At 68.1% G+C, this 41,473-nt stretch carries 35 protein-coding genes and 1 pseudogene (1 of these 36 only partly in view); 20 read left to right on the top strand and 16 right to left on the bottom strand.

Annotation, left to right across the window (positions count from 1 at the left end):
• Positions 1-606: TerD family protein (locus CA982_RS18165; protein ID WP_144066051.1), on the bottom strand; the 606-nt coding region annotated here is incomplete at its 3' end.
• A gap of 337 nt (positions 607-943) precedes the next feature.
• Between CA982_RS18165 and CA982_RS18160 the strand changes: the two genes are divergently transcribed.
• Entirely contained in the window at positions 944-1,789 is an 846-nt protein-coding gene (locus CA982_RS18160) for a hypothetical protein (RefSeq protein ID WP_208617991.1), read from the top strand.
• Positions 1,790-1,795: 6 nt separating this feature from the next.
• On the opposite strand, the pseudogene CA982_RS18155 reads toward CA982_RS18160, so the two are convergent.
• From CA982_RS18155 to CA982_RS18135, 5 genes and pseudogenes are all read right to left on the bottom strand, one after another.
• A pseudogene (locus tag CA982_RS18155) lies at positions 1,796-3,129 on the bottom strand (YibE/F family protein).
• An 83-nt stretch (positions 3,130-3,212) separates the two neighbouring features.
• Positions 3,213-4,151, bottom strand: coding sequence for a MetQ/NlpA family ABC transporter substrate-binding protein (locus CA982_RS18150; RefSeq protein ID WP_086536662.1), 939 nt, complete (start codon positions 4,149-4,151; stop codon positions 3,213-3,215).
• A 162-nt stretch (positions 4,152-4,313) separates the two neighbouring features.
• Positions 4,314-5,021: a methionine ABC transporter permease gene (locus CA982_RS18145; protein ID WP_086536661.1), complete on the bottom strand. Its 708-nt coding sequence runs from the start codon at positions 5,019-5,021 to the stop codon at positions 4,314-4,316.
• Complete coding sequence (locus CA982_RS18140) at positions 5,018-6,073, bottom strand: methionine ABC transporter ATP-binding protein (RefSeq protein WP_086536660.1); 1,056 nt, start codon at positions 6,071-6,073, stop codon at positions 5,018-5,020. The genes CA982_RS18145 and CA982_RS18140 overlap by 4 nt, the downstream gene beginning before the upstream one ends.
• Positions 6,070-7,566 (bottom strand): LLM class flavin-dependent oxidoreductase, encoded by a 1,497-nt coding sequence (locus CA982_RS18135; RefSeq protein ID WP_279627976.1) that lies wholly within the window; start codon positions 7,564-7,566, stop codon positions 6,070-6,072. The genes CA982_RS18140 and CA982_RS18135 overlap by 4 nt, the downstream gene beginning before the upstream one ends.
• Before the next feature lie 69 nt (positions 7,567-7,635).
• On the opposite strand from CA982_RS18135, the gene CA982_RS18130 reads away from it, so the two are divergent.
• Positions 7,636-8,139 carry a mycothiol transferase gene (locus CA982_RS18130; RefSeq protein WP_086536658.1) on the top strand — a complete coding sequence of 168 codons (504 nt, stop codon included), beginning with the start codon at positions 7,636-7,638 and terminating at the stop codon, positions 8,137-8,139.
• A 458-nt stretch (positions 8,140-8,597) separates the two neighbouring features.
• Here the strand turns inward: CA982_RS18130 and CA982_RS18125 are convergent, their stop codons facing one another.
• Positions 8,598-9,011 carry a DUF6764 family protein gene (locus CA982_RS18125; RefSeq protein ID WP_004020276.1) on the bottom strand — a complete coding sequence of 138 codons (414 nt, stop codon included), beginning with the start codon at positions 9,009-9,011 and terminating at the stop codon, positions 8,598-8,600.
• Between the two features lie 128 nt (positions 9,012-9,139).
• On the opposite strand from CA982_RS18125, the gene CA982_RS18120 reads away from it, so the two are divergent.
• The 3 genes from CA982_RS18120 to CA982_RS18110 all read left to right on the top strand — a co-directional run bounded on the left by CA982_RS18120 (position 9,140) and on the right by CA982_RS18110 (position 11,808).
• On the top strand, positions 9,140-10,069 hold the full coding sequence (locus CA982_RS18120) for an LLM class F420-dependent oxidoreductase (protein WP_086536657.1): 930 nt from the start codon (positions 9,140-9,142) through the stop codon (positions 10,067-10,069).
• 491 nt (positions 10,070-10,560) lie between these two features.
• A complete protein-coding gene (locus tag CA982_RS18115; protein WP_086536656.1) occupies positions 10,561-10,950 on the top strand; it encodes a hypothetical protein in 390 nt (129 codons plus the stop codon).
• A 21-nt stretch (positions 10,951-10,971) separates the two neighbouring features.
• A complete protein-coding gene (locus CA982_RS18110) occupies positions 10,972-11,808 on the top strand; it encodes an alpha/beta hydrolase (RefSeq protein ID WP_086536655.1) in 837 nt (278 codons plus the stop codon).
• A 15-nt stretch (positions 11,809-11,823) separates the two neighbouring features.
• On the opposite strand, the gene CA982_RS18105 is transcribed toward CA982_RS18110, so the two are convergent.
• The 4 genes from CA982_RS18105 to CA982_RS18090 all read right to left on the bottom strand — a co-directional run bounded on the left by CA982_RS18105 (position 11,824) and on the right by CA982_RS18090 (position 16,256).
• Positions 11,824-12,270, bottom strand: a complete 447-nt coding sequence (locus CA982_RS18105; RefSeq protein WP_086536654.1) for a hypothetical protein — start codon at positions 12,268-12,270, stop codon at positions 11,824-11,826.
• A 111-nt stretch (positions 12,271-12,381) separates the two neighbouring features.
• The gene (locus tag CA982_RS18100) at positions 12,382-13,866 is read right to left on the bottom strand and encodes an alpha/beta hydrolase (protein WP_086536672.1); all 1,485 of its coding nucleotides are present in this window, start codon (positions 13,864-13,866) and stop codon (positions 12,382-12,384) included.
• A gap of 75 nt (positions 13,867-13,941) precedes the next feature.
• Entirely contained in the window at positions 13,942-14,742 is an 801-nt protein-coding gene (locus tag CA982_RS18095; RefSeq protein WP_086536653.1) for an alpha/beta fold hydrolase, read from the bottom strand.
• Between the two features lie 89 nt (positions 14,743-14,831).
• Complete coding sequence (locus tag CA982_RS18090; RefSeq protein WP_086536652.1) at positions 14,832-16,256, bottom strand: aldehyde dehydrogenase family protein; 1,425 nt, start codon at positions 16,254-16,256, stop codon at positions 14,832-14,834.
• Positions 16,257-16,441: 185 nt separating this feature from the next.
• Here CA982_RS18090 and CA982_RS18085 point away from each other — a divergent pair, with 185 nt between their 5' ends.
• Positions 16,442-16,762 (top strand): putative quinol monooxygenase, encoded by a 321-nt coding sequence (locus CA982_RS18085; protein ID WP_086536651.1) that lies wholly within the window; start codon positions 16,442-16,444, stop codon positions 16,760-16,762.
• A gap of 6 nt (positions 16,763-16,768) precedes the next feature.
• Here CA982_RS18085 and CA982_RS18080 read toward each other — a convergent pair whose 3' ends face one another.
• The 4 genes from CA982_RS18080 to CA982_RS18065 all read right to left on the bottom strand — a co-directional run bounded on the left by CA982_RS18080 (position 16,769) and on the right by CA982_RS18065 (position 21,617).
• Complete coding sequence (locus CA982_RS18080; RefSeq protein ID WP_086536650.1) at positions 16,769-19,132, bottom strand: MMPL family transporter; 2,364 nt, start codon at positions 19,130-19,132, stop codon at positions 16,769-16,771.
• A 1-nt stretch (position 19,133) separates the two neighbouring features.
• Positions 19,134-19,793: a TetR/AcrR family transcriptional regulator gene (locus CA982_RS18075; protein ID WP_086536649.1), complete on the bottom strand. Its 660-nt coding sequence runs from the start codon at positions 19,791-19,793 to the stop codon at positions 19,134-19,136.
• Between the two features lie 197 nt (positions 19,794-19,990).
• On the bottom strand, positions 19,991-20,815 hold the full coding sequence (locus CA982_RS18070; protein ID WP_086536671.1) for a mycofactocin-coupled SDR family oxidoreductase: 825 nt from the start codon (positions 20,813-20,815) through the stop codon (positions 19,991-19,993).
• Between the two features lie 205 nt (positions 20,816-21,020).
• On the bottom strand, positions 21,021-21,617 hold the full coding sequence (locus CA982_RS18065; RefSeq protein ID WP_086536648.1) for a TetR/AcrR family transcriptional regulator: 597 nt from the start codon (positions 21,615-21,617) through the stop codon (positions 21,021-21,023).
• Between the two features lie 85 nt (positions 21,618-21,702).
• Here CA982_RS18065 and CA982_RS18060 point away from each other — a divergent pair, with 85 nt between their 5' ends.
• The 12 genes from CA982_RS18060 to CA982_RS18005 all read left to right on the top strand — a co-directional run bounded on the left by CA982_RS18060 (position 21,703) and on the right by CA982_RS18005 (position 39,344).
• Positions 21,703-22,893, top strand: a complete 1,191-nt coding sequence (locus tag CA982_RS18060) for an aromatic ring-hydroxylating oxygenase subunit alpha (protein ID WP_086536647.1) — start codon at positions 21,703-21,705, stop codon at positions 22,891-22,893.
• Between the two features lie 4 nt (positions 22,894-22,897).
• Positions 22,898-23,677, top strand: a complete 780-nt coding sequence (locus CA982_RS18055) for an enoyl-CoA hydratase/isomerase family protein (protein WP_086536670.1) — start codon at positions 22,898-22,900, stop codon at positions 23,675-23,677.
• Entirely contained in the window at positions 23,674-24,348 is a 675-nt protein-coding gene (locus tag CA982_RS18050) for a PaaI family thioesterase (protein ID WP_086536646.1), read from the top strand. Before CA982_RS18055 ends, CA982_RS18050 begins: the two co-directional genes overlap by 4 nt.
• A 12-nt stretch (positions 24,349-24,360) precedes the next feature.
• Entirely contained in the window at positions 24,361-25,614 is a 1,254-nt protein-coding gene (locus CA982_RS18045) for a CaiB/BaiF CoA transferase family protein (protein ID WP_086536645.1), read from the top strand.
• 201 nt (positions 25,615-25,815) lie between these two features.
• Positions 25,816-27,357, top strand: a complete 1,542-nt coding sequence (locus tag CA982_RS18040) for a class I adenylate-forming enzyme family protein (RefSeq protein ID WP_086536644.1) — start codon at positions 25,816-25,818, stop codon at positions 27,355-27,357.
• A 30-nt stretch (positions 27,358-27,387) separates the two neighbouring features.
• Positions 27,388-28,791, top strand: coding sequence for an MFS transporter (locus CA982_RS18035; RefSeq protein WP_086536643.1), 1,404 nt, complete (start codon positions 27,388-27,390; stop codon positions 28,789-28,791).
• On the top strand, positions 28,788-30,920 hold the full coding sequence (locus CA982_RS18030) for a molybdopterin-containing oxidoreductase family protein (protein WP_208617989.1): 2,133 nt from the start codon (positions 28,788-28,790) through the stop codon (positions 30,918-30,920). Before CA982_RS18035 ends, CA982_RS18030 begins: the two co-directional genes overlap by 4 nt.
• Complete coding sequence (locus CA982_RS18025; RefSeq protein ID WP_244176351.1) at positions 30,917-33,160, top strand: molybdopterin-dependent oxidoreductase; 2,244 nt, start codon at positions 30,917-30,919, stop codon at positions 33,158-33,160. The genes CA982_RS18030 and CA982_RS18025 overlap by 4 nt, the downstream gene beginning before the upstream one ends.
• Positions 33,160-34,806: an FAD-dependent oxidoreductase gene (locus tag CA982_RS18020; protein WP_086536642.1), complete on the top strand. Its 1,647-nt coding sequence runs from the start codon at positions 33,160-33,162 to the stop codon at positions 34,804-34,806. Before CA982_RS18025 ends, CA982_RS18020 begins: the two co-directional genes overlap by 1 nt.
• Positions 34,803-36,971, top strand: a complete 2,169-nt coding sequence (locus tag CA982_RS18015) for a molybdopterin-containing oxidoreductase family protein (RefSeq protein ID WP_086536641.1) — start codon at positions 34,803-34,805, stop codon at positions 36,969-36,971. Before CA982_RS18020 ends, CA982_RS18015 begins: the two co-directional genes overlap by 4 nt.
• A 100-nt stretch (positions 36,972-37,071) precedes the next feature.
• Positions 37,072-38,595, top strand: coding sequence for a class I adenylate-forming enzyme family protein (locus tag CA982_RS18010; RefSeq protein WP_086536640.1), 1,524 nt, complete (start codon positions 37,072-37,074; stop codon positions 38,593-38,595).
• Between the two features lie 5 nt (positions 38,596-38,600).
• Complete coding sequence (locus tag CA982_RS18005) at positions 38,601-39,344, top strand: SDR family oxidoreductase (RefSeq protein WP_086536639.1); 744 nt, start codon at positions 38,601-38,603, stop codon at positions 39,342-39,344.
• 9 nt (positions 39,345-39,353) lie between these two features.
• On the opposite strand, the gene CA982_RS18000 is transcribed toward CA982_RS18005, so the two are convergent.
• Positions 39,354-40,181, bottom strand: a complete 828-nt coding sequence (locus CA982_RS18000; RefSeq protein ID WP_086536638.1) for a glucose 1-dehydrogenase — start codon at positions 40,179-40,181, stop codon at positions 39,354-39,356.
• A 126-nt stretch (positions 40,182-40,307) separates the two neighbouring features.
• Here CA982_RS18000 and CA982_RS17995 point away from each other — a divergent pair, with 126 nt between their 5' ends.
• Positions 40,308-41,117 carry an enoyl-CoA hydratase/isomerase family protein gene (locus CA982_RS17995; RefSeq protein ID WP_086536637.1) on the top strand — a complete coding sequence of 270 codons (810 nt, stop codon included), beginning with the start codon at positions 40,308-40,310 and terminating at the stop codon, positions 41,115-41,117.
• A 64-nt stretch (positions 41,118-41,181) separates the two neighbouring features.
• Positions 41,182-41,473: the start of an LLM class F420-dependent oxidoreductase gene (locus CA982_RS17990; RefSeq protein WP_086536636.1), read on the top strand. 749 nt of this gene lie beyond the right edge of the window; only the first 292 of its 1,041 coding nucleotides appear in the window; it begins with the start codon at positions 41,182-41,184; its stop codon lies off the right edge, out of view.

Below are 41,473 nucleotides of genomic sequence, written 5' to 3'. Positions count from 1 at the left end.
GGGCGGAGGTGCCGCGGCGTGCTGCGGTGGGGTGGCCGGGGGCGGCGTGGGCGCGGCCTGGCGCGAGTAGCTGACCGGTGCCGGCGGGGCGGGTACCGCCTGGGGTTCGTCGTCGACGCTCACGCCGTGGTCACGGACGAGGTCGGCGAAACCACCCGCGTATCCCTGCCCGACCGCACGGATTTTCCAGTCGTCGTGTCGGCGGTACACCTCGAGCGCGACGACGACGGATTCACTGGTGAGACCGGTGATGGTGAAGTCGTACAGCGGGCGGCCTGCGGAGTCGGTGACCCGTGCAACCGGCGGTGCGAACCGGCCGAAGGTCGACGACGCGTCGTCGAGGGTGATCACCGCTCGCACCGCGGCGATCTCCGCCGGAACCTCGGCGGTCGAGAAGTGCAGTTGCGCAACACCTCCCGGAGCCTGCTGCAAGCGGACGCCCGGACCCGAGGGTTGGTTGTAGAAGATGAAGTCGTCGTCGGTACGTACGACGCCGCGGTCGGTCACCAGCAGCGCCGACAGGTCGGCGGCGGTCGCGAGGTCCACAGCGACGATGACATCGGGGGTCGGCAACGGGCCGTTCTGGCCTTTGGTCAGAGCAGACATGTCCGGGCGATTCCTCACATGGGTCGGGACGCCTCGCGACGGGAGCGAAGCGAGCGGGCCGAATACGCACAGCGTAGTCATGTGAGGCGGCGACCCGTATCTGAAAACCGCCCGGCAGGAAGGGGGCGACGACAATACGACGTTGGGGCTCGCCTGGAGGGTGGTTTTCAGCGGCGGATGGCGAAAGCAGGTGTGACACCGGTCCCAGCAAGGTCCCGATTGGGTATACAGCCTGGTCCACGAGCTCGAACCGCCTTAGTCTCATGTGTCTGGAGTGACTCAGGAGACAATTGTGAAAGTTGTGACAAGGATCGGCGTGGTGTGCTGCGCGGTCGTGATGTCGGTTGTGATCGGCGCGGGTTCGGCGACGGCGATACCGCTCCCTGTGCTGCCGCCGCTGCCGGAACCCTTCGCGACGTGGTTCAAGCCACCCGAACCGCTCGACAAGAAGCTGGCGAAAAGCTATGCCGCACTGACGAAGTCGATGCGGAAATCGTTGCCCGGGCAGCTCGGTGTCGCGATCGTGCCGGTCGGTGGCGACGAGGTCATCTCACTCGGATCGCTGAAGTCCGGGCGCGCGTGGTCGACGATGAAGGTCCCGGTGTCGCTGGCCGCGCAACGCGAGCGTGGCCCGGCGGTCGCCGCGATGGAGGACAAGGCGATCACGTTCTCCGACAACGACGCGGCCGGTGAACTGTGGGGGGTGCTGGGCGGCGGGCACGCCTCCGTCGACGCCGTCAGCGCGGTGCTGCGGGAGGGGCACGATGTCCGGACGCATGTGTCCTCCGAGGTCGACAACCCGCCGTCCTACCCCGGGTACACCGCGTGGGCGTTGCGCGACCAGGCGATCTTCGGTGCCCACCTGCCGTGTCTGCCCGACAGCGAGCACATCGTGCGGCTGATGAGTGCCGTGGCCCCGAACCAGCAGTGGGGTATCGCGAAGGTGGGACGGAATCAGGGCGCGGTGACCGCGGTCAAGGGCGGATGGGGTCCGGCGACGTCGAAATCGTCGGCGCATCTCGTCCGGCAACTGGGCATCATCAGCACCACCGGCGGTCAGGTCGCGGTGTCGATGGCTGCCATACCGCGCAGCGGGTCGTTCACCGACGGCACCAAGATGCTGACGCGACTGGGCAACTGGCTCGGCAAGAACCTGGCCGACCTGCCGAAGGGACGGTGCTGACCGCCGTCAGGCAGCGGCGTGCGCGGCGGTCGACCTTCCTGCGCCGGCCGGGGTGGTGAGCGCGGCGGCGATCGCCGTCGTGAGCGGAACCGACAGCGCGATCGCGATACCGCCGACGAACGAGCGGGCCAGCTCCACCGCCACGACATCGGTCGTGAGCAGTCCGCCCAACGGCTGCTGAGCCACCGAGAACAGCAGCATCAGCGGCAGGGCGCTACCCGCGTAGGCGAAGACGAGCGTGTACACCGTGCTCGCGATGTGGTCACGACCGACACGCATCGCGGCGCGGAACGTCGCGAGCCGTGACGGTTCGCCGGCCGCGGCCAGTTCGAAGGCTGCCGACGCCTGGGTGATCGTCACGTCGTTCAGAACGCCGAGGGTGCCGATGATGAACCCGGCGAGCAGGAGACCGCTGACCGAGATGTTGCCCTGATACACCTGCAGATTGGTGGTCTGGTCGCCCGAGAGCCCAGTGAGGTTCATCGTCCGGATGGCGAGCCAGCTGAGGAATCCCGCGAGCAGGAGAGAGGTCAGCGTCCCGAGGAGAGCCGAACTGGTTCGCAGGCTCACCCCGTGTGCGAGGTAGAGGACCACGAACAGGATCGCCGCCGACGAGACCACCGCCACCGCGACCGGGGACGCCCCGTCGAGGATGGCCGGCAGCGTGAACACCGTGAGAATCCCGAAGGCGATCGCCAGCCCGATGATCGACCGGAAACCTCGCCACGCCGCGACCAGCACGATCGCGGCGATGAACAGCACGGCCCAGAAGATGATCGCCGGCCCACGCTGGAAGTCGAAGAAGGTGTATCGGTTGCCGTCGGGCCCGGGCACGGTCGAGAGCCGGATGCCGTCCCCGACGTTCAACGTCGGCTGGCCCGCCTGCGGGTCGTCGAGGGTGCCGGCCGCGGGCGCCACGGTGTCGGGCCCGGATCCGGCCTGCGCCCGGTTGGTCGGGATCTCCAGGACGGTGTACTGGCCGGCCACGTCACCGGAGGTGAACCGGACCGCGTTGAGGATGCACGGCCCACCCGGGACCGGGTTCACCGGGATGTCCGCGGTCTCGATCACCGATCCCGCCACCGAGTTCAGGCAGTTCGCATGGAATTGGTCCACGATCTCGCCGTCGACCGTGGTGATCGGCCCGCATCGGCGGACCGGAACTGGGTGGGGATCGGGTGCTCGGAATCCGACGGCCACAAGACGATCATGCCGACGGTGACCGCGATCGCGGTCACCGCGAGCGTGCCGATGACGAACCATCGGGCGAACGGCGAGAGCGTGTGGCTGATGTCGGACAGCGAGTGCGCGTGACCGTGCCCGTGATGTGTGCGGCTCACGCGGTGAGCCTATGCGCACCGCACCCGCGTCGCGATGGGCGACCCGGGTGCGGTGACGAGGGGCGCATGAGTGCTCCTGCTGCTCACAGCGGCAGCAGGATGCCCTTCACCCGCGGATCGGTACGCAGGAACTCCTGCACGGCAGGGTCCTTGAATGCGGCGACCAGGTTCTTGATGTTCTCGGTGTCCTTCCACTGCGTCCCGATGGTCAGCTGCCCGGCGAACTCATCGGGCGCGGGCGGAGCGTAGATCTGCTTCGCGATGTCGATGTTCGCGGCGAGGTAGTACTCGGTGTAGCCGACGGTCGCGTCGAGGTCGGCGAGCGAGCGTGACTGGGCGGCGAAGTCGAGCAGCACGAACTGTAGATTGCGCGGGTTGGTGGCGATGTCCTTCTGCGTCGCCTTCCACTTGTCCACGCCCCGCTTGAGCGTGATGAGTCCGGCGCGTTCGAGCAGCCAGAGTCCCTGGGCCTCGTTCGCGGGATCGGAATACAGGGAGACGCGCGCGTTCTGCGGCAGGTCGGCGACGTCGCGGTACCTGTCCGACCAGATGCCGAAGCCCCAACGGAAGACCGGGGTCGCGGCTTCTTCCTGGAAGTCCGGGTTCGCCTCGAGGACCTGCGACAGCCACAGCTTGTGCTGATAGACGGTGCCCGCGACCTCGCCGTCGCTGACCGCGCGGTTGAGCGTCGTGGAGTCGGACAAGCCCTTGAAGGCGACCTTGATGTCGTACCGTGGCGCGACTTCGTCGGCGATGAACTCGACGAGTGCCTGCTCGGAGGCATTGCCTTCGGCGGTGACGACGGTCAGTGTCGCACCGGCGGTCTCGTTGGGCGACGTCGAGTCGGAGCCGAGGAATCGCCAGCCGATCACCGCGGCGATGACGGCGACCACGACCAGCGCACCGACGATCAGTGGCCACCGTCGCCGGGCCGAGATCTCGATGCCGGAATCACCCGGCGGAGCGGGGGTTCCCGGAGAATCCGGCGAGGTGCCGGTGGTGGAACCGGTGTCCTGTGTCATGGGGTGCCTTTCGGGTGTGGCTGGGTGATGCGATGACGGGTCCTGCTCCTCACGGAGCGAGCTTGCGAGCGTCGACCTCTGCTCCCTGAGGAGCGAGCTTGCGCCCTCCGCAAGCTCCGGGCGCTCCTCGGGGAGCAGTGCTGGCCGGCGTTGTGTGGTTCGTCAGTGGTTGACCCGGCGGGACGTGACCGGGTTGAGGCTGCGGGCGAGTGCGTCGCCGGCGACCTGGATGATGGCCACCGTCACGATGAGCACGATGATGGTCGCGACCATGACTCCCTGGTCGAATCGCTGATACCCGTAGGTCACCGCGACGTAGCCGAGTCCGCCTGCGCCGATGGTGCCGGCGATGGTCGAGTACTCGATCATCGCGATCGTGTTAATCGTCAGACCGCCCACGATGCTCGGCAGTGCTTCGGGAACCTGTGCCTTCCAGATGATCTGCGCGTTGGAACCCCCGGAGGCGCGTGCGACGTCGATGGTCGACGCCGGGACCGATCGCAGCGAGTTCTCCACAATGCGTGTGAAGAAGGCGATTCCGGCGATCGACATCGGGACCACCGCCGCGGCGATACCGATGTTGGTGCCGGTGATCAGGCGGGTGAACGGGATGATCGCCGTCATCAGGACCAGGAAGGGCAGCGAGCGACCGATGCTGATCACCCACGACAGGGGAGTGTGCAGCGATCGTCTCGCGAAAAGACCACCGGGAGCGAGGTTGTGGATGAGCGCGCCCAGCGGGACGCCCACCACCAGCACGACGACCATCACGATGCTCACCATCAGGACCGTGTCGATCGCCGCCGGGATGAGCAGGTCGGGAATCTCGTCGAGCGGCACAGTGATGTTCGCCGAGTACGTCGTACTCATGCGGCCACCCCCGGGCCCTTGGCGGAGTCACTGGGCGCCACGGTGGCGGGGTCGGATTGGGGCGTGGGGTCGGTGAGAAGACGTGCGGCCAGGCCGAGTTCGCCTGCGGCTCCGATGAATGCCGACGCGTGCCCGGCCGGCACCGACACGGTGAGGTCGCCGAAGACGGTCCCGTCGATGGTCTGGACGTTGGCGCCGAGCACCGAGATCGGCAGATCGAGCCGTGTGCCCAGACGCGTCAACCAGTCCGCAGGAACGGTCGAGGAGTTGTAGACCACCGAGACCGGGGTCTCGGCCGACCCCGGCTCGGCGCTCGGGCCACGCGGCCGGAGTGCCCGCCCGAGTACCGAATCCGGTTCCAGGACGAGTTGTTCCAGACGGCCGTGCTCGACGATGCGGCCGTGGTCGAGCCGCCCGACCGTGTCGGCGACCCGCACGATGGTGTCCATCTCATGGGTGATGAACACCACCGCGAGATCCAGTTCGTCGCGCACGTCGGTGAGGAGTCGGAGGAAGGTGTCCGTGGCCGCGGGATCCAGACCCGACGTCGCCTCGTCGGACAGGAGGACCGAGGGTTTGAGCGCCAGGGCCCGTGCGATTCCGACGCGCTGTCGCTGACCCCCGGACAGCTGATGCGGGTACAGATCGGCCTTGTCGGCGAGGCCGACCAGATCCAGCAACTCGCCGACTCGCGACGCAGTCGATCGTTGTGTCGCACCCAGATATTCGAGTGGTAGCGCGACATTCTGGGCCGCGGTGCGGCGCGACAGCAGACTTGCCGACTGGAACACGGTCCCGATCCGGCGCCGGGCATCGCGCAGCCCCGACGTGCCGAGCGCGGTGAGATCCTCGCCGTTGACGACGACCTTCCCCGACGTCGGACGTTCCAACAGGTTCAGACACCGGGCCAGGGTGCTCTTGCCGGCACCCGACGGCCCGACGACGGCGAAGATCTCACCGGCATCGACGGTGAAGTCGACGTCGTCGAGAACCGTCGTCGGACTCGGTGAACCGACCCCGAACACCTTGGTCAGCCCCACCACCTCGATCATCGGAGGTTCCCGGGCGTGGCGTCGGCTGTCGATCTCGGCCCGCTCGCTCCGCTCCCGGCGCCGGCCAGTCTGTTGGTGTCCCGAATCGAATCGTCGATGGTCGAGTTGACTGCACCGACCCGATAGGTCGACCCGCGGTGGTTCCCGGGCAACAGATCTCCGCGCTCGAAGAGCTTGTGGCGGAGCGTTCCCGGGATGTAGGCACGGTCGTAGAGGCCGCGCCGTTCGAGGGCGGGCACCACGTGGGTGATGATGTCTTCGAACGACCCCGGTGTCACCGCGTAGGCGACGTTGAAGCCGTCGACGTCGGTCTCGGTCACCCAGTCCTGCAGGGCTTCGGCCACCTCGTCCCCGGAGCCGATCAGGACGGGACCCATCCCGCCGATTCCGCCCCACGCCGCGATGTCCCGCACCCGCCATTCCTCGCCGGTGTCGCTGGCCTGCTGGAATGCGGCCACCGCGGACTGGATCGCATTACTGTGCACGTTTCCGATCGGCTCGTCGATTTCGTAACTCGCGAGGTCGATGCCCATCCAGCCCGACATGAAGACCAGCGCGCCCTCGGCGCTGGCGTAGGACTGGTACTCCGCGGCCTTCGCGCGGGCCGCCTCCGGAGTCGAGTCGGTGATGATCGTCAGCAGGGTGTAGATCTTCGCGTCGTACGGGTCGCGCCCGGCGAGAACCAGCTCGTCGCGGACCTTTCTCACGACGTCCCGCAGGATGGCCTTGGTCGGCGCGGCGACGAAGATGGCTTCCGCGTTCTCCGCGGCGAAACGCCGTCCGCGGGGCGACGCCCCGGCCTGGTAGATGACCGGCGAACCCTGCGGCGACGGCTCGGAGAGGTGAATGCCGGGCACGGTGAAGTGCTTTCCGCGGTGCCCGATGTGATGGACCCGGGCCGGGTCGGCGAAGATGCCGGCCCCGCGATCCCGGAGCACCGCATCGCGTTCCCACGACCCTTCCCACAGCTTGTACAGGACGGTCAGGTACTCGTCGGCCTGGTTGTAGCGCTCGTCGTGCTCGAGCTGGTCGTCGGCGCCCATGTTGCGGGCTGCGGCAGGGAGATAGCCGGTGACCACGTTCCAGCCGATGCGGCCGCGCGTGAGGTGGTCCAGCGTCGAAAGGCGCCGCGCGAACGGATAGGGATGCTCGAAACCGGTACCGGTGGTGACGCCGAAACCGAGGTGCTCGGTGGCGTGCGCCATTGCGGAGACGAGCAGCAGGGGATCGTTCACTGGAATCTGCGCGCCCTGGCGGATCGCGGCTTCGTCGTTGCCGGCGTACACATCGTAGGTTCCGAGGACGTCGGCGATGAACAGGCCGTCGAATCCGCCGGTCTCCAGCAATCGGGCCAGGTCGACCCAGTAGTCGATGGTGTTGTAGTCCCACGACCGGTCGTCCGGGTGACGCCACAGTCCGGGTGACTGGTGCGCAACGCAATTCATGTCGAAGGCGTTGAAGCGGATCTTGCGGGGGGTGCTCGGTTCTGACACCGGAGGAATCATGCTGGCGGATCGTCGGAGTAGCCATCGTTGTGCCCAGCGCGAACCTAAACTTGCTCCATGCGATCTTCAGAGGTGTTGCTCGACGGTCTCGGACGAGTGGCCGACAACGTTCACGCGGTGCTCGACGGGGCGACGTCCGAGCTGCTGAACAAGGCGCCCGCACCCGGCGCCAACACGATTGCCTGGCTCGTGTGGCATCTGACCCGGGTCCAGGACTCCCACGTCGCCGACGTGGCCGGGGCCGACGAGGTGTGGGTGACCGGTTGGTGGGTCGACCGGTTCGGACTGCCGTTCTCACCCGGCGAGATCGGGTACGGACAGTCGACCGACGAGGCGGCGCGGGTGATCGTCGACGACGCCGGGCTGCTGCGCGAGTACTACGACGCAACGCACGCGGTCAGTGTCGACTACATCGGCGCGCTCACGGATTGCGACCTCGACCGCATCGTCGACCGCAACTGGGACCCGCCGGTCACGCTCGGAGTACGACTGATCAGCGTGATCGACGACGACACCCAGCACATCGGTCAGGCCGCGTACGTGCGGGGTTTACTCAGCTGACATGCGCGGATTCCTGAGGGCGAGCGGGTCTTCCGTTCCCTGAGGTGCGAGCGAAGCGAGCCTCGAAGGGTTCTCGCCCGACCCTTCGAGGCTCGTCGACCTCGACGCGCTCCTTCGTCGCTTGCTCGGCCCGGCGGCTTGTGCTCCTCGCACCTCGGTATCTGCGGCCTGGCGGCCGTCGTGGACCACTGAAGGACTCCGCTCCCTGAGGAGGCCGGAGCCTGCGGAGGCCGTCACGAAGGGTCGTGGCGAGATGCGTCGCCAACCCTTCGTGACGCGCCCTCCGCACGCTCCGGGCGCTCTCAGGGAGCGGTGGATCAGCAGATCTCTCGGGCTGGGGGGCCAGGGGCTTTGCGGTTCTTTCTGATCAGGGAGCAGGGCTGATGGGCCGACGCTCCTCGCGCCTCGAGCGAGGGGCAGAAGCGGTGAAAGTCTCTGTAGCCCAGAGGGAGTGACGGTCAGGACAGGCAGCCCTTGAAGGTCTGGAAGTCGCCCGCGAAAGCCGGTCCCTTGCAGGTCGGCCCGTTCTTGCCGTCGACGACGACCTCGCCGCCGGGCCCCGCGATACCGATGGCCAGGCCGGGACGCACTCCGTCCATGGTGACCGTCGCGCCGGGGCCGAGAGCGATCGCCGCGGGTCCGGCGAAGTTGTCGGCGGTCGAGGTGGCGACACCGCCGTTGTCGGTGATGGCCAGTGCGAGGCCGGAAGGGCCGGATTCCGCACTACATGAGGCCTGGGACGAGGACTGGCCGGGGAGTGCCGGACACACCGCTGGGGCGGCACCGGCGGACGGTGCGGCGGCGAGGGATACCGCGGTCGCTCCTGCGGCCGCGACGACGAATCCGAGGGCTGTGCGCGTGACCGTCTTCATGATGGAACTCCTTTGTCGAGGAACGGTGTCGTGCGTGGAGCGATTCGGAATGGCCGCCGGGCCGGATGGGGTCCGATCGCACGCCGCCTCGCCATCGGTGATGTGCCCATCGGGCGTACGTTGAAAACGTGCAGCTGCGAATTTTCACCGAGCCCCAGCAGGGTGCGACCTACGATGACCTGCTCACCGTCGCCAAGGCGACCGAGGAATTGGGCTACGACGCCTTCTTCCGTTCGGATCATTTCACCGGCATGGGCGGCGACGGCCTTCCCGGACCCACCGACGCGTGGATCACGTTGGCCGGCCTGGCCCGCGAGACCTCGCGCATCCGGTTGGGGACCCTCGTGTCGTCGGCGACCTTCCGCCTCCCCGGTCCGTTCTCGATCGCGGTCGCCCAGGTCGACCAGATGAGTGGCGGCCGTGTCGAATTGGGAATCGGTACGGGCTGGCATGAGCGCGAGCACGAGGCGTACGGCATTCCCTTTCCGCCGCTGAGGGAGCGCTTCGAACGCCTCGAGGAGAACCTCGAGATCATCACCGGGCTGTGGCAGACCCCGCTGGGTGACGAGTTCGACTACGAGGGCAAGCACTTTCGCCTCTCGAAATCGCCGGCCCTGCCCAAACCCGTACAGAGCCCACGCCCGCCGATCATCATCGGAGGCAGCGGCAAGAAGCGAACGCCCGCGCTCGCGGCGCGCTTCGCCGACGAGTTCAACGTCGTCTTCCAGCCGCTCGACGCTGCCGCCGACCTCATCGGACGCGTGCGCACGGCGTGCCTCGACGCGGGTCGTGACCCCGAGTCACTCACCTACTCGGCTGCGCTCGTATTGTGCTGCGGCCGTGACGAAGCCGAGTTCCGGCGTCGGGCCGAGGCGATCGGCCGGGAGCCGGCGGAGTTGCGCGAGAACGGCGCGGCGGGAACGCCCGACGAGGTCGCCGCGAAGATCGCGACCTACGGTGAGTTGGGCGTCACGCGCATGTATCTGCAGACCCTGGACCTGTCGGATCTCGACCACCTCGAACTCGTCGCCTCGAAGGTCGCCACGCAGCTGGCGTGAGCGACTCCGGGTGCCGGAGCTGTGCCTGAGGTGCGATGCGGAACGCGGGAGCCCTCCACTCCCTGAGGTGTGAGAACCGCGGACGCGCTGTCCCCTCCGCTCCCTGAGGTGTGAGAACCGCGGACGCGCTGTCCCCTCCGCTCCCTGAGGTGCGAGAACCGCGGACGCGCTGTCCCCTTCGCTCCCTGAGGTGCGAGGAGCGATAGCGACGAGCCTCGAAGGGTCAGGTGACCGAGGTTGCGAACCCTTCGTGACGCTCGCAAGCTCGCTCCTCAGGGATCGGGGTGGCGCTGGCAGGCTCGCTCCTCAGGGATCGGGGTGACGCTCGCAAGCTCGCTCCTCAGGGATCGGGGGTGGCGCTGACAGGCTCGCTCCTCAGGGGTCGGGGGTGGCGCTGGCAGGCTGGCTTCTCAGCGAGCAAGAGCGACGGGCCTCGAAGGGTTCGGCCGACCCGGCACCCGGCCCGGCGCGGATGGGTCATAATCCACGTCATGGCCGACAGGGGCGAGCACGCATCTTCGAGACCGCCGGAACGTCAGCGCATCAAGAAGCTGGCGCAGGCTGCGCTGAACGCCGACGTGACCGTCGAACAACTCGAGGGAATCCTCGCCGACATGGGCGAGACCCTCGACGGGCTCGGACCCACGATGGACGGACTGAACGCGACCATCGCGAAGCTCGACTCGACGCTCGTGCGGCTGTCGGGGACCCTGGACCAGGTCGACGCCACCGTCGACCGCATGTCCGACGTCGTGGGACGGCTCGAGCGTGTCGTCGGACGGGTCGAGGCGCTCGTCGGCATCGGCGAGGCCGCCCTGCGGCCGCTGGGCGCCCTGGAGTCGGCGGGCAAGTCCGTGGTCGCGCGACTCGGCTGGCACTGAACACCGAAACGAGATCAGGGAATGACACCGGAAGAACACAGTTTTCGCGGTCGGCACGGACACACCATCGTCTATGACGTCTACCGTCCCCGAGAGAGTCCGCGCGGCGTCGTCGTGGTCGTGCACGGCCTCGCCGAGCACGGCCGCCGGTATCTGCACGTCGCCGAGCGCCTCGTCGCCGAGGGCTACCTGGTGGCGATCCCGGACCATGTCGGTCACGGTCGGTCGGGCGGCAAGCGCCTGCGGTTACGCCGGTTCGCGGACTTCACCGACGACCTCGACACCGTTCTCGCGCACGTCGCCGACGGGAGCGTCCCGACGTTCCTCGTCGGGCACAGCATGGGCGGGTGCATCGCCCTCGACTACGCCCTCGACCACCAGGACAAGCTCGACGGGCTGATCCTCTCGGGGGCGGCCGTCTTGCCCGGCGACGACCTACCCGACCTGGCCGTCCGATTCGCGCCGCTGATCGGTCGGATAGCACCGGGGTTGCCCACCACCGAGCTGAGTTCGTCGAGCATCTCCCGGGACCCGGCCGTCGTCGCCGCCTACGACACCGATCCGCTCGTGACGCGCGGCAAGATCCCGGCCGGACTCGGTGGGGCGATGATCGGCACCATGCGTTCGTTCCCCGAACGCCTGCCGTCGCTACAGTTGCCCATCCTGGTGATGCACGGCAGCGAGGACGCACTCACCGACCCGCGCGGCAGCGAACTCGTGGAGCGACTGGCCGGGTCGGCGGACAAGACACTCGTGATCTACGACGACCTGTTCCACGAGATCTTCAACGAGCCCGAGCAAGCTGTGGTGCTCGACGCGGTCACGGCCTGGCTGCGTTCGCACACCGGGGACCGGTGAGCCCCCGGGGGACAGTCACGTCAACCGCACCAGCACACCGGCGACCAGTACCAGTACGCCGCCGATCTCGCCCACGATGAGCGCCAGCATGAACAGGTACGTGCCGGGAGTCGAATCGACGAACTGATTCGTGGTGTCCCGCAGTGCCCCGTGGATGCAGTACGCGGCGATCGCGGCGACGAAGAATACGATCGGGACCGCGGCCGCGATCACGTTGACGGTCGTCGGGAAGGCGCTCAGTTCGACCAGCGCCGCGAGTACGAGAGTGGCGAACGAGTACATCAGCGCCGCCCGGTGGGCGATGTCCACGTAGATGTGAGCCGTCCGGTCCGGCGAGGTGCGGATGCCGTGGTACTTCCAGACGCCCAGGGCGAGTGCCCAGACGAGGATCACTCCGGCGGCCACGACCACGAGGGCCGTGTCGACGCCGACGAGATCGGCGAGATCAGGGTCGGCGGTCATGGCTGAACGCTAGCAGCAGGCGCGGCCGGCGGAACCGTTCGCTCGGGTACTCCGTTCCCGCTCACACGAATTCTGGTGAGCGGGAACGGGAACCGTGAGCGAGCGGGCCGTTCAGCGGGACGGAACCGGGGTACTGCTCGAGGCGGGGGCGGACGAGGCCGGGCCCTTCGGGGCGAGCCGCGGCGCGCTCGGCGCGCTCGACTCCGCGCTGGTGACCGACTCCGGGACGGAGGCATCCACCGACTCCGACCCCGACACCGCGGACGGTGCGAGTCCGGCAGAGGGGGACTCGGTTGCCGACGACTCGACTGCCGAGGACTCGGCGGATGAGGACGCGGACTCCGAAGCGGATTCGCTCGCCGACGAGCCGCGCGCCGACAGGCCCGAGAGGTCGAGGGCAGGCGATTCCTCGGCCGCCTTCTTGGCCGCGAGCGTGACCTTGGCGGGTCCCTCGGGATCGGGACTGCCCGAGGCGGAGACAACGGTGGTCTTCGCGGTCACCGGCGGATTGTTGCGCAGCGTGGTCAGCACGTGGTCCTTGCCGTCGCCGAGGGCGCGTCCCCAGTTCTCCCAGGTGTGGCCGCCGTAGTTCGGCAAGGAGATCACCGAGACGCCGGCCTGCTTCGCCTGCAGCTGCATGAGCACAGTCGACACCGCGGACAGGATTTCCAGTGCCATGGCGCTCAGCTGGTCCTGCGGCGACAGCTTGGCCATCTCCGACGGAGTCAGGAAACCGTTGCCCGAGGAGATGATGAGGACCTGGCCGTTGTCGGCCAGCTGCGTGAGGTTCTTCGACGGGTCGTTGTCGGTCCAGCGGGTACTTCCCGGCGCACCCCACATGTTCACGACACCGTTGACGTAGTTCGACACCATCGTCTGAGTGGCCATGACGCCGAGGGCGCCGACCGGGTTGTCGGTCTGGTAGTAGCCGGACATCGCCTGGACCACCTTGAACTGCTCCGGGTGGCGCTCGGCGAGGGTCACCGCCGGGCCGCCGGACATCGACAGTCCGATGATCGCGTTGTTGTTGCGCGCCACGCCGAACTCGCGCTCGAGGTAGCCCGGCAGCTCGGCGGTCAGGAACGTCTCCTGCTTGATGACCGTGTTCTTGTCACCGGCGCCGCCGTCCCAGTCGGTGTAGAACGACGACGCGCCGCCCACCGGCATGACCAGGGTGGTGTCGGCCTTGGCGTCGTAGACCTTGGCTGCCTGGACGTCGGTGGTCCACGCCGAGCGGGACTCGCTGGCCCGCATGCCGTCGAGCAGGTAGACGCCGCTGTCGCTGCCGCTGGAGGCACGGATCTGGACGATCACCTCGCGTTGCTGCGACTCCGACCACACCTTGCAGTTCTGGACGAAGTTGCCCGAGGAGTCCCAGGTACAGCCCTTGCGCAGGACCTCGGGGTGCCCGCGCAGAGCGTTGGCGGTGTTCGACGAGTTGAGCAGGGTGCTCGCCCCGAACAGGCCGAGGGTGAGGATCGCGACCACCGAGATCCCGGTGAGGATGCGGCGTCGGGGTGAGAATCTGCGTGGCGACTCGGGCGTCTGGCCCGCGGGGGTGGAGGGGACGGGCGGTTCGCGGTGCGAGTGCGACATGGAGCTCCTGACATACGCGGCCACCCGATCACACGGTGCCGATGTCAGGGATGTCGTTCGGGGAGGGGACCGGCGTTACCGCCCGAGCGCATTTTTCCGGACGACCTCGGCGGTCTCGTCGGGACGCTCCCACCAGAACATGTGCCCGACGCAGGCCCATCGCGCCAGGGTGGCCTGCGGGATGAGTTCGGCGAGTCGCTCGCCCTCGGCGACCGCGATCACCTCGTCGGCGTCCCCGTGGATGACCGCGGTCGGTACGTCCAGCGTCGCGATCCGGTCGCGGGTGTCATGTCCCGCGCACGCGCCGGCCTGCCAGGCGACGACCGCCGACGGCACGCGGCGCTGCGTCGACATCGACACGAAGTGCTCGAACGCGCCGGCGCGCGCGGTGTACGCGGGTGACAGGTTGACCTCGAAGGCGGTGCGCGCGACGCGCGCCGCGTCGCGGGAGGAGATCGCCTCGACGAGGCGGACCGCGCCGGGTGCGCCGATCGCCCCGGGGCCGCCCGCGGTGGTGCACCCGAGGACGAGGCTGCGCACACGATCGGGTGCGGCGAGAGCGAGTTCCTGCGCGATCATGCCGCCCATGGAGGTACCCAGCACGTGGGCGGTCTCCCAGTCGAGCCCGTCCAGGATGCCGCGGGCGTCGGCCGCCAGGTCGGCGATGGTGAACGGTCCCTCGGCGCGACTGCTGGCCCCGATGCCCCGATGGTCGTAGACGGCCACCGCGAAGTGCGGTCTCAGCGCGCCGAGGAGCTCGTCGGTCCACATCCCACGGTGTGCGGACATGCCGCCGATGAGCAGGAGCGGTTCGCCCTCGCCGACGACCTCGGCGTCGAGGACGGGGCCGGCGTCGGACGCGACGGGGATCTGCATGTGCCAGATCCTAACGACGACCCGGTCCGAAAAAATGAGGGATGCGTATCGGACTCCGATACGCATCCCTCACCGTGGCGAGCCGCTTGTCAGGCGCCGAAGCCGAGCAGGGACTTCACCTCAAGGAACTCGTCGAAGGCGTAGTCACTCCACTCACGCCCGTTGCCACTCTTCTTGTAACCGCCGAACGGTGCGCTCGGGTCGAGCTGGGCGCCGTTGAGCGAGATCGAGCCGGCGCGGATCTGCGACCCGATACGACGGACCTCGTCGACGTCCTTGCCCGACACATAGCCGGCGAGGCCGTACTCGGTGTCGTTGGCGACCTTGAGTGCTTCGTCGATCGAGTCGTAGGCGATGACGACGAGCACGGGGCCGAACACCTCGGTGCGGGCGATCTCCATGTCGTTGGTGACGTTGGTGAAGACGGTCGGCTTCACGTAGTAACCGGTCTCGAGACCCTCGGGACGTCCGGCACCGCCGACGACCGCGATGGCACCGTCGGCGATGGCGCGCTCGATGAGGCCCTGGATCTTGTCGAACTGCGCCTCGGAGACGACCGGGCCCAGCTTCACGTCGGTGGTGGGGTCGCCGACGGTGAGCTCGGCGGCGACGCCCTTGGCGATCTCGGCCACCTCGTCGACGCGGCCGGCGGGGACCAGCATCCGGCTCGGGGCGTTGCAGGACTGGCCGGAGTTCATCATCATCGTCGCGATACCACCGGCGACGTTCTTCGCGAAGTCCTCGTCGTCGAGGATGATGTTCGGGCTCTTGCCACCCAGTTCCTGGGCGACGCGCTTGACGGTCGGGGCGGCGCTCTTGGCGACCTCGATGCCTGCACGGGTGGAGCCGGTGAACGAGATCATGTCGATGCCCTCGTGGCTGGACAGTGCGGCACCCACGCCGGGGCCGTCGCCGTTGACGAGGTTGAACACGCCCGCGGGTACGCCGGCGGCGTCGAAGATCTCCGCGACGATCGCCGCACTGAACGGCGCGACCTCCGAGGGCTTGAGGACCATGGTGCAACCCGTGGCGAGTGCCGGGGCGACCTTGCACATGACCTGGTTGAGCGGCCAGTTCCACGGGGTGATGAAGCCGCAGACGCCGATCGGTTCCTTGGCGATGCGCGAACTGCCACGGTCCTCGACGAACGTGAAGTCGGGGAGCTGCGCCGCGGCGGTCATCAGGTGGCCGAGGCCGATGGGTACCTGCGCTGCGTTGGTCAGGCCGACCGGCGAACCCATCTCCTCGGTGACCGCGGCGGCGAGGTCGGCCATCCGGTTCTGGTACTCGGCGATGATCCGGTTGAGGACCTCGAGGCGCTCGGAGACGGTGGTCTGTCCCCAGGTGACGAACGCGCGGCGCGCGGCGTCGACCGCGGCGTCGACGTCGGCGGCACTGCCGATGGCGACCTGACCGGCCGACTTCTCGGTCGCCGGGTTGATGACGTCGATGAGGTTGAGCTCGGCGGGCTCGACCCACTGACCGTCGATGTAGAACTTGGTGATGTCCGGCATGTGTGCCTCCGTTGCAGCATGAAGTGAGGACAATTGTTGTCGGTTTCACACTCTAGGCGCTGCCGTGAGCGGGGTCTCGCGAATCCCCGCCTTCCGGTTGTGACACTTTGTGACCGATTCTGGGACAGTCGTCCCAGTCGCATTCTGCGACCCTCCGTACGCCGGCGTGGGTCTAGGGTCGACTCATGATCCTCATCGTCGTGAAGTTCCCGATCAAGCCCGAGTTCGCCGACGAGTGGCCGGAGTTGTCACGCGAATTCACCGAGGCGACGCGCGCCGAGCCGGGCAACAAGTGGTTCGACTGGTCGCGCTCGTTCGAGGACCCGAACACCTACGTCCTGGTGGAGGCGTTCGACGACGACGCGGCGGAGGCGCACGTCACGGCCCCGCACTTCAAGCAGGCCCAGCAGGAACTCCCCAAGTACCTCCAGCGCACACCCGACGTCATCAACACGACGATCGACGGTGACAGCTGGTCCGAACTCGGGGAGTTCCGGGTCGACTGATCTGCCTCAGCGGCCGGCGCGGACCTCGGAGTCCGCGTCGGCTCCCGCGGCATCTGCCGGGCGCGCGGCATCGGCGCCGAGTCCCAGCTTCTCGCCCTCGATGTCGACGTCGGGGAGAATCCGGTCGAGCCAGCGCGGCAGCCACCAGGCCTTGTCGCCCAGGACGGTCAGGACCGCGGGCATGAGCGTCATCCGGACGACGAAGGCGTCGAAGAACACCGCGGCCGCCAGTGCGAAGCCCATGACCATGATGAAGGCCATGTCCTGCAGCATGAACGCGGCGAACACCGAGATCATGATCGCCGCGGCTGCGGCCACCACGCGGGCGCTGTGGCGATAGCCCTCGACGACCGCGGTCTTGGCGTCCGCACCGTGGACGTAGGCCTCCCGCATCCGGGTCACCAGGAACACCTGGTAGTCCATCGCGAGGCCGAACACGATGCCCACGAGCATGATCGGCAGGAACGAGACGACCGGTTGCGGGTTGCCGACGATGCCCAGGGCGCCGTCGGTGAACAGGGCCACGGTCACGCCGAAGGTCGCGGCGACGCTCAGCAGGAAGCCGAGAGCCGCGGTCAGCGGCACGAGGATCGAGCGGAACACGATGATCAGCAGGATGAACGCGAGACCCACGACGACGAGCAGGTAGGGGATCAGCGAACTCGACAGGCGATCGGAGATGTCGAGTTCGATCGCCGTCTGGCCGGTCACGCCGTAGGAGATGCCCATCGTGCTCTGCACCCGGGGCTCCATCTCACGGAGGGTCTCCACCAGTGCGGGTGTCGCCTCGTCGGCCGGGGCGGTTGACGGGATGATCGTGATCTTGGCGGTGTCGCGGGCCTCGTTGAGTCCGCCGGCGCCGATCTGGGCGACCTCGACGTTGTCGACACGACCGAGGTCGTCGACGAGCGTGTCGAAGGCGCGGAGTCGCTCGCCGGTGTCCTCGATACCGCGGCCGTCGGCGACGACGACGAGCGGTCCGTTGAAGCCCGGGCCGTAGCCGTCGGCGACCATGTCGTAGGCCTGGCGCTGGGTCTCCGACGGGTCGGCCGTCCCGTCGTTGGGCAGCGCGAGCTTGAGGCCGGCCATCGGGATGGCGAGGACGACGAGGATGCCCACGATCGCAACGGTCACGGTGCGGGGCCGCGCCACGATGCGCTGGACCCAGCGCTGGCCGTTGTGGACGCGGTCGGCGTCATTCGGCCCGACGTCGGGTGCGTTGAGGCGCGGGACGCGTCCGGCGAACGCCTTGCCGCCGAAGAGGCCGAGGATCGCCGGCAGGAGTGTGAGAGCGACCAGCACGGCGGCGACGACGGTGCCCGCCGCGGCGATTCCCATCGCGGTGAGGAACGGGATGTTCACGATCGCCAGCGCGGCCAGCGCGATGACGACGGTGCTGCCGGCGAAGACGACGGCGGACCCGGCGGTGCCGACGGCCCGGCCGGCCGCATCGGCCCGGCTCGCCGATCGATGGATCTCGTGGCGGTAGCGGGAGACGATGAACAGCGCGTAGTCGATGCCGACCGCGAGGCCGATCATCGTCGCGAGGATCGGGGTCTCGTTGCTGAGGTCGAAGAAATGGGTGCCCATCTGGACGCCGAGCATCCCGATCGCCACGCCGACGATCGCGGTGATGATCGGCATGCCCCACGCGACGAGAGAGGCGAACGTGAGGATGAGGATCAGCGCGCCCACCCCGATGCCGATCAGCTCAGAGGTGATCCCGAGCTCGAATTGCTGTGTGGCAGAACCCTTCATCTCGACGGTGAGCCCCGCGGCCCGTGCGTCCTCGGCGATCCGGTCCATCTGTTCGCGCATGGTCTCGGTGACGTCCGCCGACGCCGCCATTTCGAAGGAGGCGCCGAGCTGCGCGACGGTGCCCGCCGCATTGATCGGCGAGGTGGCCTGTGCGTCGGCGGCCGCCTCCTCGGCGTTCTTGCCGAAGGTCTTCTCCTGGAAGGCTGCCGACAGTTCGCGGAGCTGACCCGGGGACTGCTCGGTGCCGTAGGAGACGAACGGGTTGGTGATCGAGTCGGGGTTCTTCACGTCCTCGACCGATTTCAGGCCGGCGACCATCGAGTCGATGGCCTGCTGGTACCGCGGCTCGGTCAGCGTCGAACCCTCCGGCGCGCGAACGACGTACGTGACTCCGATGTCGGAACCGAAGGTCGCCTCGCCGGGGAAACGCTCGACCATCAGATCCTGCGCCCGCTCCGACGGGATGCCGGGGATGGAGAACGACTCCGACGTCGGCTTGGCCAGCAGGCTCGCGCCGATGCCCAGCCCGATGAGGACCAGAACCCAGATCGCGATCGTCTTGAGGCGGTTCTCGTACGCCCATCGCCCTACTCGGTACAGGTGTGTTGCCACGTCAGTGCTCCTCGGGGATCGGGTCGACGGGTTCGTTCAAGGGTCGGATGGGTTGCAACAACCCGGCGGCCAGCTGGTCGAAGGCGCACTCCAGGACGGTGGCCAGCTCGGCGCTGGTCGTCGGGTCATCGTCGTGGTGGGTCACCCAGAACTCGAGGGCGACCCGGATGGTGGTGATCGCGTTGTGCAGGACCATGCGCGGATACAGCGTGTGTGCCGGCTGCCCGCGTTGCGCGCACAGCTCGGCGAGCCGGGCCTCGACGGTGTCGCCCAGCTCCATGTCGCGGGAACGGGCCGTCAGGCCCGGATCGGTGTCGAGAAGTCGGAGCAGCGCGACGATCTCGGCGGGTTCACCCACATCGGGCGAGGTGGCTGCCTCGATGAGTGCCGTGCGGACCGAACAGAAGAAGCTCTCGTCCGTCGGCCGGGCCTCGATCCGTTCCACGATCGTGTCGAACAGTGACGACACGAAATGCAGCAATGCGTCCTCTTTGCCGCTGAAGTAGTTGTGGAAGGTGCGGACCGACACGTTGGCCTCGGCCGCGACGGCGTCGATGGTCACATGGTCGATCCCGGCCCGAGTGGACAGCCGCAGCACGGCGCGGGCGAGCGCCGAGCGGGTCGCGGCCTTCTTCGCCTCGCGGAGTCCGGGGGAGTGCACGACTCCACCGTACGGAACTTGCACTTATCTGCAATGTTGCAGAGGAGTGCAATGATAGGAGAGTGCTCACACCGAACGCACCTCGATGACGCAGGTCACATCAGCAGTCCGACCCCGGTGATCTGCGGACAGATCACCGGGGTCGGTGCGGGTTCGGCGTGGTCGGCACGACCGGTTCGTGCCCCCGCCGTCAGTGATCAGCGATTGTTGTAGCCGGCGTCCACCGGCAGGGTCACTCCGGTGATGTAGCGGGCCTCGTCGGAGGCCAGGAACACGATCGCGTTGCTGATGTCGACCGCCTCGATCAGCTCGACCGGCATCGGGTTCTTGTACGACTCGTCGTTCGCCACCTCGGGGTGGGAGTTGACGAACTCGCCGTACTCGAGGTTGGCGACCATGGGGGTGTTGACCCCGGTCGGATGGATCGTGTTCACGCGGATGAAGTTCTTGGCGAGTTGCTTGGAGAACAGGCGCATCAGGCCCACCACGCCGTGTTTGGCCGCCGAGTAACCCGCCTGTCCCGCAAACGTGTTGAGTCCAATGCTCGTCAGCCCGGCGGCCGAACTCGTGATCACGATGGAACCTCCCTCGTTCTGCTCGATCAGCTGCGGAACGGTCAGATCGAGGACGTTCCACACGCCGGTCAGCATGACGTCGACCGCATCGTGCCAGGCCTGGGTCTGCTCGCCCGCGCCGATCACGGGCATGATCCCCGCGTTCGCGATCACCGTGTCCAGGCGTCCGAAGCGCTCGATGCCGTCGGTCAGGGTGCGACGGATGTCCTCCCGGTTGCGGACGTCGCCCACTGCGGTCAGGATCTGTCCGCCCGCCTCCTTGACGAGACGTTCGGTCTCGGCGAGATCTTCTCGGGTGGCCATCGGGTAGAACACGGTAGGGATCTGGTCGCAGATGTCCAGTCCGATGACGGATGCGCCCTCCTCGGCCAGGCGGATGGCGTGGGAACGTCCCTGCCCGCGCGCCACTCCACTGATGAACGCAACTTTTCCACTGAGTCTCTGCACGATGGTGTCTTTCTGTGGTCGGACCGAGAGCGACCGGGTCACGACAACGGAGCTGTTGTGGCGCAGCAGGTCACGAGCACGCGACGTGCTCGTCGGCGCGCTTGGGGCGTCTCGGGGCGGAGGAATGATCCCGCTGCCGCCGAAACTAACACAGTTAGATTGATCGTGGAATGGATCGGGTGTGGTCCGTGGATCGAACGTCGCCTCAGTCGGCGACGATCGCGGGAATCAGAAAGGCGCGCAACTTCGTCCGAACCCGATCGAGGTAGTGATCGCCGGCGTCGAACTGGCTGATGTACATGATCTCCAGTTCGGAGATCCATTCACACAGCAGCTCGACGTCGACCTCGGCGCGGAGGTTGCCCGCGGCCTGCTCGGCGAGGAGAACCGGCTCCCACAGCTCCCGGGTCAGTTCGATCGCGCGCCCGGACACGCTGAGCAATTGCATCGACAGCGCCATGGATTCGGGGGCGACCAGTCGGTTGACCATCGGATCGGAATGGCCCTTGCGGATATCCCGGCAGATCCCCTCGACGATGCGCTCGGAGACGGTCGGCCACTTGTTGATGTGTGCCCGGGCTTTGTCCATGTTCGTGTGCGCGCGCCGTACCACCAGTTCCGTGATGAGCGCCTCGCGATCGCGGAAGTAGCGGTACACGGTCGCACGAGACAGGGAGGCCGCACGTGCAACGTCCTCCATCGTGGTCTTCGACAGGCCGAAGCGCGCGAAACACTCCTCGGCTGCCCGGAGGATCGCGTCCTGGACGTCAGAGCGCTTGTCGGAGTCGATGCTTGCGGCCACGACACGACGGTAGCAAGGCCGCGCTAATCGAAAGAAGATAGATAAGACACTAGACACCGAATGTCTCGTGTGTCAGTCTCGACGTATGCAGCGCGACGAGAAGATCAGGCTGACCCGGCGACTGATCGCCCACGTGGACAACGACAGCACCGATTACGCGGATGATCTGCTGAGGGTGCCGTTCTCGGTGTTCAACGACGCGGAACTGGCGGCGAAGGAGCGCGACGTGGTGCGCAGATTCCCGCACATCGTCGCCCACGTCGACGAGTTGCCGAAGACGGGCTCGTTCGTCACCACCGAGCTGATCGGCACACCCTTGCTGGTCATCCGGCAGAGCGATGGTTCGGTCAAGGCGTTCTCGAACGTCTGCCGGCATCGCGGGTCGCGGGTGGAGTTCGGTGAATCCGGGTGCAAGCGTGTCTTCGCATGTCCGTACCACAACTGGTCCTACGGCAAAGACGGTGCGCTGCGGGGCATGCCGCATGCCGAGGGGTTCGACGGAATGGACCGTGCCGACTACGGACTCGTCGAGTTCCCCTGTGAGGTCCGGCACGGGCTCGTCTGGGTGGTGCCGACGGTGGGCGCCGATCTCGACATCCGCTCGGTGCTCGGAGACAAGCACGACGACGAGGTCGCCGACACCGGGATGGCGGAGTCGTTCCAGGTGCGCAAGGAGACCTGGCGGCTGGACATGAACTGGAAGATCGCGGTCGACGGTGTCCAGGATTCCTATCACCTGTGCCAGCTACACACGAAGACGGTGTGCAACTACCTCGAGGGCAACATCACCGCGCTCGATGTGGTGGATCGATCGTGGCGACTCGTGGTGGCGCGCAAGGCCATCACCGAGGTCAGGGACGCCGACCCGGACAGCTTCGACGTCCGCGACTACTCGCTGGCGAACTACACCGTGTATCCGGGCACCATGCTCGTCACCGAGCCCAAGCACTTCGAGATCTGGACCATCGTCCCGGACAAGGACGACCCGAACGTCAGTCACTGCACCATCCGGTTGCTGTCCCCGACGAAGCCGCAGACCCCTCGGGAGGAGCGGATTCTGGACAAGAACTGGGAACTGCTGATGGAGACCTTGCACGACGAGGACTGGTTCGTCACCAAGACGATCACCGACAACGCGGCCTTCGGGCAGGTCGACGAGTTGATCTACGGACGTAACGAGCTGCCGGGGCAGCTGTTCCACAAGATGGTGGCCGGTGACGTCGAAGCCCTCGAACGCGAGCGCGACCACCGCCCCGCCACGGCGTCCGCACACTGAATCCGTGCCCGACCTGCTGATGGACCGACCGGCCCCGGGCGTGTGCCGGCTGACGGTCAACCGTCCAGAGGTTCGCAACGCGATGTCGCTCGCGGTCCAGCGGGAACTCGACCGGCGGCTTGCCGAGATCGCGGCCGACGACGTGATCCGGGCGGTGATCGTCGCCGGCGCGGGGTCGGTCGCCTTCTCCGCGGGATACGACATCACCGAGTTGGCGAGGTGGACGCCGAGCGAAGCGGCAGACGCCGCGGCGGAGCGAGACGAACTCGTGTGGCGGTTCTGGTCGTTCCCGAAGCCGGTGGTCGCCGCCGTGGACGGAACGGCACACGGCGCGGGAACCATCCTCGCGATGTGTGCGGACATCCGCGTCGGAGACCCGCGCACCCGGTTCGCCGTGACGGCCGCGCGGTACGGCGGCGCCAACCTCACCTGGTTGCTCGACTCCGTCGTCGGTGCCGGGCACGCCCGAGATCTGTTGATGACGTCGCGGGCCGTCGACGGGGCGGAGGCGTACCGGATCGGACTCCTGAGTCGTTTCGTCGAGGAGGGCGGCGTGTCCTCGGCCGCCGTCGACGCGGCGGCCGGAGTGGCCGCACTCCCGCCGGAGGGTGTCCGCGAGATCAAGTCGCTGCTGCAGCACGGCCCGGGGCTGGATCTGCGCACGCGCTACGACCGCGAGATCGCCGCTGCGCGAACGCACTCGAACCCGGATCAGATCGCCGGCCTGGTCGCCGGTCTCGCCGGCCGCCACGCCCGGCGGCGGCCGACGGGAGGCACGGCATGACCGGCACATCATCCGACGCCGACCCGTGGCGACCGGACTGGTCGGATCCGTTCCGGCCGACGACGAGCTGCCCAGAAGAATGGAACCCCGACGGGCACGGAACGGACGCATACGAGTCGATGGTGCAGGCACTCCGCGACGTGCAGGAGGCGGTGACGCGTAGTCGCCCCACTCCGCAGGCGGCCGCCGACGCCGCCGTGGCGCTCCGCGCTGTCGCGCGACTGATGCAACCCCATGAGGTCGACGAGGACGAGCAGATCGCGGGAAAGCGTTGGCTGACAGCGGGGAAGGGCCACACCCTCGCCCCCGTCCTGCACATCGACCATGTCACCGAGACCACCGCCACCGCACGGGTCACCATCGGTAGATTCCATTCCGGGCGCTATGCGATGAACGGCGGGGTCACCCCGCTGATCTTCGACGAATTGCTGGCACGGTTGGCCAACAGTGCGGGCCGGCCGTGGGGCCGGACGGCGTACCTCCACGTCGACTACCGGGCGCCGGCTCCGCTGCACACGGAATTGACGGTCACCGCCGAGCTCACCGAACAGCGCGGACGCAAACGCACCCTGTGCGGGGCGATGTACGCCGGCGAGACCTTGCTGGCCGAGGCCCGCGGGCTGTGGGTCGAACTCAAAGCCGAACACACGCACAATATTTCGCAAATGTGAAAGAGGTCGAGAATGAGTGGGTATTCCCTCCTCGATGGGATCCGGGTACTCGAGGTGGCCCAGCTGGCGCCCTCGTCGGTGGGTGGTCATCTCGCCGACCTGGGTGCCGAGGTGATCAAGGTCGAGGCCGGTCCGCTCGGCGATCCGGTCCGCGTCGGCGGCGCAAGGGCGGTCGGGTCCCCGGACGGGCCCGCCTTCATGCATCTGCGCTGGAATCGTGGGAAGAAGTCGGTGGCCGTCGACCTGCGCAGTCCCGCGGGGAGACAGGCCTTCCTGGACCTTGCGCGCGAGTGCGACGCGGTCGTCGAGGGGATGCGTGGCGGTTATCTCGACTGGCTGGGGGTCGGATATGACTCGCTGCGAGAGGTGAATCCGGCGATCGTGCTGTGCACGGTCTCCGGGATGGGTGGCGACGGCCCCTACCGGACACTGGGCACCGGCGGCCCGGTCTTCGATGCCTATGCGGGATTGCGGGAGGTGCGCACCCCGGCCGAGCCACCGGTGGCCGGCATGGCCGGATCGACCGCGCCGCCCATCGCGATGTACGCCCTCGGTGCCTACGGTGCGATGGGCCTGCTCGCCGCATTGCTCAAGGCCCGTGCCACGGGTGTCGGCTGCCGCGTGGAGGTGGCCGGGATCGATGTGGCGGCCGCGTGGATGCCGGATCTGGCGGACGCCGAGCTCAACACGAGCCGGTCGGTCCCGCGCCCGACCTGGCTGCCGGATGGGAGGCTGCCCGACTGGCCACGGCTCGAGGCATATCGGACCCGTGACGGCGAAGCCGTCCTGTTCGGGTCGCATGTCGAGAAGTTCTGGCAGAACTTCCTACGAGCCGTCGACCGCGAGGACCTGATCGATGTCGACCTGACCTCCACCGATGACGGGGCGCCGGCGCGCGCCGACATGGTCTGGCGGGCGCTGACCGAGATCTTCGCGCAGCGGACGCGGGCGGAGTGGATCGCGATGTTCCTCGAGCACGAGATCGCCGGCGGACCGGTCAACAGCATCGGGGACATGCTGGTGGATCCGCATTTCCGTGCGAGGGGAAACACCTATCGGGTGGCCCATGACGGCGTCGGCGATCTGGAGTTCGTCGTCAGTCCGGTACGTGTCGCAGGAGAGGAGTTCGCTCCGCCACTTCCGCCGGACGTCGGCGCCGACACCTCCGAGGTGTTGCGGACGGTGGCCGGATACGACGACGCCCAGATCGCTGTCGCGGCGGATCCGCGCGTCCCTGCGGCCGGTGGGCGGGCCCACTCCGGCTGACTCGTCCCGACTCCGACACCTGTACGAAATCAGTTGTGCGGGTGTCGTTGTCGTGTTCGATACACGAAGCCGGGATGCCTGGATCGATCGGCGTGACGCATTGCGCGAAACATCTAAAGCTGTTAGTTTAAATCCACTTTGAGTGAGGGGGATCACACCCCCTGCGCCGGTCGGGGGATCGACGTCGACGAAGGAGTGCGAATGAATCTCTCGGACCTGACCCGCTTCTGGGGAAGAACGCGTCCCGAGCAGGAAGCGATCGTGTTCGGGGACAGCAGGCAGACCTGGGCGGAGGTCGACGCGATCACCGATGCGCTCGCCCGGGGTCTCGCTGCCCGCGGGGTCGGCAAGGGGGACCGGGTGTCGGTCATGATGCTGAACCGGCCCGAGCTCGCGCACCTGATCCTCGCGACCCTCAAGCTCGGCGCCGTGTGCGCACCGCTGAACTTCCGCCTCACCGGACGGGAACTTGCTCCCATGGTGGTCGACGCAGCGCCCCGGGTGATCGTCGTCGAGGACGCGTTCGCTCCTTTGCTCGATGTCGCCCGCGGGCAGCTCGACTTCGAGACGTACTCGATCGAGGGCGGCGCGTTCCCGGCATACGACACGCTCCTGGATGCCGGCCCGGCGCCGGTCGTCGCCATCGACCCCGACGACCCGGCGTTCATCTGTTACACCTCGGGGACCACCGGAGTGCAGAAGGGTGCGCTCATCACCCATCGCAACGCGATGACGCCGGGCATCTCGCAGACGATCACCTTCGGCTTCTCCGCACGCGACCGGGTGCTCTGCTCGGCGCCGCTGGTGTACACCGGCTCGGTGCTGTCCATCTTCATGCAGCTGGTCGTCGTCCCCGGGGCGACGATGGTCCTGCTGCGGGAATACGATCCCGAGATCGCGCTGGATGTCCTCGAACGCGAGCAGATCACCGCGACCACCACCGTGCCGGTGATCTGGGAACGGATGACGACGTTGCCGGACTTCGGCTCTCGCTCGCTCGCGACGTTCACCTTCGCCGGGACCGGCGGCGCGCCGGTCAGTCTCGACCTACTCGATTTCTATCGCGCACAGGGCATTCCGTTGACGCAGTGCTACGGATTGACCGAGGCGTCCGGCATGGTGTCGACGCTGGAGTACCGAGATGCGGTCACGCGACCCGGCTTTGCGGGCTTGCCGCTGGTCGGTACCGCCGTGCGCATCGGCGAACCCCACGAGGAGGCTCCGGTCGGTGAGGTGGGGGAGATCCTCGTGCGCGGTGAGCATGTGCTTCGCGAGTACTGGAACAAGCCGGAGGCGACCGCGGCGACCCTGGCCGACGGCTGGTTGCGCACCGGGGATCTCGGGATGAAGGACGAGGCAGGCTTTCTCCGGATCGTCGATCGCAGCAAGGACATGCTGATCTCGGGTGGCCTGAACGTCTACCCCGCCGAGATCGAGAACGCGCTGCACGGCATCGAGGGCCTCGTGGACCTGGCGGTGATCGGCGTCCGGGACGACAAGTGGGGCGAGGTCCCGATGGTGGTGTTCCACTCCGAGCGCCCCGCGGCCGAGATCGTGGCCGACATCGCCGATGTGGCCGGGGAGAGTCTGGCGAAGTTCAAGCGACCGAAACATGCTGTTGCCCTCAATGAACCGCTGCCGCGAACGTTCTCGGGCAAGCTCGCGAAGCCGTCGTTGCGCGCCCGGTTCCCGGAACCTCCCACCGACGCCCTCGTCGTCGAGGGCACCGCGACTCCCGCCTGATCCGGCCCCTTTCTCGAGAGGACACCCGTCATGGGTTCTGCGCGCGATGTCAACATCTCCCACCTCATCGACACCGCTCCGGTGTCCGGTCTGCAGAAGCGGGCCTTCGCGATGTGCCTCGTCCTCGCGGTACTCGACGGCATGGACGCCCAGCTGATCGGGTTCGCGATACCGGCGCTCTCCGACGACTGGGAGCTCTCCAAGGCGTCCTTCGGGTTGCTGCTGGCACTGAGCAGTGCCGCAATGGTCGTGGGCAGCCTGGTGTTCGGCCCGGTGGCCGACAGGTGGGGGCGCCGGCGGGTGATCCTCGTCTGCACGGTGATCTTCTCGGTGTTCACCCTGGCCTCGGCACTCGCCACGTCGATGGGGGTGCTCATCGTCCTGCGCATCCTGGCCGGGGTCGGTCTCGGCGGTGTCACCCCGAACCTCATCGCCCTGACGAGCGAGTACAGCCCGGCTCGCGTCCGCGCCACGATGGTGACGATCGTCGTCGCCGGGATGTCCCTCGGCGGCTTCGTCGGCGGTCTGGGCGCCGCTCAGCTGATCCCGGCCTTCGGATGGCAGTCGATCTTCGTCGCCGGCGGCGTCCTGCCGCTCATCGCGGTCCTCGGTGCATGGGCGTGGCTCCCCGAGTCCGGCAAGTTCCTCGCAGCGCGCGGCGATCACGACAGGGTGGCCCGAATCGTCTCCGCGATCGACCCGCGGACGGACCTGAGCGCTCCGGTGCGCTTCACCCAGGACACCCAGGTCGTCGCCGGCTCGCCGGTGCGCGAACTGTTCACCGCCGGCAGGGGGCTCGACACCGTGCTCCTGTGGGTCGTGTTCGTGGTCAACTTCCTCGTCATCTACTTCCTGTTCGGCTGGATGCCGTCGCTGTTCAGCGAGGCCGGACAGAGCTCGAGTACGGCGATCACCGCCGCCGCGCTGTTCAATCTCGGTGGCATGGCGGGTGCGCTGTCCGCCGGGTGGATCACCGACCGGGTGGCGGCCGCGCGGCGGTCGGGCGGCACACGGGCCGCCTACGTGGTGGTGATGGCGGGCTACACGCTGGGGGCGGTGTTCATCGGCGTCGTCGCGATGGTGCTCGGGAACGCCGCACTGCTGCTGATCGCCATCTGCGTCGTCGGGTTCGGGATCTCGGGCAGTTCGGCCGGCATCATCGCGATCGCGGCGTCGATCTATCCGGTGGCCGCGCGCTCGACGGGCATCGGCTGGGCCATGGGAGTCGGCCGGGTGGGATCGATCATCGGACCGACGGTCGGTGCGGCACTCATCGCCGCCGGGCTGGACGCCCGCACGATCTTCCTGGCCATGGCGATGCCGACCGCCTTGGCCGTCGTCACCCTCGGTGTGCTGAACGTGCGGGAGGGCACGCGCATGCGAGGGGCGTCCGTCGATGCCCGGCCCGCCCAGACGACGGCGGACGTGCGTTGACCGCGCGATCCGACACGGTGCGCCGCACGTCGTACTGCCGGCTCTGTGCCTCGTCGTGCGGGGTTCTGCTCGACATCGAGGACGGGCGGATCCGGGACGTGCTGGGGGATGCGCAGCATCCGATCTCCGGCGGGTACACCTGCCCGAAGGGCCGGCGCGCGGCGGATCTCACCCATGGTCCCGGCCGGTTGACCACGTCGATGCGGCGTACCGCCGGCGGGCGGCACGAGCCGATCGCGGTGTCCCGAGCTGTCGCCGACATCGCCACACGTCTCCGGCGGATCGTCGACGAGCACGGGCCCGACGCGGTGGCGCTGTTCTGCGGGACGCAACAGAACTTCGCCGCCCTCACCCCGCCGTCGGCCCGCGCGTGGTTCCGCGGTACCGGTTCGCACAAGTTGTTCTCCACCATGACCATCGACCAGTCCGCCAAATGGGTTGTGGCCGAGCGGATGGGTACCTACCTCGGCGGCCGTCAGCGGTTCGCCGACGCCGATGTGTGGCTGCTGATCGGCACCAACCCCGTCGTGTCCGGCAACGGCGGTGACGGGGACGGCGCGGTCGTGCAGAACCCGGCGACCACCCTGCGGCGAGCGCGTGAGCGCGGACTGACCCTCATCGTCGTGGACCCGCGACGCTCGGAGACCGCCGCCCTCGCCGACATCCACCTCGCGCCTCGACCCGGCACGGACGCGGTGCTGCTCGCCGGGCTCCTCCACGTGATCCTGGCCGAGGGCCTGCATGATCCGGACTTCTGCGGCCGTCACGCCGCAGGTCTACCCGCGCTCCGGGAAGCGGTCGACAGAGTCACTCCGGAAGTCGTGGAACGGGTCTGCGATGTCCCGGCCGAGGCGGCGCGCGCCGCCGCACGCGCCTTCGGACGGGGGAGCCGGGGAATGGCCACCAGCGGGACCGGACTGTGTATGGGTCCGCACTCGAATATCGCGGAGCATCTCGTCGCCGCCCTGAACGTGGTGTGCGGACGGTATCTCCGCGAAGGAGAGCCGGCGGACGATCGTGCGGTGCTGACCCGGCACCTGCCCGCCCGGGCGGAGGTCGCGGCACCCGCCAGGGCGTACGAGCGGGGCTTCCGCAGCCGCATCGGCGGTGTCCGCGCGATCCGCGGCGAGTTGCCCTCCGGGATCCTGGCCGACGAGATCCTGGAACCGGGTCCGGATCGTGTTCGGGCCCTGATCGTCTCGGGCGGAAATCCGGCGGCGGCACTGCCGGATCGCGCAAAGGCGTTGCGCGCGTTGCGTTCCCTCGACCTGCTCGTGTGCATCGACCCCTACATGTCGGACACCGCCCGCCTCGCGGACCACGTCATCGCCCCCACCACGATGTACGAGCGCGCCGACCACACCGCGATCATGGAGCCCTTCTTCCCGCGCCGCTTCGCGCAGTTCACGTCACCGGCCGTCATACCGCCGGCCGGGGTCGTCGACGACTGGCGGTTCTTCTTCGACCTCGCCACCGCGAGCGGACAACCCTTCAAGTTCGCCGGACGCATCCTCGACCCGACGTCTCCGCCCACATCCGCAGACCTGCTGGCGATGATGGCCGAACGAGGACGACTCCCGTTCGAGGAACTGGTGGCCGCCGATCACGGTCGTCTGGTCGGTGACAGTGGCACCGTGGTCGGTCCGCCGACCCCGGAGGGAGCCGGCCGGCACCTCGAGCTGCTGCCGGACGACGTCCGCGCGGAACTCGACGATGCGCTGGACCCGTCGTCGTGCACGTCCGAGTTCCCGCTCCGGCTGGTGGTACGTCGGATACGGGAAGCCGTCAATTCCACCGGGATCCGGGTTCCCGGACTCGTCCCGGGCGGAGGAAATCCGGCACGCATCCATCCCGACGACCTCGAGCGGCTGGGGGTGGCCGACGGCGCGCAGATCCTCCTGCGATCGGCGTCCGGTTCGGTGCGTGCCACCGCACGCGCCGACCACACCCTCGCGCCGGGCGCCGTCTCGATGACCCATTGCTTCGGCGGGGTGGACGAGGATGCCGCCGGAGTGAACGTCAACGACCTGACCGGGACGCTCGGTGGGGTGCAGTCGATCAACGCCATGCCGACGCTGTCCGCCGTTCCCATCGCGATCGTGCCCGTGGGCCCGGAGCTGGGCGCATGACCGGCGACGCGCAGCCGACGATGACCGTCGGGCAACGGATCTGTCCGCTGTGCGAGTCGACGTGCGGTCTTGTCGTCGAGCTCACCGGTCGTAGTGTGACGTCGGTGGCGCCCAACCCGGACGACGCACTCAGCGCCGGACACAGCTGCGCGAAAGGACTCGGGCTGGGACGGATCGAGAACGACCCGGACCGCATCCGCACCCCGCTCCTGCGCACGCCGTCCGGGGACTTCCGGCCGGTGGACTGGGCGGAGGCCTTCGCCGAGATCGGCCGTCGGTTACCGGAATTCGTGGCCGCCGACCCGGGCAGTTGCGCCATCTACCACGGCAACCCCGCGGCCCATCATCTCGACGCCACGTTCTATCTCGGTGAACTGATCGCGGCCGTCGGGACCCGCAACGTCTACTCGCCGGCGAGCGTCGACACCTGGCCGAAGAACCTCGCTCACATGCTTCTGTACGGCACCGGCCTCGGACTGAGTCTGCCCGACATCGACCGCACCGACCACCTGTTGATCCTCGGCTCGAATCCGCTGGTGTCCAACGGGAGTACGGTCACCGCACCGGGGATGGACGAGAGATTGCGTGCCTTGCGGAAACGGGGCGGAACCCTGGTGGTCGTCGACCCGGTGCGCACCCGGACGGCGGAGATGGCCGACGTGCACGTACCGATTCTCCCGGGCACCGATGCACTCTTCCTGCTGGCGGTCCTGGCGGTGATCGCCGAGGAGGGGCCGGCCAGGCCGGAGCGGATTCCCGACGTCGTCGACGGGGTGGACGAGGCGCTGGCGATGGCCCGGGAGTTCTCACCGGAATCGGTGGCGGGCGCATGCGGAATCGATGCCGAGACCATCCGTGCGGTCGCCCGGGGATTCGCGACGGCTCCGGCAGCCGTGGCGCATTCGCGGATCGGCACCTGCATGCAGGAGTTCGGCACACTGGCGAACTGGCTCGTGGAGGTGCTCACGGTCGTCACCGGAAACCTGGACCGGCCGGGCGGCGCGATGTTCTCGCTGCCGGCCGCTGGCGGGCCGAACACATGGCCGGTGACCCGTCCGCCCACGCTCATGTTCGACCGGTGGCGGTCGCGCGTACGGGGGCTGCCGGAAGCATTGGGCGAGTTGCCCGCAGTGTGTTTCGCCGAGGAGATCCTGACCCCCGGGCCGGGACGGACACGGGCACTGATCACCATCGCGGGCAACCCCGCGCGTTCGCTGCCGAACAGCGGTGTGGTCGAGACCGCTCTCGAATCACTCGAGTTCATGGTGTCGGTGGACTGCTACCTCAACGAGACCACCCGGCATGCCGACGTCATCCTGCCACCGCCACCGCTGATGACCCGCGGACACCACGATGTGACGTTGTCACACTTCCAGATCCGAAACGTCGCCCGCTACACCCCGCCCCTGCTCGAACTCGGCGACGGCGAACTCGGGGAATGGCAGATCATGCTCCGACTGGCCGCGATCGCACAGGGGACCCCGGACCGGACCGTGGCGGAGATGGACGACGCGGTTGCGGCAGTGGCGGTTCGTCGAGCCGCGAAGCTGTCCGGACGCGACCCCGGCATCGTCGAGTCGGCGGTCGCCGGACGTAGCGGACCTCAGCGACTCCTCGACCTGCGTCTGCGCAGCGGGCCGTATGGTGATCGCTTCGACGATGATGGCGACGGGTTGACTCTCGCTCTCCTGGAATCGAATCCGGACGGAATAGATTTCGGTCCGCTGCAGTCACGGCTCCCGGGGGTGTTACGCACCCCGAGCGGTCGGATCGACCTGATGCCCGAGCTGATCACCGCCGACCTGCCGCGCCTCCGGGCGGCGTCGATGGCGCCCCGTGGGCTGGTGCTCATCAACCGCCGGCAGCGACGGGGCATGAACTCGTGGTTGCACAATGCGCTCCCGCAGACCGACGACGGACAGTGCGCGTTGCTGACGAGCCCGCGTGACGCCGTCGAACTCGGGGTCGTCGACGGGGATCTCGTCGCGGTGACGTCGCCGACGAGCACCGTGGTGGCGGAGATCCGCGTCGACGATGCGATGCGTCCGGGCGTGGTGAGCATGCCGCACGGCTGGGGTCACGACGGCCCGGGCCTGCGGACCTCGCGTGCGGCGGCGGCCCCGGGCGCCAACTACAACGCACTGGTGACCGACACCGGGCATCTCGACGTGCCGACCTCGTCACCGGTCTTCAACGGCATACCGGTGACGGTCACCCTGATGAGCGAGGAGAAGCGCTGATGCCCTATGTGGTCACGCAGAATTGTTGCAACGACGCGACATGTGTCGCCGTGTGCCCGGTCGACTGCATTCACCCGACGCCCGCCGAACGCGAGTACTCGCGGACCGAGATGCTCTACATCGACCCGGGAACATGCATCGACTGCGGCGCCTGCGCCGACGTCTGCCCGGTCGACGCGATCGTGCCGGGCGATTCGACGGCGCCGGACGTGGATCGCTATCTCGACCTCAACGCCGACTACTTCCGGCGGAATCCCCGTGAGGCACCCGCCGGGGCTCACGTCCAGCCGCTCCCGGCGTCGATCGCGACCGCCGGGGTGACCCACGATCCGCCGCGGGTGCGGGTCGCGATCGTGGGGTCGGGTCCGTCGGCGTTCTACGCCGCCGAGGAACTGCTGGCCCGACGGGACATCGACGCCGAGGTCACGATGTTCGAGCGGCTGCCGGTGGCAGGCGGGCTGGTCCGGTTCGGGGTCGCCCCCGATCACTGGCACACGAAGACCGTGGATCGCGTGTTCGGGCGCACCGCGAGGCGCGACGGGTTCACCTTCCATCTGGGTGTCGAGGTCGGCCGTGACGTGACGCTCGACGAGGTGTCGGCCCACCACCATGCGGTCATCCACGCCTCGGGTGCCTCGGGGGACCGGCGGCTGGGGATCGCGGGTGAGGACCTGCCGGGCAGCCACTCCGCCCGTGAGTTCGTCGCCTGGTACAACGGTCATCCCGAGCACGTCGATCGATTCTTCGACCTGTCGGGGGAGCGTGCCGTCGTCGTCGGCAACGGCAACGTCGCGCTGGACGTGGCGCGGATACTCGTATCGGATGTGGAGGCACTGCGGCGCACCGACATCGCCGATCACGCGCTGACCGTGCTGGCCGGCAGTGAGATCAGGGAAGTGGTGGTGCTCGGTCGGCGCGGGGCCGAGCACGCAGCCTGCACCACCCCCGAACTGATGGCACTGGGTTCCTTGCCCGGGGTCGATGTGATCGTCGACCCGCCGGTGTCGGCCGGCCCGGAGGAAACCGCCAAACTGCGTCTCCTGGAAGAGTATTCGCGGCGTGTTCCGGTACCCGGGAACAAGCGGATCGTGTTGCGGTTCGAGGCCACCCCGCAGGAGGTCATCGGAACCGACCGGGTGCGAGGTCTGGTCACGAGCCACACCGGGTCCGGGCGGCGTACCGAGATCGACTGCGGTCTGGTGCTGCGCGCGGTCGGCTACCGCGGACTCCCGATCGACGGCCTGCCCTTCGATCCGGTGTCGTCGACTGTCGTGAACGTCGAAGGTCGTGTCGTCGATCCGGCGACCGGTTCGCCGTCGCGAGGTCGGTACGTCGCCGGCTGGATCAAGCGCGGGGCGACCGGGGTGATCGGTACCAACCGGTGGTGCGCGGTCGAGACCGTGGGGTCTCTGCTCGATGATCTCCGCGTCGGACTGTTGCCCGAACCCGCCGGCAGCGGTGGGGATCTGGCGGCACTCGTTCGTGAGCGTTGCCCGCAGGCGATGAGCGGGGCCGACTGGCGGGCCATCGACAGGTGGGAACGACACGAGGGGCGCGCTGCCGGGAGGCCACGGGTGAAGGTCGTCGATGCCGACACGGCCGCAGACATCGCCCGGTCGGCTCGTGTGTCCGGCATCTCGGGATGAGTGCGCCGGCCCGGCAGGTCCACACCTTCTGCCGCATCTGCGAACCCGGGTGCGGGCTGCTGGCCACGGTCGACTCGGGTCGTGTCGTGGGGCTGCGTCCGGACCCGGACCACCCCGTCCACCGTGGCTTCTCCTGTCACAAGGGACCCCACTACCTGGACGTCCACTCCGACCCGGATCGGGTCGACCACCCGCTGCGACGCGTCGGCACCGGCGGCCGCCGGGCCGGTGACTTCGTGCGGGTGTCCTGGGACGAGGCGGTGCGCGACATCGCCGGCCGGCTCGGTGAGATCCGAGACAAGCACGGCCGCAACGCATTGGCGGTGTACCAGGGCAACCCGTCCGCGTTCAACGGTCTCTACTATGCGAATGCGGCGAGGATCGCGCGGGGATTCGACACGCGGATGAGGTTCAGCGCCGGGACTCAGGACACGTCCGCGAAGTACGCGGCGAGCGAGGCCGTCTACGGTGCGTCGATGGCGCACCCGATACCGGACCTGCTGCACACCCACTACTTCCTGTGTCTGGGAAGCAACCCCCAGGTCTCCCACATGACGTTGATCCACATCTCGGATCCGATGGCCAAACTGCGCGCGATCGCCCGGCGCGGCGGGACGGTTCTGTTCGTCAATCCCCGCCGCATCGAGTCGTCGACGCCGGAGACCGGTGACGTGCTGCTGATCACCCCGGACACCGACTTCTACTTCCTGGCCGGGCTTCTGCACGAGATCGTGTTCCGGATCGGATTCGACCGCGCCGCCGTCGAACGCCACGCCCGGGGGATCGAGGAACTGCTCGCATTCGTCTCGCGCTATCCGGTGGAGCGGGTGGCCGGGGTCACGGGGATCTCGGCGGCGACCATCGCCCGGGTCGCCGACGAGTTCTGCGCCGCACCGAGTGCGAGCATCTACATGGCGACCGGGGTCAACCAGGGCAGGCTGGGGACCCTGGCCTACTGGATGCTCACCATGGTGAGTCTGTTCTCCGGCAACCTCGGACGCCGTGGCGGCAACATCTACTCGCGAGGTGTCGCCGATGTCGTACAGAACTCCCGGCGACGGCGTGCGGATCCGTTCTTTGACGGTCCATTCGGGGAGATCCGCACCGTCGGAGGCGATCTCCCCGCCGCCATGCTGCCCGACTTCATCGAGCAGGCCGACGACCCGATCCGCGCCCTGATCGTGGTGTCCGGCAATCCACTGCTGTCGATCGGCGGCGGAGACCGGTTGCGTCGCGCTCTCGAGTCGCTGGACCTTATCGTCACCGTGGACCTGTATCGCACCGTCACCGGTGAGATCGGGGACTACATTCTCCCGGCGACGGACTGGCTGGAGCGTGAAGACATCAACTTCCTGAACACGATGGGCGTGGCGATGGAGCCCTACGTCCAGTACACCCCTGCCGTCGTGGAACCGGTGGGCGAACGCCGCGATGACTGGTGGATTCTCTCGCGTATCCAGCAGGAGATGGGTACACCGAGTCTGCTCGACGACCCGGAAGACGGCCCCCTCGCCGCGGTCGACGCCGTACTGCGAGAAGCGGACCTGACGGTCGAGACGCTCAAGACGAAGCCGTGTCAGACCGAGGTGCTCCCCGAGGCGGTGCCCAGCGACGTCTTCGACATCGCGGTGCAGCACGACGATGGTCTGATCGACTGCTGTCCCGATCTGTTCCGTCGGTCGTTCGACGACGCCGAACGGGTGCTGGAGGGTCTCGTGGCCGAGCCGGACGACCAGCTCAAGCTGATCACCCGGCGCACCCACTTCATGGTGAACAGCTGGTTGCACAATATCTCGGTTCTGAAACAGGGTGTCCATCAGGACAATCCGGTGTGGATGAATCCCGATGACATGCGGCGGCGCGATCTCGTGGACGGCGACGACGTCACCGTACGTAGTCGCCATGGCGCCGTGCCGGCCGTGGTGGTCGGGGACGACACCCTGCGCGACGGCGTGGTGGCGATGACACATGGCTGGGGCCAGGGTCGGGCCCGTGGCCTGAATGTGGCACGGCGCCATCCGGGGGTGAACGTCAACCAACTCGCGCCGACCGGCGCGGCCGGTTACGACCCCCTCAGCAACCAATCGCATCTCACGGGGATCAACGTCGAGGTGGTCCGGCGCCGACAGCGGAGCGGGGTTGCCAACATAACCGAATACTTTTAGATTAATCGGTGTGATCCGGGACACCCCGACCGGTGGGGCCCGGTATCGCCCTGCGCGCCTGACCGAGTCGGCGGCATCCACACCCAACAGGAGGCTGTACATGAGCGGAACCGTCGTCGACGCACTCGGATACTGGGCCGCAACGGTGCCGGATCAGGCCGCGATCGACTTCGCCGGCGATGTCGTGACCTACGGCGAGCTCGACGCCTGGGCCGACGGAGTCGCCCACGACCTGCGGTCCCGCGGCGTCGGCGTGGGCGACCGGGTCAGCTACGTCGGTGTGAATTCCCTGGAATGGTGCGTCGCCGCGCTGGGCGCCATGAAGGTGGGCGCGATCTCGGCACCGTTCAACCAGCGAATGCTGGCGGGTGAACTGGCGGTCCTCGTCGAGGACTGCGAACCCACGGTCGTGTACTGCGATGCCGATCTGCGCGAACGCGTCGAGGAGGTACGCCGGGCGCGCGGCACCTTCGTGATCGCCGAGTTCGAGTCCGACGTCCGACCGCTGCGCGGCGTGGCGCATCCGGCGTATCGCAGTCCGGTGGTCGAGCTGTCCGATCCCACGGCGATCGTGTTCACCAGCGGGACAACGGGTAAGCCGAAGGGGGTCGTGTTCACGCACGCGACGATCGCCGGTGAGATGCACGAGTGGTCGCTGATGGAGCCGATCCAGCAGAACGGCCTGCGCCCCCTGCTGGTCCTTCCGCTGTTCACCGCCGCCGGCATCATCTGGGGGATCTCACGCACGGTGTTGCACGGCGGGACCTTGCTCCTGCAACCCGGATTCGATCCGGAGTCCGCGCTGCGGGTGCTGATCGACAGCCGCGCAACGACTCTGACCGGCCCGCCGATCCTCTTCGAGCAGATCGCCCGCGTGGCGGGCTTCGCGGAGGCCGACCTCGGTCACCTGACCACCGCGCATGTCGGCGGTGCGCGTGTGCCGTCCGCGCTGGTGGGTGTCTGGCTGGACCGCGGTGTGCAGCTGCGGCAGATCTACGGTCAGACCGAGATCGGCGGATCGGCGACAGCCATGCCCCGGGCCGAGGCGGCCGATCATCCCGACAAGTGCGGCTTCGGCGGTATCTTCACCAAGATCCGCGTCGTCGACGCCGCCGGGAACGACTGCGCCCCGGACACTGTCGGACAGATCCTGTTACGAGGTCCAGGAATGATGCCGGGGTACTGGCGCAACGAGGACGCCACCCGCGCCGCTCTGATCGACGGCTGGCTGCACACCGGCGACCTCGGCACGCTCGACGAGAACGGTTATCTGACCTTCGTGGACCGCCTGAAGGACATGATCATCTCCGGCGGTCTGAACATCTCGCCGGTGGAGATCGAGCAGGTGATCAACCGGATCCCCGGAGTCGAGGAGGTCGCGGTGATCAGCGTTCCCGACGACAAGTTCGGGGAGACACCCGCGGCCGTGGTCACGAAGGTCGAGGGTCTCACCGAGACCGACATCGTCGAGTTCTGCAACCGGAACCTCGCGGACTACAAGGTGCCACGGTACGTGGTCTTCGTCGATGGCGGTCTGCCGCGGATGCCCAGCGGGAAGATCTCGAAAAAGCAGCTCCGGGAGACGTATTCAGACGTTCCGCTGACCTATCCGAAGGTCAGGTGAGGACCGTGGGCGGCGCGGAGCGCGTTGCGGTCGTCACGGGTGGCGGGCGGGGGATCGGCGCCGCGATCTCGCGCCGGCTCGCGGCAGAAGGGCATGCGGTCGCGGTGAACTATGCCTCCGGCGAGTCGGCGGCCCGGACGGTGGTGAGTGAGATCGTCGCGGCCGGTGGACGCGCCGTAGCCGTCCGCGCAGACGTCTCGGACGCCGTGCAGGCGGAGACCTTGATCACCGAAGCGACGCGGGTGCTCGGTCCGCCGACCGTGCTGGTCAACAATGCGGGGATGAATCTCGCGGGGTCGGCGCGCACACAGCACCCCCACGAGTGGGATCGGGTCATCGGCGTCAATCTCAGCGGTGCGTTCTACTGCGCGCACGCCGCCCTGCCGGGCATGTACGACGCCGGATGGGGGCGGATCGTCTTCCTGAGCAGTCCATCCGGCGGCCGCCGGCCGTCGCCGGGGATGAGTGCCTATTCGGCGGCGAAGGCCGGGCTCGTGGGTATGACCCGGTCGATGGCGCAGGAGGTCGCCCGTCGCGGCATCACCGTGAATGCCGTGATGCCGGGGTTCGTCGAGACCGACATCATCGCCTCGGGCGGCGAGAACGCGGCGGCGAACCTGGCCGCGCACTGGCCGCGGATTCCCGCCGAGTCCATCGCCGCGACAGTGTCCTTCCTGGTCGGGGAGGGCGGTGGGCACGTCTCCGGCGAGGAGGTCGGAGTGTGGCTCGGCGGGCCCGTGGGCGTCTGAGCGCCCGACCTACTCACGTCGGGCGGCGGCGTCGGCCTCCGCGCGGTAGTTCCGCGGCCACGCCTTGCCCAGGGTGAGGCCGCCGTCGACGATCATGTTCTGGCCCGTGACGAAGGAAGCGTCGTCGGAGACGAGATAGCCGATGGCGCCGGCGATGTCCTCTCCCTCGCCCGCCCGGGGGACGGGTTGGAACGAGGCCAGCCCCCGGCGCACGGTCTCGACGCTCGCGTCCAGGTCGTCACCGTCCAGTCCCGCACCACTGCCCACGATCCGGGTGGCGACCCCGCCCGGGGTCACCGCATTGACGCGGATGCCGAACTCGGCGAGTTCGCGCGCGGCACTGCGGGTCAGCGCCAGGACCGCGGCTTTCGCGGCACCGTAGGGGTGGGGGCCGAACCCTGTACGCACGCCGGCCACCGACGAGACGTTGACGATCGTCCCGGACCCCTGGTCGCGCATGACGCGCGAGGCGTGCTTGGTGCCGAAGAAGGCGCTGCGAGCGAGCACGGCGAACGCCGAATCCCAGTCCTCGGCGGACGTGTCGGCGACGTACGTCCAGTTACCGACCCGGCCGGCGTTGTTGATCATCGCGTCCAGGCGGCCGAAGTGGGTGACCGCCGCGCCGACCGCTGCGGCGACATCGTCTTCGCGGGTCACGTCCGCGTGTAGGTGGACCGCACGGTCGCCGAGTGACGCGGCGACGGCCATCGCGCGGTCGTCGTCGATGTCGGTCACCACCACGCGGGCGCCTCGGGCGGCCAGCAGGGCGGCTGTCGCCGCGCCGATCCCGCTGGCCGCACCGGTCACCACGGCCACCTTTCCGTCGAGTCCGTTCACGGCGTGCTCCTCTCGAAAGTGCCTGGATGTCTTCGATCTTGAGTAATTAATCTAAAGACATTAGCCTCAATTGGAGGCGCCCGCCGAGAGATCGGGGGGCGATGACCGCGAGGAGTGTGAGGCCGCATGCCGGATGTCATCGTGACCGAGAGGCCGCGCCCGGGCGTGCTGCTCATCCGGCTCGACCGGCCGGATGCGTTGAACGCGATGAATGCTCAGCTCGTCGAGTCGCTGCATGACGTGCTGGCAGACGTGCGTCACGACTCCGAGACCCGCGCGATCGTGGTCACCGGGAGTGGCCGGGCCTTCTGTGCGGGAATCGATCTGCGCGGTTACGGTGCACCCCCCGGCGCTCAGGAGGGTGAGGGACGGGCTCAGGCCGGAATGCGCGTGCAGCAGCACATCGCCGCGCTCGTGGAGGCCTTCCGTGGGGCGCGGCCGCCGGTGATCGCCGCGATCAACGGCGCCGCCGCGGGCGGAGGGATGGCATTGGCGCTGATGGCCGACGTCCGGATCATGTCCGAGACCGCGTCCATGCACGCCTCGTTCATCAACCGCGGGCAGTCGAGTTGCGACATCGGCGTCAGCTGGCTGCTCCCCAGGATGATCGGATTCGCCCGGGCCGCGGAGATCATGCTCACCGGACGGCCCGTGGATGCCGCCGAATGCGAGCGTGTGGGACTCGTCTCGAGAGTGGTTCCGGCCGAGCGGATCGTCGACGAGGCCATCGATGTCGCGGAGGACATCGCACGCAACAGCCCGTTCGGGGTGTGGATGACCAAAGAGGTGATGTGGTCGAACCTCGAGGTCCCGAGTCTGCGTGCGGCGATGGACCTGGAGAACCGGACGCAGATCCTGGCGGCGATGACCAGGGACCATCGCGAGGCGGTGCTGTCATTTCTCGAGAAGCGGCCTGCGGTCTACCGGAATCACTGATCCCGGTCGGAGCCACCGGACGGCAACCACATCAGCGGAATATCGGCGGAGAGGCAGTGGCGGGATGAAAGTCGGTGTGATGGCCGGGTACTGGGGAGCGGGACCGCCGAGGCGGATCGAGCAGACGCTCGCCGAGGCCGAGGCGCTCGGCGTGGACAGCTTCTGGACCGCGGAATCCTATGGCTCCGATGCCCTGACACCACTGGCGTGGTGGGGGTCGCAGACGTCGACCATCGCACTCGGCACCTCCGTGTGCCAGATGGCCGCGCGCACGCCCACCGCGCTGGCGATGGCGGCGCAGACGATCGACCATCTCAGCGGCGGACGGCTCATCCTCGGCATCGGGGCGTCGGGAC

This window comes from Gordonia lacunae, assembly GCF_002149015.1.
GTDB lineage: Bacteria > Actinomycetota > Actinomycetes > Mycobacteriales > Mycobacteriaceae > Gordonia > Gordonia lacunae.
Note: the sequence above shows the minus strand (reverse complement) of the source record. Positions and strands in the feature narration are given on the sequence as shown.

Excerpts from the sequence above, each read along its gene's own strand:
- CA982_RS18090 (WP_086536652.1), bottom strand. The coding sequence starts at position 16,256 with ATGCCGGACATCACCAAGTTCTACATCGACGGTCAGTGGGTCGAGCCC.
- CA982_RS18060 (WP_086536647.1), top strand. The coding sequence starts at position 21,703 with ATGCAGCGCGACGAGAAGATCAGGCTGACCCGGCGACTGATCGCCCAC.
- CA982_RS17995 (WP_086536637.1), top strand. The coding sequence starts at position 40,308 with ATGCCGGATGTCATCGTGACCGAGAGGCCGCGCCCGGGCGTGCTGCTC.
- CA982_RS18115 (WP_086536656.1), top strand. The coding sequence starts at position 10,561 with ATGGCCGACAGGGGCGAGCACGCATCTTCGAGACCGCCGGAACGTCAG.
- CA982_RS18145 (WP_086536661.1), bottom strand. The coding sequence starts at position 5,021 with ATGAGTACGACGTACTCGGCGAACATCACTGTGCCGCTCGACGAGATT.
- CA982_RS18100 (WP_086536672.1), bottom strand. The coding sequence starts at position 13,866 with ATGTCGCACTCGCACCGCGAACCGCCCGTCCCCTCCACCCCCGCGGGC.
- CA982_RS18085 (WP_086536651.1), top strand. The coding sequence starts at position 16,442 with ATGATCCTCATCGTCGTGAAGTTCCCGATCAAGCCCGAGTTCGCCGAC.
- CA982_RS18015 (WP_086536641.1), top strand. The coding sequence starts at position 34,803 with ATGAGTGCGCCGGCCCGGCAGGTCCACACCTTCTGCCGCATCTGCGAA.
- CA982_RS18105 (WP_086536654.1), bottom strand. The coding sequence starts at position 12,270 with ATGACCGCCGACCCTGATCTCGCCGATCTCGTCGGCGTCGACACGGCC.
- CA982_RS18050 (WP_086536646.1), top strand. The coding sequence starts at position 23,674 with ATGACCGGCACATCATCCGACGCCGACCCGTGGCGACCGGACTGGTCG.
- CA982_RS18150 (WP_086536662.1), bottom strand. The coding sequence starts at position 4,151 with ATGACACAGGACACCGGTTCCACCACCGGCACCTCGCCGGATTCTCCG.
- CA982_RS18125 (WP_004020276.1), bottom strand. The coding sequence starts at position 9,011 with ATGAAGACGGTCACGCGCACAGCCCTCGGATTCGTCGTCGCGGCCGCA.
- CA982_RS18130 (WP_086536658.1), top strand. The coding sequence starts at position 7,636 with ATGCGATCTTCAGAGGTGTTGCTCGACGGTCTCGGACGAGTGGCCGAC.
- CA982_RS18045 (WP_086536645.1), top strand. The coding sequence starts at position 24,361 with ATGAGTGGGTATTCCCTCCTCGATGGGATCCGGGTACTCGAGGTGGCC.
- CA982_RS18035 (WP_086536643.1), top strand. The coding sequence starts at position 27,388 with ATGGGTTCTGCGCGCGATGTCAACATCTCCCACCTCATCGACACCGCT.
- CA982_RS18010 (WP_086536640.1), top strand. The coding sequence starts at position 37,072 with ATGAGCGGAACCGTCGTCGACGCACTCGGATACTGGGCCGCAACGGTG.
- CA982_RS18020 (WP_086536642.1), top strand. The coding sequence starts at position 33,160 with ATGCCCTATGTGGTCACGCAGAATTGTTGCAACGACGCGACATGTGTC.
- CA982_RS18025 (WP_244176351.1), top strand. The coding sequence starts at position 30,917 with ATGACCGGCGACGCGCAGCCGACGATGACCGTCGGGCAACGGATCTGT.
- CA982_RS18110 (WP_086536655.1), top strand. The coding sequence starts at position 10,972 with ATGACACCGGAAGAACACAGTTTTCGCGGTCGGCACGGACACACCATC.
- CA982_RS18095 (WP_086536653.1), bottom strand. The coding sequence starts at position 14,742 with ATGCAGATCCCCGTCGCGTCCGACGCCGGCCCCGTCCTCGACGCCGAG.
- CA982_RS18160 (WP_208617991.1), top strand. The coding sequence starts at position 944 with ATGTCGGTTGTGATCGGCGCGGGTTCGGCGACGGCGATACCGCTCCCT.
- CA982_RS18140 (WP_086536660.1), bottom strand. The coding sequence starts at position 6,073 with ATGATCGAGGTGGTGGGGCTGACCAAGGTGTTCGGGGTCGGTTCACCG.
- CA982_RS18040 (WP_086536644.1), top strand. The coding sequence starts at position 25,816 with ATGAATCTCTCGGACCTGACCCGCTTCTGGGGAAGAACGCGTCCCGAG.